58 protein-coding genes and 1 pseudogene (2 of these 59 only partly in view) are annotated in these 55,411 nt (G+C 70.7%); 24 read left to right on the top strand and 35 right to left on the bottom strand.

The features are described 5' to 3' along the window. On the top strand, positions 1-348 hold the 3' end of the coding sequence (locus ACIBG8_RS05265; RefSeq protein WP_397341261.1) for an RNA polymerase sigma factor. Its footprint begins 897 nt before the window's first position; 348 of the gene's 1,245 nt are visible here — the last part of the coding sequence; its start codon lies beyond the left edge, outside the window; it ends in the stop codon at positions 346-348. A gap of 92 nt (positions 349-440) precedes the next feature. On the opposite strand, the gene lepB is transcribed toward ACIBG8_RS05265, so the two are convergent. Genes lepB through ACIBG8_RS05235 form a run of 6 tightly spaced genes read right to left on the bottom strand, consistent with a single transcriptional unit; the run spans position 441 to position 4,598 of the window. Beyond that, on the bottom strand, positions 441-854 hold the full coding sequence (gene lepB, locus ACIBG8_RS05260; RefSeq protein ID WP_397341260.1) for a signal peptidase I: 414 nt from the start codon (positions 852-854) through the stop codon (positions 441-443). Continuing rightward, the gene (locus ACIBG8_RS05255) at positions 851-2,650 is read right to left on the bottom strand and encodes an ABC transporter ATP-binding protein (RefSeq protein ID WP_397341259.1); all 1,800 of its coding nucleotides are present in this window, start codon (positions 2,648-2,650) and stop codon (positions 851-853) included. The genes lepB and ACIBG8_RS05255 overlap by 4 nt, the downstream gene beginning before the upstream one ends. Positions 2,651-2,652: 2 nt before the next feature. Then, positions 2,653-3,192 (bottom strand): hypothetical protein, encoded by a 540-nt coding sequence (locus ACIBG8_RS05250; RefSeq protein WP_397341258.1) that lies wholly within the window; start codon positions 3,190-3,192, stop codon positions 2,653-2,655. Between the two features lie 14 nt (positions 3,193-3,206). Beyond that, on the bottom strand, positions 3,207-3,728 hold the full coding sequence (locus ACIBG8_RS05245; RefSeq protein WP_397341257.1) for a MauE/DoxX family redox-associated membrane protein: 522 nt from the start codon (positions 3,726-3,728) through the stop codon (positions 3,207-3,209). 58 nt (positions 3,729-3,786) lie between these two features. Then, a complete protein-coding gene (locus tag ACIBG8_RS05240) occupies positions 3,787-4,008 on the bottom strand; it encodes a hypothetical protein (RefSeq protein ID WP_397341256.1) in 222 nt (73 codons plus the stop codon). A gap of 23 nt (positions 4,009-4,031) precedes the next feature. Next, on the bottom strand, positions 4,032-4,598 hold the full coding sequence (locus ACIBG8_RS05235) for a hypothetical protein (RefSeq protein ID WP_397341255.1): 567 nt from the start codon (positions 4,596-4,598) through the stop codon (positions 4,032-4,034). 190 nt (positions 4,599-4,788) lie between these two features. Between ACIBG8_RS05235 and ACIBG8_RS05230 the strand changes: the two genes are divergently transcribed. Beyond that, on the top strand, positions 4,789-6,204 hold the full coding sequence (locus ACIBG8_RS05230) for an MFS transporter (RefSeq protein ID WP_397341254.1): 1,416 nt from the start codon (positions 4,789-4,791) through the stop codon (positions 6,202-6,204). A gap of 2 nt (positions 6,205-6,206) precedes the next feature. Here the strand turns inward: ACIBG8_RS05230 and ACIBG8_RS05225 are convergent, their stop codons facing one another. Then, a complete protein-coding gene (locus ACIBG8_RS05225; protein ID WP_397341253.1) occupies positions 6,207-7,082 on the bottom strand; it encodes an NAD(P)H-binding protein in 876 nt (291 codons plus the stop codon). A gap of 124 nt (positions 7,083-7,206) precedes the next feature. Here ACIBG8_RS05225 and ACIBG8_RS05220 point away from each other — a divergent pair, with 124 nt between their 5' ends. Beyond that, positions 7,207-8,115 (top strand): LysR family transcriptional regulator, encoded by a 909-nt coding sequence (locus tag ACIBG8_RS05220; RefSeq protein WP_397341252.1) that lies wholly within the window; start codon positions 7,207-7,209, stop codon positions 8,113-8,115. Here ACIBG8_RS05220 and ACIBG8_RS05215 read toward each other — a convergent pair. Next, the gene (locus ACIBG8_RS05215) at positions 8,077-8,583 is read right to left on the bottom strand and encodes a GNAT family N-acetyltransferase (RefSeq protein WP_397341251.1); all 507 of its coding nucleotides are present in this window, start codon (positions 8,581-8,583) and stop codon (positions 8,077-8,079) included. The genes ACIBG8_RS05220 and ACIBG8_RS05215 overlap by 39 nt on opposite strands. Positions 8,584-8,603: 20 nt before the next feature. Between ACIBG8_RS05215 and ACIBG8_RS05210 the strand changes: the two genes are divergently transcribed. Then, complete coding sequence (locus ACIBG8_RS05210; protein ID WP_397341250.1) at positions 8,604-9,389, top strand: HEAT repeat domain-containing protein; 786 nt, start codon at positions 8,604-8,606, stop codon at positions 9,387-9,389. 3 nt (positions 9,390-9,392) lie between these two features. On the opposite strand, the gene ACIBG8_RS05205 is transcribed toward ACIBG8_RS05210, so the two are convergent. Further along, positions 9,393-10,346, bottom strand: coding sequence for a helix-turn-helix transcriptional regulator (locus tag ACIBG8_RS05205; RefSeq protein WP_397341249.1), 954 nt, complete (start codon positions 10,344-10,346; stop codon positions 9,393-9,395). Between the two features lie 61 nt (positions 10,347-10,407). On the opposite strand from ACIBG8_RS05205, the gene ACIBG8_RS05200 reads away from it, so the two are divergent. Both ACIBG8_RS05200 and ACIBG8_RS05195 read left to right on the top strand, forming a co-directional pair. After that, the gene (locus ACIBG8_RS05200; RefSeq protein ID WP_397341248.1) at positions 10,408-11,394 is read left to right on the top strand and encodes a zinc-binding dehydrogenase; all 987 of its coding nucleotides are present in this window, start codon (positions 10,408-10,410) and stop codon (positions 11,392-11,394) included. Then, complete coding sequence (locus tag ACIBG8_RS05195) at positions 11,391-12,437, top strand: winged helix DNA-binding domain-containing protein (protein ID WP_397341247.1); 1,047 nt, start codon at positions 11,391-11,393, stop codon at positions 12,435-12,437. The genes ACIBG8_RS05200 and ACIBG8_RS05195 overlap by 4 nt, the downstream gene beginning before the upstream one ends. Here the strand turns inward: ACIBG8_RS05195 and ACIBG8_RS05190 are convergent. The 3 genes from ACIBG8_RS05190 to ACIBG8_RS05180 form a co-directional block, all read right to left on the bottom strand. Continuing rightward, positions 12,426-13,256 carry a DUF4240 domain-containing protein gene (locus tag ACIBG8_RS05190; RefSeq protein WP_397341246.1) on the bottom strand — a complete coding sequence of 277 codons (831 nt, stop codon included), beginning with the start codon at positions 13,254-13,256 and terminating at the stop codon, positions 12,426-12,428. The two genes, ACIBG8_RS05195 and ACIBG8_RS05190, sit on opposite strands and share 12 nt — an antisense overlap. 20 nt (positions 13,257-13,276) lie before the next feature. After that, a complete protein-coding gene (locus ACIBG8_RS05185) occupies positions 13,277-14,386 on the bottom strand; it encodes a serine hydrolase domain-containing protein (RefSeq protein ID WP_397341244.1) in 1,110 nt (369 codons plus the stop codon). A gap of 70 nt (positions 14,387-14,456) precedes the next feature. Then, positions 14,457-15,353, bottom strand: a complete 897-nt coding sequence (locus ACIBG8_RS05180) for an NmrA/HSCARG family protein (protein ID WP_397341243.1) — start codon at positions 15,351-15,353, stop codon at positions 14,457-14,459. 87 nt (positions 15,354-15,440) lie between these two features. Between ACIBG8_RS05180 and ACIBG8_RS05175 the strand changes: the two genes are divergently transcribed. Both ACIBG8_RS05175 and ACIBG8_RS05170 read left to right on the top strand, forming a co-directional pair. Next, positions 15,441-16,001: a TetR/AcrR family transcriptional regulator gene (locus ACIBG8_RS05175; protein WP_397341241.1), complete on the top strand. Its 561-nt coding sequence runs from the start codon at positions 15,441-15,443 to the stop codon at positions 15,999-16,001. Positions 16,002-16,092: 91 nt separating this feature from the next. After that, on the top strand, positions 16,093-16,794 hold the full coding sequence (locus tag ACIBG8_RS05170) for a 2-phosphosulfolactate phosphatase (protein WP_397341239.1): 702 nt from the start codon (positions 16,093-16,095) through the stop codon (positions 16,792-16,794). On the opposite strand, the gene ACIBG8_RS05165 is transcribed toward ACIBG8_RS05170, so the two are convergent. Then, complete coding sequence (locus tag ACIBG8_RS05165; RefSeq protein WP_397341238.1) at positions 16,733-17,215, bottom strand: GNAT family N-acetyltransferase; 483 nt, start codon at positions 17,213-17,215, stop codon at positions 16,733-16,735. The genes ACIBG8_RS05170 and ACIBG8_RS05165 overlap by 62 nt on opposite strands. A 177-nt stretch (positions 17,216-17,392) precedes the next feature. Here ACIBG8_RS05165 and ACIBG8_RS05160 point away from each other — a divergent pair, with 177 nt between their 5' ends. Beyond that, positions 17,393-17,665, top strand: a complete 273-nt coding sequence (locus ACIBG8_RS05160; RefSeq protein ID WP_397341237.1) for a GlsB/YeaQ/YmgE family stress response membrane protein — start codon at positions 17,393-17,395, stop codon at positions 17,663-17,665. Here ACIBG8_RS05160 and ACIBG8_RS05155 read toward each other — a convergent pair. Genes ACIBG8_RS05155 through ACIBG8_RS05145 form a run of 3 tightly spaced genes read right to left on the bottom strand, consistent with a single transcriptional unit; the run spans position 17,628 to position 19,833 of the window. Next, positions 17,628-18,803, bottom strand: coding sequence for an acyltransferase family protein (locus ACIBG8_RS05155; RefSeq protein ID WP_397341235.1), 1,176 nt, complete (start codon positions 18,801-18,803; stop codon positions 17,628-17,630). The genes ACIBG8_RS05160 and ACIBG8_RS05155 overlap by 38 nt on opposite strands. 29 nt (positions 18,804-18,832) lie before the next feature. Beyond that, positions 18,833-19,474 (bottom strand): alpha/beta fold hydrolase, encoded by a 642-nt coding sequence (locus ACIBG8_RS05150; RefSeq protein ID WP_397341233.1) that lies wholly within the window; start codon positions 19,472-19,474, stop codon positions 18,833-18,835. A gap of 50 nt (positions 19,475-19,524) precedes the next feature. Further along, entirely contained in the window at positions 19,525-19,833 is a 309-nt protein-coding gene (locus tag ACIBG8_RS05145) for a hypothetical protein (protein WP_397341232.1), read from the bottom strand. Between the two features lie 297 nt (positions 19,834-20,130). On the opposite strand from ACIBG8_RS05145, the gene ACIBG8_RS05140 reads away from it, so the two are divergent. Together ACIBG8_RS05140 and ACIBG8_RS05135 are read left to right on the top strand one after the other, a co-directional pair. Then, positions 20,131-21,543: an FAD-dependent monooxygenase gene (locus ACIBG8_RS05140; RefSeq protein ID WP_397341231.1), complete on the top strand. Its 1,413-nt coding sequence runs from the start codon at positions 20,131-20,133 to the stop codon at positions 21,541-21,543. A gap of 129 nt (positions 21,544-21,672) precedes the next feature. Further along, positions 21,673-21,783 (top strand): annotated as a pseudogene (locus ACIBG8_RS05135) (RNA polymerase subunit sigma-24); the annotation flags it as partial. Between the two features lie 170 nt (positions 21,784-21,953). On the opposite strand, the gene ACIBG8_RS05130 reads toward ACIBG8_RS05135, so the two are convergent. Genes ACIBG8_RS05130 through ACIBG8_RS05115 form a run of 4 tightly spaced genes read right to left on the bottom strand, consistent with a single transcriptional unit; the run spans position 21,954 to position 26,412 of the window. Continuing rightward, a complete protein-coding gene (locus ACIBG8_RS05130) occupies positions 21,954-22,616 on the bottom strand; it encodes a response regulator (protein ID WP_397341230.1) in 663 nt (220 codons plus the stop codon). Next, positions 22,613-23,746, bottom strand: coding sequence for a sensor histidine kinase (locus ACIBG8_RS05125; protein ID WP_397341229.1), 1,134 nt, complete (start codon positions 23,744-23,746; stop codon positions 22,613-22,615). Before ACIBG8_RS05125 ends, ACIBG8_RS05130 begins: the two co-directional genes overlap by 4 nt. A gap of 36 nt (positions 23,747-23,782) precedes the next feature. Then, positions 23,783-24,973, bottom strand: a complete 1,191-nt coding sequence (locus tag ACIBG8_RS05120) for an aminotransferase class V-fold PLP-dependent enzyme (RefSeq protein WP_397341228.1) — start codon at positions 24,971-24,973, stop codon at positions 23,783-23,785. Continuing rightward, a complete protein-coding gene (locus ACIBG8_RS05115) occupies positions 24,970-26,412 on the bottom strand; it encodes an aminopeptidase P family protein (RefSeq protein WP_397341227.1) in 1,443 nt (480 codons plus the stop codon). The genes ACIBG8_RS05120 and ACIBG8_RS05115 overlap by 4 nt, the downstream gene beginning before the upstream one ends. Before the next feature lie 157 nt (positions 26,413-26,569). Between ACIBG8_RS05115 and ACIBG8_RS05110 the strand changes: the two genes are divergently transcribed. Further along, positions 26,570-27,253 carry an alpha/beta hydrolase gene (locus ACIBG8_RS05110; RefSeq protein WP_397341226.1) on the top strand — a complete coding sequence of 228 codons (684 nt, stop codon included), beginning with the start codon at positions 26,570-26,572 and terminating at the stop codon, positions 27,251-27,253. Continuing rightward, positions 27,253-27,984 carry a class I SAM-dependent methyltransferase gene (locus tag ACIBG8_RS05105; protein WP_397341225.1) on the top strand — a complete coding sequence of 244 codons (732 nt, stop codon included), beginning with the start codon at positions 27,253-27,255 and terminating at the stop codon, positions 27,982-27,984. The genes ACIBG8_RS05110 and ACIBG8_RS05105 overlap by 1 nt, the downstream gene beginning before the upstream one ends. Here ACIBG8_RS05105 and ACIBG8_RS05100 read toward each other — a convergent pair. Continuing rightward, entirely contained in the window at positions 27,929-28,435 is a 507-nt protein-coding gene (locus tag ACIBG8_RS05100; RefSeq protein WP_397341224.1) for a hypothetical protein, read from the bottom strand. The genes ACIBG8_RS05105 and ACIBG8_RS05100 overlap by 56 nt on opposite strands. Positions 28,436-28,516: 81 nt before the next feature. Next, positions 28,517-29,464, bottom strand: a complete 948-nt coding sequence (locus ACIBG8_RS05095) for a zinc-binding dehydrogenase (protein WP_397341223.1) — start codon at positions 29,462-29,464, stop codon at positions 28,517-28,519. Positions 29,465-29,639: 175 nt separating this feature from the next. On the opposite strand from ACIBG8_RS05095, the gene rph reads away from it, so the two are divergent. After that, positions 29,640-32,171 carry a rifamycin-inactivating phosphotransferase gene (gene rph, locus ACIBG8_RS05090; RefSeq protein ID WP_397341222.1) on the top strand — a complete coding sequence of 844 codons (2,532 nt, stop codon included), beginning with the start codon at positions 29,640-29,642 and terminating at the stop codon, positions 32,169-32,171. A gap of 4 nt (positions 32,172-32,175) precedes the next feature. Here the strand turns inward: rph and ACIBG8_RS05085 are convergent, their stop codons facing one another. After that, positions 32,176-33,111 carry a LysR family transcriptional regulator gene (locus ACIBG8_RS05085; protein WP_397341221.1) on the bottom strand — a complete coding sequence of 312 codons (936 nt, stop codon included), beginning with the start codon at positions 33,109-33,111 and terminating at the stop codon, positions 32,176-32,178. Between the two features lie 117 nt (positions 33,112-33,228). On the opposite strand from ACIBG8_RS05085, the gene ACIBG8_RS05080 reads away from it, so the two are divergent. Continuing rightward, complete coding sequence (locus tag ACIBG8_RS05080) at positions 33,229-34,419, top strand: MFS transporter (RefSeq protein WP_397341220.1); 1,191 nt, start codon at positions 33,229-33,231, stop codon at positions 34,417-34,419. Here the strand turns inward: ACIBG8_RS05080 and ACIBG8_RS05075 are convergent. After that, complete coding sequence (locus ACIBG8_RS05075; protein WP_397341219.1) at positions 34,409-34,984, bottom strand: maleylpyruvate isomerase family mycothiol-dependent enzyme; 576 nt, start codon at positions 34,982-34,984, stop codon at positions 34,409-34,411. The two genes, ACIBG8_RS05080 and ACIBG8_RS05075, sit on opposite strands and share 11 nt — an antisense overlap. 68 nt (positions 34,985-35,052) lie before the next feature. On the opposite strand from ACIBG8_RS05075, the gene ACIBG8_RS05070 reads away from it, so the two are divergent. The 3 genes from ACIBG8_RS05070 to ACIBG8_RS05060 all read left to right on the top strand — a co-directional run bounded on the left by ACIBG8_RS05070 (position 35,053) and on the right by ACIBG8_RS05060 (position 39,489). Further along, positions 35,053-35,715, top strand: coding sequence for a TetR/AcrR family transcriptional regulator (locus tag ACIBG8_RS05070; protein WP_397341218.1), 663 nt, complete (start codon positions 35,053-35,055; stop codon positions 35,713-35,715). 11 nt (positions 35,716-35,726) lie between these two features. Further along, a complete protein-coding gene (locus tag ACIBG8_RS05065; RefSeq protein ID WP_397341217.1) occupies positions 35,727-36,476 on the top strand; it encodes a DUF1345 domain-containing protein in 750 nt (249 codons plus the stop codon). A gap of 154 nt (positions 36,477-36,630) precedes the next feature. After that, on the top strand, positions 36,631-39,489 hold the full coding sequence (locus ACIBG8_RS05060; RefSeq protein ID WP_397341216.1) for a BTAD domain-containing putative transcriptional regulator: 2,859 nt from the start codon (positions 36,631-36,633) through the stop codon (positions 39,487-39,489). Here ACIBG8_RS05060 and ACIBG8_RS05055 read toward each other — a convergent pair. Both ACIBG8_RS05055 and ACIBG8_RS05050 read right to left on the bottom strand, forming a co-directional pair. After that, positions 39,453-40,055 carry a hypothetical protein gene (locus ACIBG8_RS05055; protein WP_397341215.1) on the bottom strand — a complete coding sequence of 201 codons (603 nt, stop codon included), beginning with the start codon at positions 40,053-40,055 and terminating at the stop codon, positions 39,453-39,455. The two genes, ACIBG8_RS05060 and ACIBG8_RS05055, sit on opposite strands and share 37 nt — an antisense overlap. A gap of 9 nt (positions 40,056-40,064) precedes the next feature. Beyond that, positions 40,065-40,427: a cupin domain-containing protein gene (locus ACIBG8_RS05050; protein WP_397341214.1), complete on the bottom strand. Its 363-nt coding sequence runs from the start codon at positions 40,425-40,427 to the stop codon at positions 40,065-40,067. An 84-nt stretch (positions 40,428-40,511) separates the two neighbouring features. Here ACIBG8_RS05050 and sulP point away from each other — a divergent pair, with 84 nt between their 5' ends. Together sulP and ACIBG8_RS05040 are read left to right on the top strand one after the other, a co-directional pair. After that, entirely contained in the window at positions 40,512-42,173 is a 1,662-nt protein-coding gene (gene sulP / locus ACIBG8_RS05045; protein WP_397341213.1) for a sulfate permease, read from the top strand. A 119-nt stretch (positions 42,174-42,292) separates the two neighbouring features. After that, a complete protein-coding gene (locus ACIBG8_RS05040; RefSeq protein WP_397341211.1) occupies positions 42,293-42,913 on the top strand; it encodes a hypothetical protein in 621 nt (206 codons plus the stop codon). Here ACIBG8_RS05040 and lgt read toward each other — a convergent pair. Beyond that, positions 42,859-43,671, bottom strand: a complete 813-nt coding sequence (gene lgt / locus ACIBG8_RS05035) for a prolipoprotein diacylglyceryl transferase (protein ID WP_397341210.1) — start codon at positions 43,669-43,671, stop codon at positions 42,859-42,861. The genes ACIBG8_RS05040 and lgt overlap by 55 nt on opposite strands. Positions 43,672-43,783: 112 nt before the next feature. On the opposite strand from lgt, the gene ACIBG8_RS05030 reads away from it, so the two are divergent. Next, positions 43,784-44,887 (top strand): sensor histidine kinase, encoded by a 1,104-nt coding sequence (locus ACIBG8_RS05030; RefSeq protein WP_397341209.1) that lies wholly within the window; start codon positions 43,784-43,786, stop codon positions 44,885-44,887. After that, the gene (locus ACIBG8_RS05025) at positions 44,884-45,516 is read left to right on the top strand and encodes a response regulator (RefSeq protein ID WP_397341208.1); all 633 of its coding nucleotides are present in this window, start codon (positions 44,884-44,886) and stop codon (positions 45,514-45,516) included. Before ACIBG8_RS05030 ends, ACIBG8_RS05025 begins: the two co-directional genes overlap by 4 nt. A 43-nt stretch (positions 45,517-45,559) precedes the next feature. Here ACIBG8_RS05025 and ACIBG8_RS05020 read toward each other — a convergent pair whose 3' ends face one another. The 6 genes from ACIBG8_RS05020 to ACIBG8_RS04995 all read right to left on the bottom strand — a co-directional run bounded on the left by ACIBG8_RS05020 (position 45,560) and on the right by ACIBG8_RS04995 (position 51,691). Then, entirely contained in the window at positions 45,560-47,017 is a 1,458-nt protein-coding gene (locus ACIBG8_RS05020) for a multicopper oxidase family protein (protein ID WP_397341207.1), read from the bottom strand. A 116-nt stretch (positions 47,018-47,133) separates the two neighbouring features. Further along, positions 47,134-48,288 carry a serine hydrolase domain-containing protein gene (locus ACIBG8_RS05015; protein ID WP_397341206.1) on the bottom strand — a complete coding sequence of 385 codons (1,155 nt, stop codon included), beginning with the start codon at positions 48,286-48,288 and terminating at the stop codon, positions 47,134-47,136. Positions 48,289-48,369: 81 nt separating this feature from the next. Then, a complete protein-coding gene (locus ACIBG8_RS05010; protein ID WP_397341205.1) occupies positions 48,370-49,134 on the bottom strand; it encodes a hypothetical protein in 765 nt (254 codons plus the stop codon). Continuing rightward, positions 49,131-50,312, bottom strand: coding sequence for an MFS transporter (locus ACIBG8_RS05005; RefSeq protein ID WP_397341203.1), 1,182 nt, complete (start codon positions 50,310-50,312; stop codon positions 49,131-49,133). Before ACIBG8_RS05005 ends, ACIBG8_RS05010 begins: the two co-directional genes overlap by 4 nt. Then, positions 50,302-50,970 (bottom strand): hypothetical protein, encoded by a 669-nt coding sequence (locus ACIBG8_RS05000; RefSeq protein ID WP_397341202.1) that lies wholly within the window; start codon positions 50,968-50,970, stop codon positions 50,302-50,304. Before ACIBG8_RS05000 ends, ACIBG8_RS05005 begins: the two co-directional genes overlap by 11 nt. After that, positions 50,954-51,691, bottom strand: coding sequence for a hypothetical protein (locus ACIBG8_RS04995; protein ID WP_397341201.1), 738 nt, complete (start codon positions 51,689-51,691; stop codon positions 50,954-50,956). The genes ACIBG8_RS05000 and ACIBG8_RS04995 overlap by 17 nt, the downstream gene beginning before the upstream one ends. Before the next feature lie 334 nt (positions 51,692-52,025). On the opposite strand from ACIBG8_RS04995, the gene ACIBG8_RS04990 reads away from it, so the two are divergent. Continuing rightward, positions 52,026-53,171, top strand: coding sequence for an ROK family protein (locus ACIBG8_RS04990; protein ID WP_397341200.1), 1,146 nt, complete (start codon positions 52,026-52,028; stop codon positions 53,169-53,171). A gap of 59 nt (positions 53,172-53,230) precedes the next feature. Further along, entirely contained in the window at positions 53,231-54,391 is a 1,161-nt protein-coding gene (locus ACIBG8_RS04985) for an endonuclease/exonuclease/phosphatase family protein (RefSeq protein WP_397341199.1), read from the top strand. A gap of 25 nt (positions 54,392-54,416) precedes the next feature. On the opposite strand, the gene ACIBG8_RS04980 is transcribed toward ACIBG8_RS04985, so the two are convergent. Further along, on the bottom strand, positions 54,417-55,013 hold the full coding sequence (locus ACIBG8_RS04980; RefSeq protein ID WP_397341198.1) for a DUF3105 domain-containing protein: 597 nt from the start codon (positions 55,011-55,013) through the stop codon (positions 54,417-54,419). After that, on the bottom strand, positions 55,010-55,411 hold the final stretch of the coding sequence (locus ACIBG8_RS04975; RefSeq protein WP_397341197.1) for a HesA/MoeB/ThiF family protein. Its footprint extends 1,851 nt past the window's final position; 402 of the gene's 2,253 nt are visible here — the last part of the coding sequence; its start codon lies beyond the right edge, outside the window; its stop codon occupies positions 55,010-55,012. The genes ACIBG8_RS04980 and ACIBG8_RS04975 overlap by 4 nt, the downstream gene beginning before the upstream one ends.

The following is a 55,411-nucleotide window of genomic DNA, read 5'->3' as shown; positions in this document are numbered from 1 at the left end:
GCGGTGCACACCTCGGCCCGCGACATCCGCGACACCGACTGGTCGCAGGTCCTGGCCCTGTACGACCAGCTCGTCCGCCTGGACCGCTCGCCGATCATCGCCCTCAACCGGGCGATCGCGGTGGCGGAGCTCGACGGGCCGGAGGTGGCGCTGGCCATCGTGGACCGGCTCGCCGAGGCGTTGGACGGCTATCACGCCTTCCACGTCACCCGCGCGGACCTGCTGCGGCGGCTGGGGCGCAGCCAGCAGGCGCGGGCGGCTTACGACCGGGCCATCGAGCTGGCGGGCAACACCGGCGAGACCGCCTACCTCACCCGCCGCCGCGACCAGCTGACCGGTCCGGGCTGATCTGGCCGGTGGTCCAGACCTTGAACCCCTCGGCGTTGTCGCGGCCACAGGGGGGCGACGGATGTTCGGGCGTGAGCGTCAGGCTCGACGTCCTAGGCGATACGTATCGCGACGCCGAGCACCCGTTCTGCTGGGACGGACCCGAAGTGCTTGGAGTCGTAGCTGCGCTTCCCCGCGTCACCGAGGACGACGACCTCGCCGGCGGGCACGGTCGTCTCCCCGCCCAGTCGCGAGCGCAACGCCGTCGGGACGGCGTCGCCCGGCAGCGCCGCCACGCGCTTGATCAGCCAGGTCCCCCGCCGGCTGTCGGGGTGGCGCAGGACGACGATGTCGCCGACACGCAGGTCGGGCAGGTGCGCACGCCGTACCAGCACACGATCGCCGGGCTGGTAGGTGGGCGCCATCGACGTGCCGTCGACGGTCACCTCGACGTACCTTCGCCGAAGGCGCACGACGAGGACCACCACTCCCGCTGCGGCCAGCGCGCTCCACGCGAGCAGCCTCATGGTCGCGGCTCATCGTGGTAGCCGCTGGCCTGCAGGGTGAAGAGCCGGGCGTACCCGCCCTGCTCGACCATGAGCTCGCCGTGCGCCCCGCACTCGGCGATGACCCCGTCCGAGAGAACCACGATGGAGTCCGCGTCGCGCACGGTGCTCAACCGGTGGGAGATGAGGATGCTCGTGCGCCCCCGCCGCAGGGTTCGCAGCCTGGCGTGGATCTCGTGCTCGGCCTCCGCGTCCAGGCCGGAGCTCGGCTCGTCCAGGATGAGCAGGGCACGGTCGCGCCGCATGAGCCCGCGCGCGACGGCGACGCGTTGCCACTGACCGCCTGACAGGAGCACTCCGGTCCCGGGGTCGTCGCGGTCGCTGTTGCTGGAGAACATCCGGGTGAGCATGGTGTCGTAGGAGTCCGGCAGGGCCCGGATCATCGGGTCGATTCCGGCGTACGCGGAGGCGGCCTCGATCCGGCTCCGGTCGTCCAGGATGGCAGCGTCGCCCACGGCGATGTTCTCCGCCGCGCTGAGCTCGTACTGCATGAAGTCCTGGAACACGGTACCGATCCGGCCGCGTAGCTCGTCGACGTCGAATTCTCGGAGGTCGACCCCGTCCCACAGGATCGCGCCGCGGGTGGGGTCGTACAGCCGGCACAGGAGCTTCACGATCGTGCTCTTTCCGGCTCCGTTGAGCCCGACGAGGGCGGTGGAGGCGCCCGCCGTGATGGTGAAGCTCACCCCGCGCAGCACCCAGGGATGGTCGTCGCCGTATCGGAACCACACATCGCGCAGCTCGATGCCTTCGCGCAGGTCGGGCACGGGCCGGCCGGGCACGGCGATCGCCAGGTCGGGCTCCGCGTCGACGACCGCACAGTAGTGGTCGAGGATCAGCAGTTCCTGATGCATCTGGCCAAGGTTCTGGATCACAGCGCGAAGGCCTCCCTGGACCCCTGCCATCGCGGCGACGAGCACGGACACGTCACCCACGGTGAGCCGTCCGGAGTGCGCGGCCAGTACGGCCCAGCCCAGGCCCGCCCCCGCGACGACCGCGCCGACGACCATCAGGGCGCTCTGGACGCGCAGCTCGCGACCGTCCAGGGCCCGCTCCTGGCGGTTGATCGCCCGTATCTCGTCGGCCATGCGCCGACCGAAGAGTTCCCCGAGATCGAACAGGCGGATCTCCTTGGCCGCGGTGGGGTTGGTCAGGAGGTCGGCGTAGAACACCTCACGACGGACAGTGGGGCTCAGATCCCACATCACCTGGGCGCGCCTGCGGCCCATCACCAGCTCGGCCCGCACCACGGGAGCGGCCGCCAGCAGGACGACCGCCGTCATCACGGGGTTGAGCACGGTGAGCGTGCCGACGAACCCAGCCACGATGATCAGCCCCTGTGAGAGGCCCATCACCTGCGATACCACCTGACCGAGACCACCCTGCCCGGCCATCTGAAGCCGGTCGTGGAAGCGCGGATCCTCCACTCTGCCCAGGCCCTTCAACCGCCCCAGGGCCGAGAAGAGCCGCACGCGCAGGAAGAGGTTCGTCGCGCGGGAGGACTCGGCCTCGACATACCGCTGGACCTGCGGCAGCAGCGCGCCCATCACACCGCAGGTGGCCAGGAGCGCCACCGGTGCCAGGAGCTGGCCGGCCGGGCCGGGTGACGGCGCCGACAGCCGGTCGAGGACGATCTTGGTCGACCAGGCGGCGGCCACCGGCAGGACGGCCAGCGCGGCCGTGAGCACGGCGCGCAGGATCACTCCGTACGGCGCCGCCTGCCACGCCAGCGCCAGAGCACCACGGATGCCTCGCATGGTCATCCGGCTACCGGGACCGACAAGCTTTCCACGTCGAGCCCGCTGGCCAGCACCACACCGGACTCGTCGATCAGGCAGAACGCGGGGAAGCCCGACACGCCGAAGGACTCCACCATGGTGTCGACGTGCTTGTCGTCCACCAGCCGGGCGACCTCGGCCAGTTCTGCGCGCATCGTGGCCGTGCTCGCCTCATCTCCCATGACGACCGCCAGCACCTGGTCGCGATGCCAGGAGTGCGATCCGGCCAGGGCCACGAAGGACGGCAGCCGCTCGGTGCAGGCGCCGCAGCCCGGGGAGAAGAAGCCCACCAGGGTGGGTCCGTTCAACGACTCGCGTGAGATGGACCCGCTGTCGTCGACACCGGCCTCGAATGCGGCGACCCGCTCCTGCGGGAGCAACATCACGGCAGGCTGGCTGCTCGCCTGCTTGGAGAGGATCTTGGTGTGCTCGCGCAGGCGGCGGACCACGCCGAAGGTCAGCAGGAGATCGACCAGGCAGATCAGGGCAACACAAATGAGACCGGCGGTCAGATACATCATCGCGGAGTGTCCTCTCAGAGGGGGGTGGAGGAAGAGCGGAAGAGGTCGACGATGTCGTCGAAACGGCTGATCAGCAGGGCACCGGCGATGCCGGCCGTACAGGCGACGGCGAGCTCGGCCGGCGCGGGGGCGGGCCGCGGCACGAGCGAGCCGATCAGGCCGGTCACCGACGCGGCCAGCAGGAGCGCGTTGCGGATGACCTGGGGCCAGCCGGCACGGTGCTCACTGGCACCGAAGCACCTGCAGAACACGCGCCGGCCGCGCAGGATCGTCGCGACGATCGCCCCGGAGAAGAGCGCGAGCAACGCGGCCGCGAGCGAGAACCCGACGGCGGCGGTCGACGGGACGACGACCGCTGCGCCCGCTGCGAGCTCGGCGGCGACGAAGGTGACGGCCGCCGGATTCTCCAGCCGCCTGGGGAGGAGGCGAAAGGCGCGCACGGACCCGGCGAATTCCCTATATGCGGTACGGCTGCGCAGCTTCGTCCAGGTGGCGTAGGCGAAGGTCGCCCCGACCAATACCTGACATATCAGCATCTGACCCCTCCCGGGTGTGCGCCCCGAGGTTGGCGGGGCGCACACCGAATGCGTTGGGCTAGATGAAGCATCGGCCGTAGTAGGCGCAGTACGAGGCGCCATAGTGGCAGCCGTCGCATACCTGCTTGCGGCGACTCTCGTTCATCCCGACGCAGTTACAGAAGGCGCCCCAGACCACCTGGCCTACGGTGCTGCATGAGCAGAGGTCGGCCTTCGCGGTCAGTTTGGGCACCATGAGGCCCAGGAGCCGATCGCCGGCTCGTTCGATGAGGTGAATCATCTGCACTCCTTTTGTTGTGTGGGTTATCGGCTGGACCAGTCCGGGAAAACGATCTTGTAGCGGCCCTGGGGGCAGTAGGAACACCCGCTCCAGGTGTCGGCCCACTCGAGAAGGGCGTAGTCGAAGCCACCGCTCAGCTGGCTGGCGCTGTAGGTGTACCAATCGCTGGTGCCGCTGGGGCAGCTGGTGTTCCCCTTGTCCTTGTACGGGCCCTTGATGTCGTAGTTGGTGCTGTTGAGAGACGTCGGCATGCCGTACCGGTGGAAGGCCAGCTTCACCTTGACCCCCCGACCGTTGCCCCAGGTGTCGGCGACGCAGAGGTGACCGTCGATGACGTCGCCCCCCAGGGGCCAGTTGAGCCACACCTTCGTGATGCCGGTGGTGCCGGTGGCGCCAGTCCCGGAGCCTCCGGTGGTGTTGATCTGGCAGTACTGGCTGTAAGAACCGTCGTCGGCGGGCGCGCAGTAGGAGTCGGCCGCACTCGCGGATGAGGGGCTGGCCGCGGTCCCGACGAGCACGATCGGAACCATTGCCGCGATGGGGGCCAGGCGGCGGAGCCGTACCCGCCACGACGATTGTCTGTTCCTCAAGACGTTCCGCCCTTTCGCTCGGGTGATGCTGCGATGAGGGGAAGCCTCCTGGACGCTCCTATACGCGCCCTATATCGGGCCATATGGAAGAAAGCTATTTGGGCGGTGTCGGATCGGGTCCGGGGCGTTCGTAGGGGTGGTGAGAGGCCGCCCAAAAGGGGGTGGCCCGGGTAAGTGAAGGACGTTCCTCATGACCACCCTGACGGAGCCGGCCACCCCACCCCGTTCCAGCCGCCTCATGTGGGCCATCCTCGGGCTGGTGCTGCTCGCCGACGCGCTCGACGTCATCGACGCCACCGTTACCAACATCGCCGCCCCCACCATCGCCCGCGAGCTCCACGGCGGTGAAGGCCTGATCAAGTGGCTGGGAACGGCCTACATGCTCGCCATGGGCGTCCTGCTCGTGGCGGGCGGACGGCTGGGCGACAAGTTCGGCCAGCGCCGCCTGTTCCTGATCGGCATGAGCGGGTTCACCCTGGCCTCGGCGGTCGCCGGGTTCGCGCCCAGCCCGGCGCTGCTCATCGCCGCCCGCGTCGCCCAAGGCGCGTTCGGGGCGCTGCTCATCCCGCAGGGCATGGCGATCATGATGAAGGCGTTCAGCCGCGACATGCTGGCCAAGGCGTTCGGGCTGTTCGGGCCGGTCCTCGGACTGTCCAGTGTCGGCGGTCCGGTCCTGGCGGGGTTCATCATCAGTGCCGACCTGTTCGGGCTGTCCTGGCGGCCGATCTTTCTCGCGAACGTCATTCTGGGCGGGGTCGGGCTGGTCGTCGCCGCCAGGATCCTGCCGCGTGACGACGACAGGGACCGCTCAGCCGTCGTCGACGGCTGGGGCTCCGGGCTGCTCGCCGCGACCATGATGGGGCTGCTGTACGGGTTGATCGAGGGGTCGACCAGCGGCTGGAGCGCCGTGCCCGTCGCCTCGATCGCCGCCGGCGTCCTGTTCTTCGCCGCCTTCGCCTACCGCCAGCGCACCGCGGCCCACCCCCTCATCACGCCCTCCCTCCTGCGGAACCGGGGCTTCACCTCCGGGATGCTCGTGGGCCTGTCGGTCTTCGCCGCCGGGACCGGCCTGATCTTCGTGCTGTCGCTGTTCCTGCAGGAGGGGCTGCACGCCAGCGCGCGCGACACCTCGCTCGGCCTGGTGCCGCTCACGCTGGGGCTCATCGTCGCCGGTTTCGCCGCCATGGGCGGGCTGGTCGCCAAGTACGGCCGCACCCTGGTCTTCGTCGGCCTGGCCGTACTCCTGGCCGGTTGCGGTTGGGTCCTGGCCCTCGTCGAGCACTCCGGGACCGACCTCGGCCTGTGGGCGCTGGCCCCGGCGCTGTTCGCCACCGGGGTCGGCGTCGGCCTGTGCTTCGCCACGATCCCCACGGTCGCTCTCGGCGACGCCAGCCCGGAGGAAGCGGGCAGCGCCAGCGGCTCGCTGAGCTCGATCCAGCAGCTGTCCTCGGCGATCGGCTCGGCGGCGGTCACCTCGATCTTCTTCCAGGCCGCCGCCTCCGGGCTGGACCACGCGATGAAGGTCAGCCTCATCGTCGTGCTGGCCGTCACCGCCCTCAGCTTCCCGGTCGTCGCCCTGATGCCGAGAAAGGCGCCGCAGGAGTGAGGTCAGGCGGCGAGTACGGCGGGCTTGAGGGTCTGGGCGCACCACTGCGCGAATCCGGTCGCCGAGCCCGCCCGCGCCTCCCGGTCGACGCCCGCGTCCAGGCCCTCGTCCTTGGCGCGCTTCATCTCGACCATGCCCTCGACGAACGCCTCGTTGAGCCCGTAGCCGAGCATGGCGGAGCGCATGTCCTCCAGCGACTGGCGCTCGTAGCGGACCGTACGGCCCAGCTCCCGGCTCATGATGCGGGCCAGGTCGTCGGGCGACAGGTCCTGCGGGCCGAGCACCGGGACGCTGCCGGCCCCGCTCCAGGAGCGGTCCAGCAGCAGCCCGGCCGCCGCCGCCGCGATGTCGGCCACGGCCACCATCGGGGCCGGGCGGTCCGCCGCGGCGGTGTCGGTGAAGACGCCGTTCTCACGGATCGATTCGGCCTCCTCCAGCAGGTTCTCGAAGAACGACGGGTTGGCCAGGGCGCGGTAGGCGACGCCGGAGCCGGCGATCAGGTCGTCCATCGCCAGCGAGGCGGTGACCAGCCCGGCCCGCCCGGCCAGCGGGGTGCCGCGGCCGAGCGCCGAGACGCCGACGACGTGGCCGACGCCGTGTTCCGCGAACGCCCGCGCGGCCGGGCGGGTGAAACCGCTGTAGGCCTCGAAGGGGGTGAGGGAGGCGTCCGGCGGCACCAGCCAGAAGACGGCGTCGGCCCCGGCGAAGGCGCGCTCGACGGTCGCGGCGTCGCCGTGCGAGCCGGTGACCACCTCGACCCGCCCGCGCACCTCGCCGGGGAGCCGGGCGGGATCGCGGGCCACGACGCGCACCTCCTCCCCGCCTGCGAGCAGCAGCGGCAGCAGCCGGCGGCCGATGTTCCCGGTGGGAGCGGTCATGACAATCATGAAAACCTCGCGGTGTATGTCGGTTTTGTGGAGCCCCTCCATCGTGAAGACCGCCACCGCATTGCCACAATGGGAACTTCAGCATCCCATCATTGCCTGAACTGGAATAATGCCGGTGAGCAGCGCTTTCCCGAACCTCGACGCCAACCTCGCGGTCGCCCTCGACGCCCTGCTGACCGAGCAGAGCGTCACCCGCGCCGCCGAGCGGCTCCGCACCTCCCCTGCGGCGATGAGCCGTACCCTGGCCAGGCTGCGCCGGGTGCTCCAGGACCCGCTCCTGGTCCGGGCGGGTCAGAGAATGGTCCCCACGCCGCGCGCCGAGGCGCTGCGCGACGAGGCAGCCGCGGTGGTCCGCCGGTTGGAGGCGTTGCTGACCCCGAGCGGCGGGGTCGATCCGGCCGCGCTGCGGCGCACCTTCACCGTGCAGGCGGCCGACCTGGTCGGCGCTGCGCTGGCGCCGGGGTTGCTCGACCTGGCCCGTCGCGAGGCGCCGGGCGTGTCGCTGCGGGTGCTGGCCGAGGAGTGGGAGGCGGGTCCCGCGCTGCGCGAGGGGCGGGTCGATCTGGAGATCGGCTCCATCGACCACGTTGACCCGGAGACCCGGGTCGAGGAGCTGGTCACGCTGCGGATGGCGGCCGGGGTGCGGGCCGGGCACCCGCTGACCGAGGGGACGCTGACGCCCGCCAGGCTGGCCGCTGCCGAGCACGTGACGGTCAGCCGCCGAGGGCGTTTCACCGGGCCGCTGGACGCGGCGCTGGCCGAGCAGGGGCTGAGCCGCCGGGTCATCGCGGTGCTACCCGGTCACCTGGCGGCGATGGCGCTTGCCGCGGCCGGTGACGTGGTCTGCCTGGTGCCGACCGGCGCTCTCGGCGACGCCGCGCACACGTTGGGGCTGCGGTTGCTGGAGATCCCGCTGCCGCTGCCGCCGTTGACGATCGGGATGGCGTGGCACCCGCGCCACACCGCCGACGGCGCCCACCAGTGGCTACGCGGCGCCGTACGCCGGGTGCTCCGACCGGAGTAGCTCGATGAGCGCGACCGGGGGTCCTTCGCCGAAGTCGTGGTCGTGCCGCCTGCCGGTCTCGCCGAAACCGTGCTTGGCGTAGAAGCGGCGCGCCTGGGGGGAATCCCGAAGTGTCCACAGATGCACGCCGTTCCGCGCGCCGTCCACGATGGCCGCCAGCAGCGCCGCCGACAGACCACTCCCCCAGACGTCCGGGTGGGCGAAGAAAGTATGAATCTCCGTTAGGCCGGGCCGCGAGGAGGCGCCGAAACGGGCGAAGGCCCCTGGCCTGTCGTCCAGAAATGCGATCAGTACGGTGTCCTGACCCTCCTCGGCCAGAATGGCGCCCCACTTGGTGCGCCGCTCCTCGATACCGGCGGCAGCGACCTTCGGCGTGCACAAGGGCCCGCGCGAGACGCCCCAGGAGACGGCGTGGATCTCCCCGACGACGTCCCCGTCCCCTGGCTGCGCCTTGCGAATCGTGATCATGCCCTGCGACTCTAGCCGCTGTGGAGATCGACGCGATTTTAGGTCAGGCCCGGCGATGGCCGCAGGGCGACATCCGACGGTGGGAGGCTCTCGGGCAGCTCGCCGACCTCGACGACGACGAGCGGATCCGGTGCGCGGAGGAGCTGTTCGCGACCGGAGACCCTGCCGAGATGGTGCTGGCCGGTGAGGTTCTCGATGGCAGGATGGGCTTGGAGCCGATAGCCGTGCTCCTTGAGCAGGTCTGCCATCCGGACCAGGACCCGGGGGTGCTGACGGCGACGCTGGGGTCCTGGTCCGCCGTCGGCGCACCGCCCGAGGCGTTCGTGGCCTTCGCGCGGCACGCCGACGCCGGGGTCCGGAAGACGGCCGCGCAGATGCTCGGCGGGGTGGACGACTATGACGACGGGGTGGCCGTGCTTCGCGACCTCCTCGCCACCGACCCCGAGCCGGAGGTGCGGCTGGAAGCCGCCGAATGGCTCGCCTCGCAGGGACGCCTCGATGCCGACAAGCACCTCCAGGACGAGGTCCCCGGCATCCGGGCCGTCGCCCTGAAGCTGGCGGCCGACCCGTTTCCCCAGCTGATCGCCGAGCTCGCGGCCCGAGACCCGAGCTGGCGCTTCGTTCGGCTCTGCACGTGGCTCAAGATCCCCAAGCACGCACGTGCGGACCTGCACGACAACCTCGCCCAGCTGCAGGAAGACTTCTGGACCGACCGCGCGGGCCCGGGCGAGTGGCCCACCGTCGAGGAGCGCGCACGTCTGCTGAACGACGCCCTCTACGCCACCAGAAAGCGGTTCCTCCGGTGATCGTCAGGACCTGTCGGCGGCGTTGAGAAACCGCGTCCCCCAATCCCTCAGGTGGTCGACGAACTCCGGCGGCCCGAGCACCTCGAACTCCGCGCCGACGTTGCCCAGCGCCTGCGTGGGCCAGTCCAGGCTGGTGGAGATCATCGTGAGCTTGCACCGATGCTCGTCGACCGGTTCGATCTCACCCCACTGGCCGACCATCCGCCGCACACGTTCCGCGGGTGCGTGAACCAGCGCGACGACGGTGTGCGCGGTGGGAACCTGGGCGGCGGTCCGGACGAACGCGGCAGCGTCCCCGCCGGGCAGCGCCCGCGGCAGGAAAGCGGCGCCGGTGTTGCGCGGCTGCGTCAGCCGGTCCAGGCGGAAGCTGCGCCAGTCGTGCCTGGTCAGGTCGTAGGCCACCAGGTACCAGCGGCCCCCGAGCGCGACGAGCCGATGCGGTTCCACCTCGCGTTCCGTCTGCGCCCCGCCGCGCGTGGTGTAGCCGAAGCGCAGCCGTTCCCTGTCCCGGCACGTCTGGGCGATCGTCGTCAGCACCTCGGCCGGGATGACCGGCCCGCTGGACGCCGCGGAAACGGTCATCGCGCGCAACGCGTTCACCCTGGCCCGCAGGCGGGGCGGCAGGACCTGCACCACCTTGGTCAGCGCGCGCACCGCCGCCTCGTCCAGCCCCGCGATGCCGCTCTGCGCCGCGTCTCCCATGCCGACCGCGAGCGCGACCCCCTCCTCGTCGTCGAGCAGCAACGGCGGCAGCACCGCTCCGGGCTCCAGCTGGTAGCCGCCGTCGGTGCCCCGGGTGGCGTGCACCGGATACCCCAGCTCCCGCAGGCGATCGACATCCCGGCGCAGCGTGCGTTCCGACACGCCGAGACGGTCGGCCAGATCCGCGCCCGGCCAGTGCCGGTGCGTCTGCAGCAACGACAGCAGGGTGAGCGTGCGGGAACTGGTGTTGGCCATATCGCCATTATCGGGGGCTTCCGGTCAGAAACTGGCCGGAAGCCCCCGTAGCGTGGTCAGCATGATGACTCGCGAGATCCAGTTGACCGCCCAGATCACCGCCGTCCCCGGCCCCGAGCACTTCACCGTCGCGCAGGCGGAGGCTGAGGGCGAGGTTGTGGTCCGTACCGACTATCTGGGGTTGGCCGCCACCTACCTCGAACTCATGCGTGCCGACTGCCACCTGCCGGTCCCGGCTTGGCAGCCGGGCCAGCGGGTGGGTGTGATGGCGATCGGGACCGTGCTGAGCTCGGCAAGCCCTGACCTGGAGGAGGGGGACCTGGTGCAGTCGATGAGCGGGTGGAGCACGCACTCGGCCGGTCCGGCGGCCTCCTATGTGAAGCTGGAGCGGGACGCCTATCCCGACCCGAGCTACTACCTGGGGCAGGGGCCGACCGCCTATTACGGCATGGCGGAGGTGGCCAAGGTCGGCGAGGGGGACGTCGTGTTCGTTTCCGGCGCGGCCGGTGGGGTCGGCTCGCTGGCCGGTCAGATCGCCCGCAACCTCGGCGCCACCAAGGTGATCGGGAGCGCGGGCAGCCGGGCCAAGGCCGACTACCTGATGGACGAGCTCGGTTTCGACGCCGCCTTCGACTACCACCACGACCCGGTCGCGGCGCTGAAGGAGCTGGCCCCCGGCGGCATCACCGTGTTCTTCGACACCGTGGGCGGTGCGCTGTACGACGCGGCGCTGCAGGTCGCCGCCCCGGGCGCCCGGTTCGCGCTGTGCGGGTCGCTGTCCACCCAGCTGGGCGCCGCCGCCGACCGCTTCCCCGAGCCCGACCGCGACGCCGCGCTGGCCAGGGGCGTCGAGCTGCTGCCGTTCTCCTGCTACCACACCCCCGACCAGATCGCCGCCTGGCACCACCACTTCCGCACCGCGCTCGACCAGGGGCGTTTCGTCTACCCGAGGACCGTGGTCGAGACGGGCATCGAGGGCGTGCCCGGCGCGTTCCTGGGCATGCTGCGCGGCGAGTTCCGCGGCAACGTCTCGGTACGGCTGGCATGACCGTCGTGTTGTCGCGCCGCGCGCTCAACCGGGCCCTGCTGCAGCGGCAGTTCCTGCTGGAGCGGACCGGCCTGGGCGCGCTGGAGGTGATCGGCCGCCTGGTCGCCATGCAGGCCCAAGAGCCGAACTGGCCCTACGTCGGCCTGTGGACCCGGATCCGCGCCTTCACCCACGCCGACCTCACCACCCTGCTCACCCACGGGCGGGTGGTGCGGTCCGGTTTCCTGCGCAGCACGATGCACCTCACCGCGGCCGACGACTTCCGCCGTCTGCGGCCGGTGCTGCAACCCGTGCTGAACCGCACCGCGGACTCGGCCCACTTCCGCCGCAACAACACCGGACTCGCCACGGAAGCACTGCTCGCCGAGGGGCACGCCGTGCTGCGGAACGGCCCACTGCCCAGAAAGGACCTCGCCAGGCACCTCGCGACCCTCCACCCGGACCGCGACAGCCGCATCCTGGCCGGTGAGATCGAGCTGCGCACCCCGCTCATCCACGACCCGGTCACCGCGTCCTGGGGCGGCTGGGGCACCCGCTCCTCGGTCACCGTCACCACAACCCCGACCGACCCTGCTGACGCCGACGCCCTCCCCGACCTGGTACGCCGTTACCTGACGGCCTTCGGCCCGGCCACGGTGGCCGACATCCAGGCGTGGTGCGGCCTGACCCGGCTGGACCAGATCATCCCGGCCGGCCTGCGCCACTACACCGGCCCCGACGGCCAGCACCTGCTCGACCTACCCGACGCCCCGCTCCCCGACCCCGACACCCCCGCCCCGGTGCGACTACTGCCCGCCTACGACAACGCACTGCTGGGCCACGCCGACCGCACCCGCATCATCGCCGCCGCCGACCGCGAACACGTCACCCCCGGCCAGGCCAGGGTCCTGCCCACCGTGCTCATCGACGGATATGTCCGCGGCACCTGGTCCTACACCGCAGGCGAGGTACGGCTGACGCCGTTCCGACCTCTTTCCGCAGCCGAACGGCAAGCGGTCGACGATGAGATCACCCGGCTACTGCCGTTCCTGTCACACCGCTGAGTCGCGGTCCATCGCAACCCAGGCGAAATTCGGCGCGAAGAAGTGCAGGCGTTGCCTTCGCACACACCTGTCACCAGCACCGTTGCGGCAAAACTCCCAGGCGCGAGTCGGTCCCCATCCTGGGCTGTCGGGCCAGGGGGTGGCCGGTTGCAGCTCGTTGCCGGTCGCGTAGTGATGGGCGAGGCGAGGTAGTCGGCGCTCGAACTCAGCCCCATCGCCGAAGTCCCACTCCTCGCCCTCGGGCTGCGCTCGATTGCTCAGAAAGGGGAAGACACGGGTGATCCCCCGCGCCTGGACGGCGTCGTAGGGGTGAGCATCCTCCACCCCGGTAATCCGCTGATAGGCCTCGCAGGCCACGTAGGCGAACGACTCGAATTCCGGCCAATCCTCATTCGGCCAGTACTGAAGCCGGACCCGCGTGAGCCGTAGAAGCCGGAACGCGCCGTCCTCGGACACCGAGGTCCGCTCGTGGCAGTAGGTCCGCGACAGCTCGAAGAGCCGCTGGACTTCGGGAAGCTCGAGGATCCGGTCGGGACACCCGGTGATCTTTTCGAAGGTCTCGCGGCCCAGGCTGATCAGCCAGTCCACGAAGTACTCGAAGCCGTCGGAGGACCCGGAACCGGCGACGGTCCAGCAGACCGCGTACATGTCCCAGGTGCAGGCCCTGTTGGCGCAGAGCGTGAACCACGCCTGGTAGTCCACGACCTCCTTGACCGGCAGGCGGGAAAGACGCTCTTCCAGCCATCCCACCCGCTCCTTCCGGCTCGTGGTCTCTCGAGCGGAGGATTCCACCAGTTCCCAGAAACCTTCGACGTCCATGGGCCTTGATCATGGCACTGTCAGCGGAGGTCGCGGATGAGGTTGTTGATGACGGTTTGGACCGCGTCCGAGTCGAAGGTGTCCGTCCCGATCAGCAGCGTCACGGCCCGCTGCCCGTCGTCGGTGACGGCGTTCCTGAAGGTGTGGCCGCTCGCCATCCCCCCGCTGTGCCCCCATGCGAGGAGGTCCGGGGCGATCCGGTAGCCCTCGATGCCCAGGCCGTAGTCCTGCCCGTAGTCATCCACAATGGTCTGCTTCATCTCGGCGAGCTGCGCCGGGGCCAGCAGCTTCCCGGTCATCAGCACGGTCCAGAAGGCGGTCGCGTCCGCCCCGGTGGAGATCAGCTCGCCCGACGCGTCGGCCTCGGAGGTGTTCCATTCCGTCCGGTCCACCAAAGCGCCGTCCCGCTTCACGTAGCTGCGCAGGTCCGGTTTGGGGATCGTGGTCCGGTCGCCGGGCCAGGAGGTCTCACGAAGGCCGAGGCGTTTGATGATCCGCTGGTCGATCTCGGCGCCGATGCCGCGACCGGTGACCTTGGCGACGATGAGCCCGGCCAGGTTGTAGTTGGTGTTGGCGTAGGCGAAGCCCGACGGGGCCCGCTCGGGCGCGGGCAGGGCCAGCGCCTGCCGTACGGTCTGCAGGGGCTCGATGTGATCCCAGCGGTGCGCCTCCTCGTCCGCCCAGAACGGCGCGTCCAGGTAGTCGGGCAGGCCACTGGTGTGCTGCAGCAACTGCCGGATCGTGATCTTGCGGCCGTCGTAGCGCTTGGTCCGGATGAGCCCCGGCAGGTAGCGCTCGACGGTGTCGTCGAGGTTGATCCTGCCCTCGCCGGCGAGCTGGAGCACGACCGTGGCCGTCCAGGTTTTGGTGTCGCTGCCGATGCGGCTGTGCTCGTCGCCGGTGACCTTGCGTCCCGTCCTGCGGTCGGCCAGGCCGACGCCGCCCTTCCAGACGCCGCACAGCGGACTCCGCACCGTCACAGCGACCCCCGTGCCGACACTGGCCAGCGCCTTCAGCGCCGTCTGGATGGGCCTGGCGTCGCACGCCGGGCTCGCGGCCCGCGCGGCAGGCGCCACCGCCAGGGAGGCGGTGATCGCCAAGGCCGCCACCGCACTCGCCGTACCTCGCATGATGTCTCCTTCGACGATGCTTGCGCGTACGGCAAGGCCGGATTCACCTGCGGCACGCATGCGTGAACGCTCACAGCGTCACGCCCGCGATGCCGCGCGTGTTCGGCGCCTCGTCCACAGATTCCGCGGGTGTTTCGTCCAACCCGACAGAGGAGAGCGCGGCGAGCCAGGTCGCGAAGTCCATCAGCCCCGGATGCAGCCTGCGCAGCATGGGAAGGTCGGCCTGCCAGCCGCGGTCGTTGCCGAAGTCATACCCGGCGACCCCGTCGCCGGTGAGTGCTTGGCGGGGGATCGGCCGGTAGGTGATGGTGCGGCCGGTCGCCCGGCTGATGGCGGCGGCGATCTGGGGCATCGTCAGCTCGTCCCCGGCCAGCTCGATGGCCCGCCCCACGTAATGGTCGGGGTCGGCGAACGCGAGGGCGGCGAAGGCGCCGATGTCGTCGGCGGCGATGAGCTGCACCGGCGTGTCCGCGTGGAACACGTCGCTCAGCACGTCGAGGTGCGGGCCGGAGTGGTTCTCCATGAACCGGACCGGACGCAGGATCGTGGCGGGCAGGGCGAGGGCGCCGATGTGGCGCTCGATCCGCCACTTGCTCTCCCAGCGGCGGATGCCCGGGGAACGCTCGGCGCCGCCGACGGAGCTGTAGACGACATGGCCCACGCCCGCTTCCTTGGCGGCTTCGGCGACGTTCAGCCCGAGGCGTACCTCGTCGTCGGTGGTGAAGCCGGCGGGCGCGCCGGGGTAGCTCTCGGTGGGCTGGACGCTGAAGACGCCCTGCGCTCCTCGCATCGCCCGGACCAGCGAGGCGCGGTCGTCCATGTCGCCGAGCACCGGTTCCGCCCCGGCCTGGGCGAGCGCGGCTGAGGGTTTGCGGACGAGTGCGCGAACGTGGTGCCCGGCGGCGAGCAGGTGCCGGGCTACGGCACCGCCCTGCAGCCCGGTCGCTCCGGTTACCAGCACGATCATGTCTCCACTCTCCTTAACTGGGGAATTGTCCCCGTTTAGCTTCTGGTAATATATGGGGAAGATTCCCCAGTTTGCAAGCAGGTGGTCATGACAGAACGCCCGCTGCGGGCCGACGCCCGCCGCAACGCCGAGCGGCTGGTCCTCGCCGCCCGCGAGGTCTTCGCCGAACGCGGGGTGGACGTGCCGCTCGACGACATCGCGCGCCACGCTGGCGTCGGGAACGCGACCCTCTACCGCCGCTTCCCCACCCGCGAAGCGCTCCTCGAGGCCGTCTACCGCGACCGGGTCGAGCAGCTGCACGCCCACGCGCTCGACCAACCGGGCGAGCCGGGCGAAGCGCTCACGGCATGGCTCCTGGAGATCGTCCGGGACGGCAGCAGCTCCCGCGGCCTCACCGCCACCCTGAAGGCGGCCCTCCAGCGGGAAGGCGCCGACGTGGCGTGGTGCAGGCACCTGATCCTGGACGCCGCGGAGCAGCTCCTGGCCCGCGCCCAGGACGCCGGCGCCATCCGCCCGGACGTGACCGCGATCCAGCTGCTCAAGCTGGCCAACGGCATAGCCTTCAGCACCGAGCACGACCCCGACGCCGACCACCAGGCAGAGCACCTACTCACCCTGACCCTGACCGGCCTGAACCCCCGATGCTGACCGCCCAGATGGTGGAGGGCCACACCATCGATCTGCTCCGCCGTACCAGAGTGTGGTTCCGTCGCCTGGGACATGCGAGATCATGACCGGCATGAAGACGCTCTTCCTCGGCATCGCCGACCTGGCAGAAACTCCGTCCGTGGCGGTCGTGGTCGACGTCATGCGGGCCTTCACCGTGGCCGCCTGGGCCTTCGCCCGAGGAGCGGACAGGATCGTCCTGGCCGAGTCGCTGGACGAGGCGCTGGCGCTCAAGGCGTCCCACCCGGACTGGGTGGCGATCAAGGACGGCCCGCCCGCGCCCGGGTTCGACGCCGTCAACTCCCCGGGCCTGCTGCGCTCCCTCGACCTCACCGGACGCACCGTGGTGCAGAAGACCACCGCGGGGACGGTCGGCGCGCTCGCGGTCAAGGACGCCAACCTGGTGCTCTGCGCCAGCTTCGTGGTGGCCGGGGCAACCGCCCGCCTCCTCCACGGCAGCGAGAGCGTCACGTTCGTGGTCACCGGTGAGGACGGCAAGGCCGATGAGGACCTGGCCTGCGCCCAGTACATCGCCCGCCGCGCCACCGGCGACGCCACCGATGCCGCCGCTTTCGTCCGCCGCGCCGCCGACTCGCGCGCCGCCGAAGAGCTGGCGCAGGGCGTACGCCAGGGAGTTCACCCCGACGACGTCGCGCTGTGCCTCGAGGTCGACCGGTTCCCCTTCGCGATGGTGGCGGCCGTGGAAGGCCCGCTCATGGTCCTGCGGGCGGCTTCCAGTCCTGGACGAGCAGGCCTAGCAGCACCTCGTCCATGAACCTGCCCAGCACCCAGGAGGAGGAGCGCAGCACCCCCTCGCGGACGAAACCGTTGCGCTCGGCAGAACGCAACATCGCGTGGTTGTCCGACAGCGTCTCGATCTGCAACCGCTGCAACCCGCGCACGGCGAAGCCGTAATAGGTCAGCACCGCGACCGCGTCGGTGCCGTAGCCCTTGCCGCGGCAGGACGGCAGCAGCCCCAGCCCGATGTGCGCGGAGCGGTTGTGGGTGTCGATGCCCCACAACGTGGCGGTGCCGACCAGCGTGCCGCCCTCCAGCTCCACCACCGAGAACGGGACGTAGCCCTGCTCGGTGTCGTCGGTCACCAGCCGCGAGTCCTTCGTGCCTGGCGTGATCGGCCGCCACGGACGCCCCTCGGCCCGCGAGCCGCTGACCACGTCGTCGTACAGCTCGGTCAACAGGATGGGAATATCGTCCTCATACCGGGCCCTCAGCCCAACCTTGTCGCCCTTTAGCATGAAAGCTTCCTATCTGACCGAACTGTCCGGCGGCAAATCGCCAGGTGTGATCGCCTCCTCCTGGGGCAGCCGATGATCTGCCCCACCCGTCAACGGCAAGGTAAGCAGGGAGCAGATATGACCATCACCGGCATCATCACCGCCATCGTCATCGGCGCGATCATCGGCGCGCTGGGCCGCCTGGTCGTCCCCGGCAGGCAGAGCATCCCCATCTGGCTGACCATCGTGGTGGGCATCGTGGCCGCCTTCATCGGCACGTTCATCGCCAGCACCTTCGGCGTGGCCGAGACCAAGGGCATCGACTGGATCGAACTCGCCCTGCAGATCGGCGTGGCCGCGGTCGGCGTCATCATCACGGTGGCCCTGTACGGCCGGCGCGGCGTGCGCTGACGCCCCCGCTGACCAGGCGTCGTCCCAGCGCCTGCATGGGCTGCTCGACGAACCGGTGGGAAAGCCAGCTGAGCGGCACCACCAGCACCACCACGACCGCGCCGACGCCGATCTGGACATCCAGCGGCGCTCGGCGCAGGTCGCCGGTGAAGAAGATGATCGTGGTGAGGACCGGCAGGTGAACCAGGTACAGCGAGTAGCTGATCACCCCGAACCACACCAGCGCGTACGGCAGGCGCCGCACCGCCATCACCCCGCCGAACGTCGCACCGGCCAGCACCACCGTGGCGATCCACACGTCGGGCTGCACCCACCACCACCCGGCGTTGATCGCCCACACCGGCGCCAGCGCCACCAGCACCGCCGTGACGACCACCGGCCACAGCGGGCCCGCCCCGCGCTCCCACCGGTGGATCGCGCTCCCGGCGAACATCACCGCCAAGATCGCCGCCCCGAACCACGGCACCCGGCTGCCGAACAGCAGCAACACCAGCGCCAGGACGCCCAGCGCGCAGGCGCCCGCCGTACGGAACCGCCCCGAAACCACCCCCGCCAGCCCCGCGGCGAACACCGCAGCAGACACCCACGCCAGCCACCCACCCGACAGCACCGCCCCCGACATGGCCACCCCCACCACCAGCGCGACCAGGCCGAACAGCACCGGCAACAGCCCGCGCGCCGCACCGGCCCCGGTCACGAACAGCGCGGTGACCAGCAGGTAGAACACCATCTCGTACGACAGGGTCCACATCGTGTTGACCACGCCGCCGACACCCACCACGTCCAGCAGCATCGTGGCGTGCGCCGCCACCGCCGCCGGATCGCGCGGCACCTCCTCGCGCAGCGGGATCCACCACGCCAGCACCACCACCAGGGCCACGATCACCAGGTACAGCGGGTAGAGCCGGGCCAGGCGGCTGACCCAGAACGTCCGCACGTCCCCGTGCCGCTCCAGCGAGACGGGGATGATGTAGCCGCTGACCAGGAAGAACACCAGCACGCCGTACACGCCGAGGTTGAACCACACCGGGCGCAGCCACGGCATGACCCCGGTGAACAGGTGCTCGCCCACCACGGCCAGCGCCCCGACCCCGCGCAGACCATCCAGCCAGGCCAGCCTGCCGGGCGCATTAGACATGGGTGCAAACGTACCCAAGACGCCCGGGGTCAGGCGGATTGGAGCAGGATCTTCACCAGGTCCTGGGGAGCGTCGCGCATGAGGTTGTGCCCGCTGTCCAGCGCGTGGGTGATCCATGAGGGATCCTTGCTCAGCCGCAGGTAGGTGGAGGTGAAGGGGGACTCGCCCGGCCAGCCCGACGCGTAGACGTAGACGTTGCGGCGGATGTGGGCGAGGTCGCCGGTGAGCCGGATCGGCTGGAGGAGGGATGCCAGCGGGTGGGCGGTGGCCCGCGGATCGAAGAAGGGCAGCGGGCGCACGCCGAACCCGCTCTCCTCCACATCCAGGTACCACCGGCGCTCGTTGTCGGTGACCAGCTTCCACATGGAGTCGCCGCCCCGCGGCACGACGGCGTCCAGGTAGACCAGCGAGGTCACGCGGTCCGGGGCGCGGTCGGCCGCCCCGGTGATCACCATGCCGCCGTAGCTGTGGCCGACCAGCACCGCGTCGTGGACGTCCTCGGCCGCGAGTGCGGCGGTCACCTGGTGGATGTGGGTGTCCAGGTTCACGCCGCCGAGCCCGGTCAGGGTCAGGGCGTGAACCCGGTGGCCGTGGTGGCGCAGCTGCCCGGCCAGCTCGTCGAAACACCATCCGCCGTGGCACATCCCGGGAATCAGAACGAACGTCGTCACTGTGGCTTCCTCGCACTCCAACATCGAACCGATCGGTACGATGTTGGAGGTTAGCAGGTGGGCGACTGCCGTCGGCGGCGCAGCTCAGCCCAGAGAAGGACGACGGCGCCCGCCCACACCGCCGTCTTGCCCATGATCTCGACCACCTCGTTGCGGCCAGGAGGAAGCACCACCATCTGCACGGCGGCCCCGACCGGGACGGTCAACCGCGCCAGCAACCCCACCACGCCCGGCCGCCGGGCCCACGCCCCGACCACCCCCAACGGCCCCCCGAGAACAACGCTGGCCACCCACCACACCAGCGGCTCGGTCGCATACCAGGACGACAGGGGCCCACCAGCCCGTACGGTCTCCAGCACGCTGTAACCGGCCGTGGCCCCCAGCAGCCGCCACCACCGCCGCCCCGAACCCCACCCCAGCCACCAACACCCACACCAACCGGCCCACATAAGTCACACAGGTCTTCCCACCGGAAAACGATTGGACGGGTGAAGCGCGGACTTGTACCGTGCAGGGGACCGCGACACCGCCCGAGGAGGTGAGACCCATGAACGCAACAGCGATGTGGGTGCTCCCCCTACCGTCACGGTCGGGCGATTGACGTAGGTGTCGCCGGGAGCGCCCCACCACCAAGGCACTCCCGAAAGGCAACACCCATGCACACCACCGACGTGATCATCGCCGGATGCGGCCCCACCGGCGCCATGCTCGCCGCCGAACTGCGCCTGCACGACGTGGACGTCCTCGTCCTGGACAAGGAACCCGAGCCCACCCCGCACCACCGCATCGTCGGCCTGCACATCCGCAGCCTCGAACTGCTGGCCATGCGCGGACTGCTCGACCGCATCCTCCCGCACGGGCGGCAGCGCCCGGCCGCCGGATTCTTCGCCGCCATCGCCAAACCCGCCCCCGAAGGCCTGGACTCGGCGCACGCCTACCTGCTCGGCATCCCCCAGCCCGTCGTCAACCGCCTGCTCGAAGAACACGTCATCGAACAGGGCGGGCAGGTACGGCGCGGCCGTACGGTCACCGCCTTCGAACAAGACGCCGAAGGCGTCAGCGTCACCCTGGCCGGCGGCGAACAGCTGCGCGCGCGCTACCTCATCGGCTGCGACGGCGCCCACAGCACCGTACGCAAACTCCTCGGCGTCGCCTTCCCCGGCGAACCCGCACGCAACGACACCCTCATGGGCGAGATGCAGGTGGGTGTGCCGCCGGAGGAGATCACCCCCTTCAGCGACCCCCGCCGACGATTCTGGCTCCGCCCCTCCGGCGAAGGCGTCTACAGCGTCCTGGTCCCCGCCGCCGCAGTCAGCGACCGCACAGAACCCCCCACCCTCGACGACTTCCGCCAGCAGCTGCGCGCCTTCGCCGGAACCGACTTCGGCGTGCACTCCCCCCGCTGGCTGTCGCGCTTCGGCGACGCCACCCGGGTGGCAGAACGCTACCGCGCCGGACGCGTCCTGCTGGCCGGCGACGCCGCCCACATCCACCCGCCCATCGGCGGGCAGGGCCTCAACCTGGGCATCCAGGACGCCGTCAACCTCGGCTGGAAACTCGCCGCCCAGATCAGCGGCTGGGCCCCGCAGACACTCCTGGACACCTACCACACCGAACGCCACCCGGTGGCCGAAGCCGTCCTGGACAACACCCGCGCCCAAAGCGAACTCCTCTCCCCCGAACCAGGCCCGCAGGCCGTACGCAGGCTCCTCACCGAACTGATGGACTTCAACGAGGTCAACCGCCACCTCATCGAAAAGATCACCGCGACCGCCATCCGCTACGACCTCGGCGAAGGCCCCGACCTGCTCGGCCGCCGCCTGCCCGACCTCCCCCTGAAGCAGGGCACCCTCTACACCCTGATGCGCAGCGGCCGCGGCCTGCTCCTGGACCGCACAGAACGCCTGACCCCCGGCGCCTGGTCCCACCGCGTCGACCACCACGCCGACCCCACAGCGGACCTGGACGCCCCCGGCGTCCTGCTCCGCCCCGACGGCCACGTCGCCTGGATCGGCGGCAACCAGCAGGACCTCGACACCCACCTCACCCGCTGGTTCGGCAACCCCTGAAATTCTCCCGTCGGCCGCGGACACGTAGGAGGTGAAAGCCCGCAGCGTTCGAAAGGCCCGACGAGGATGACGCGTGAGTGAACAAAACGCCTCCACACCACCCCCTCCCACCATCACGAGCACGCCGGCGTGGACGACCGTGAACTGCTGGCCCTGACCCTGTGGGAGGGGTTGGACCCCGGCGAGGTCGCCACCGTGGTGGGCTGTTCCCGCAACGCCGCCCGGATCCGCCTGCACCGGGCGCGCGAACGCTTCGCCAGGGGCCCCGGCCCATCAGCGGACGCGCTGCTGGCGGAGGTCGTCTCGCAGGGGCCGCGCCCTGCTCAGCCTGGCCGCAGCAGTAGCGGTCCTCGCCGCCGCGATGTTGTCCGGCCGTACGGTCTCCCTCACCCCCCAGCCCTGCCCACCCATCAGGAGGGGATTTCGCCTCGTCCCACCAGACCGTTTTCATAGGCATAAATCACGACATGTACTCGGTCGCGCAGGTCCAGCTTCTGCAACACGGCCCTCACGTGCGACTTCACCGTGTTGTCGCTCAACACCAACTCCCCGCAGATCTCACTGTTCGACCTCCCCCGAGCCAGCAAACCGAACACCTCCACCTCACGCGGACTCAACCCCTCCAACGCCGCCGCCCGCCGCACCGGCACCCGCCGTACCAGATCCAACACCGTCGCAGCCACCCCAGGAGCCAAAGCCGACGTCCCACCAGCCACATCACACACCGCCTGCGCCAACGCCGCAGGCCGCACGTCCTTGGTCAGATACCCGCTCGCCCCCGCCCGGATCGCCGCCACCACCAGCTCGTCATCATCGAACGTCGACAACATCAACACCCGCGTCGCCGGAGCGATCCGCACGATCTCCGCCGTCGCCGCCACCCCGTCCATACGCGGCATCCGGATGTCCATCAACACCACATCCAGCCGATGCCGCCGCACCACCTCCACCGCGTCCAGACCGTCCGCCACATCATGGGTCACCTCGATGCGCTCATCAGCCGACAACACCGTGCGCAACGAAGCCCGCAACAACTCCTGATCGTCGACGAGCATCACCCGGAACCCGCTCATGCCCCCTCCTTCGTGGGCAACCGCGCCAGCAACACCCAGCCGCCGTCCCCGCCCTCCACCACCAGCGTCCCGCCCGCCGTACGCACCCGCTCCTCGATCCCCAGCAACCCCGTCCCCAGCCCGCCACCCCCACGACGCCCGCTACCGCCGTCGTCGCGCACCTCCACCACCACCTCACCCGCACCCCACCGCAACACCACAGCCACCCCAACGGGAGGTTCGAGGTGGCGCAACGCGTTGGTGATGCCCTCCTGCACCGTACGGACCACCGCCACCTCAGCGCTGAGACTCAACGCCCGCCGCTCCCCCACCTCCGCCATCGTCACCACATGCAACGGGCTCGCAGCGGAAGCCACCAGCTCAGGCAACACCTCCAGCGACAGCGGCCGCGCATCGGCACGCGGACCCAACGTGGCCAGCATCGCCCGCAACCCCTGATGCGCATCCCGGCCCGCCTCGGCGATGTCCCCCAGCTCACGACGGGTCGCCCGATCCGACGTCGTCACCGCCGCCGCCTCGATCCTTGCCACCATGACGGTCACCGTATGAGCGATCACATCATGCAGATCACGCCGGATACTCGCCCGCTCCTCCGCGACCGCCGCAGCCAGCCGCTCACCCTCGGCCCGCCGACCCGCCTCATGCCTGCCGCGCACCAGCAGCGCACCCAGCCACACACCGGCCATCACGAGCAGCAAAAGCCCGCCCTCGATCAGCCGCGTCCACACCGCGACGTCAGCAGGCTGCCGCTCCCACGCCACCAGCTCCGTCAAGACGATCCCCAGCGCCGCGACGACCAGCGCACCCACCGACGACCTCAACGAAACCCGCATGGTCAACCGCCACAACGTCAGCGGAAAACACGCAGCCGACGGCAACATCGTCGGAGTCCACCCCTGAAAAGGCATCGTCACCAGCACCAACATCGCCAGAGCGCCGACCGCGTACCCCACCCACGGCCGACGAAGCGCCACCACGGCCCCCACATGGAGCAGCACGGCGGCGCCCGCAGCGGCGACCAGCTGCCACACGCTCGCACCGAGATACCACACACCCGCCAGAGCGAGCACCGTCAGCAGCGCCAGCACCACATGCGCCACCACCGGCCAGGCGCTCCGCCGCTGCGTCACGGTCGCCGCCTCCCGGTGGGCTCGATGATGGGAGCCCTACCCGGCTCGACCTGCCACAGGATAGTCCAGCGCCGCGCACAGCCCGTCGATCTCCTCCTCGGTGTTGTAATAGTGCACCGAGGCGCGCACCACCGCCGCCAGGTCACGAGCCCCGAGGTCGTAGCGGGCGGAGGTCACCGACGACACGCTGGTGTTGATCCCCGCCGCACCGAGACGGCGCTGCACCTCAACGGCAGGCATGCGGTCACTCGTGAACGTGACGATGCCGCTCAACTGCTCCCCATGATCGCGCACCGTCAGCCCGGGAAGCTCGGCCAGGCGGCCACGCAACAGCTGAGCCAGGGCGGTGACCCGCTCGTGGATCGGCCCGATCCCCCACCCCAGCGCATAATCCACCGCCACCCCCAAACCGATCTTCGCCGCGTAGTTGGTCTCCCAGTTCTCGAACCGACGGGCATCGGAACGGATCTCGTAACGGTCGGCCGCCGTCCACGTAGCAGCGTGCAAGTCCAGGAAAGGCGGCTCCAACTCCTCGATCAGCCGGTCACTGACATACAGGAAGCCCGTGCCACGCGGACCACGCAGGAACTTCCGCCCGGTCGCCGACAACATGTCACACCCGATCTCCGCCACGTCCACCGGCAACTGCCCGACCGACTGGCACGCATCCAGCAGGAACGGCACGCCCGCCGCCCGCGTCAACCTGCCTATCGCAGCCGCAGGGTTGACCAGCCCGCTCTGGGTCGGCGCGTGCGTGACCGCGACCAGCTTCACGTCGTCGTCCAGCCGCCGCGCCAGATCAGCCGTCGACAACTGCCCGTACTCGTCGTCGTCGACCACCTCCACCCGAGCCCCCGTACGCGCCGCGACCTGCAAGAACGCGATCACATTGCTCGCGTACTCCGCCCGCGAGGTCAAGATCCGATCCCCAGGCCCGAACCGCATCCCGTAGAAAGCCATGTCCCACGCCCGAGTGGCGTTCTCCACCACCGCCACCTCGTGCGAACCACACCCGATCAGCCGCGCGATCGCACCGTAGACATCGTCCACCCGCGCAGCAGCACGAGCCGCGGCCTCGTAGCCGCCGATCCGCGCCTCCAGCCGCAGATGCTCGACGACCGCCTCGGTCACCTGCACCGGAGCCAGCGCAGCCCCCGCGTTGTTGAAATGCACGACCTCAGCACACCCCGGGGTGTCGGCGCGCGCCCGCTCCACATCCAGCGTCATGGCAGCCGGGGCCCCGCCTCACGCTGAGCCGCCAGCCAGGACTCCACCTCCTCCGCAGTCCTCGGCAACCCCTCCGACAGGTTCACGGCGCCCGAGGCGGTCACCAGGACGTCGTCCTCCACCCGGATCCCCACCCCCCGCAGCTCGGCAGGCACCAGCTCGTCATCGGCCTGGAAATACAACCCGGGCTCCACCGTCAGCACGTTGCCCTCACCCAGCTCGCCCTCGCGGTACTTGCCCGGACGGGCAGCGGCGCAGTCGTGCATGTCGATCCCCAGCATGTGGCCGAAACCATGCAACGTCCACCGGCGATACAGCATGCTCGACGGGTCCAGCGCCTCCTCGACGCTCACCGGCAGCACCCCCAGCCCGGCCAGCCCCTCGGCGAGTACCGCCATGCAGGTCAGATGCACCTCCGCGAACCGCACCCCCGGCTTGACCGCCTCGATCCCCGCCTGCTGCGAGGCGTACACGATGTCGTACACCTCCCGCTGCAACGGCGAGAACACCCCGGAAACCGGCAGCGTACGCGTCACATCCGCGGTGTAGAGGTTGGCGTTCTCCACCCCCATGTCCATCAGCAGCAGCTCACCAGGCACCGTCGCCCCGTTGTTCGGCTTCCAGCCCAGGATCGTCGCATGCGCCCCCGTACCCACCGTCGAGCCGTACCCCACCCCGTTGCCGTCATGACGGGCACGCAACGCGAAAACCCCCTCCACCAGCCGCGCCGACACCCCCCGATCGGCCGGCAACACCCGCGCCACGTCCTCGAAACCCCGCACCGTGGCCTCCACCGCGTCCCGCAGCTGCGCGACCTCCCACGCGTCCTTGACCAACTTCAGCTCAGCGATCGTCCAGGCCAGCTCCCGATCACCCTCACCCGGCGGCACCGCCGCGTCCACCCGGGGATCCACCCCACGCAACACCCGGGTACGGCCCGGCACACACCCCGCCAGGACAGCGTCCAGACCCGCCAGCGGGGCCGTCTCCACACCCAGCTCGCCCGTCTTCTCCGCCAGGCTCCGCTGCCTGCCCACCCACAGATCACCATCACGGTCCAGGAAGAACTCACCCGTCTCCCGAGAGGACCGCTGCCGCGAGTACACCACCCCGTCCCCGCCCGGCCGCAGGACCAGCACGCTGTCCGGGTCGTGATCACCGGTCAGGTAGACGAAGTCGCTCCCCGGGCGGAAGGGATAGAAGGTGTTGTTGGCCCGCACCTTGCGCTGCCCGCTGGGAACAATCAACGTCTCCCCGGGGAAGGCCGCCGACACCGCGGCCCGCCGCCGCAGGTAGTTCGGGACCTCAGGGCGCGCCCGCACCTCCAGCGGCTCCTCCCGCCAGCCCGTCTTCATGAACTCCAGCAGCTTCTCCGGTGAATCCGGGTCATGCGACGCCATCCGCGCCGTCGCGAAACGGCTCTCGCCCAGGTTCGACATCCAGGTCCTCCAACCTCGCCCCACACCCAATGCGACGTACTATTGCACATTGTTCGCAACAGCAACAAGGACGCATCACGGCCATCGGTCAGGGCGATCGAGTTGATCGGAAACAATCGTTTTCCACGATGAGGTCAGACTCCCTAACGTGGACCACATGAGCACCTTCGTACTGATCCACGGCGGCGGCGACGTCGGATGGTCCTGGCACCTCGTCGAAGCGGAACTCCGCGCCCGCGGACACGACGTCCTGGCCCCCGACCTCCCAGGCAACGACGAAACCCACACCCTCGACGACTACGCCGACGCCGTCGTCCAAACCGTCGGCCACCGGCAGAACCTCATCGTCGTCGGCCACTCCTTCGGCGCCTTCACCGCCCCACTCGTCGCCCAACGCCTGTCCGCCGACATGCTCGTCCTCCTGGCCGGCATGATCCCCACCCCAGGCGAATCCCCCGACGACTGGTGGACCAACACCGGCTGCCAAACCGCCGTCGAAGAGGCAGCCAAACTCGACGGCGGCCTCACCGGCAACCCCGACCCCTTCATCAGCTTCTACCACGACGTCCCCAGAAAACTCGCAGAAGAAGCACTCAGCAAAGAACGCGCACACCCCTCCAGCACCGCAGGCGCCACACCCTGGCCCCTCGACGCCTGGCCCAACATCCCCACCAGATTCGTCCTCTGCACCGAAGACCGCTTCTTCCCACCCGACTTCTTCCGCCGCCTCGTACCAGAACGCCTCGGCATCGTCCCCGACGAGATCACCGGCAGCCACTGCGTCGCCCTCAGCCACCCCAAAGAAGTAGCCGACATGCTCACCGGCTACGCCCACCAGTGATGTTCGACTACGACGCCGAACTACGGCTCCACAACGAACACCTCCGCGCAGCCACCCACATCAACCCCCACGACCGCGTCCTCGACATCGGCTGCGGCACAGGCCAGACCACCCGCCAAGCCGCCCGAGCCGCCACACACGGAAGCGCCCTCGGCATCGACCTGTCCGCACCCATGCTCGAACAAGCCCGCAAACTCACCCACGACCAGGGCCTGACCAACACCACCTACCAACGCGCCGACGCCCAGACCCACCCCTTCCCACCCGCCCACTTCGACCTGTGCATCAGCAGGTTCGGCACCATGTTCTTCACCGACCCCACCGCCGCCTTCACCAACATCGGCCACGCCCTGCGCCCCGCCGCGCGCCTGGTCATGCTCGTCTGGCAGAGCCACGACCGCAACGAATGGGCCACCGCACTCCACCAGAACGGCCCAGGCCCCTTCTCCCTCGCCGACCCCACCACCACGGAAGGCATCCTGACCTCCGCCGGCTTCACCCACGTCACCTTCACCGACGTCCACGAACCCGTCTACTACGGCCCCGACCCGGACACCGCCTTCGACAACGCACTCCACCTGCAGTCCTTCGCCACCAACCACACACACCTACGCGCCACCCTCGAAGCCCACCACACCGACACCGGCGTCTCCTTCGACTCGCGCGCCTGGCTCATCACGGCCCGCCGGGCTCCTTACGGCGACGGAAGTTCGCGTCATAGTCCAACCTGACATAACCGGCCGACTGCGCCGCGATGCCCAAGACGGCCCCCACCAGCAGCACCACCCCCGCGATCCACGTGATGTGCCAGAACGCCGCCACCACCCCGACGAACGCGCTCCCCTGCGCGATCCCCTTGGTGATCTGCACGATGCGCGAAGGGGTGGTACGCCGCCGGAACTCCTCCTGGCGGTTCACCAGCAGGAGCGCGGCGAGCAACGGCGTCGAGACCGCGAAGCCGATCACGCACACGTACGCCGACACATCCAACGAGTCGACCGTGAGGAACGGCTGGACCATCACCAGCCCCACGGCCATCAACCCGCTGTAGATCAGGCTCGACTGCCTGATCCACTCCTGCTGGTTCGCCGGGTCCGCCACCTCCGCCGCCGCCTCAGCCATCGCGGCGGCGACCACAGCCGCCTCTTCCTGCGCGGCCAGCACTTCCTCTTCCTCATTCACGCGGCCCATTTTTGCAGAGGAAGGTCTTCAGTCCTTCGAGGAAGTGATCTTGATCACCGGGGAGCGCCTTTACAATGTAGATTAATAGCGGACGCGAACCACGAGCTTGCCGGTCGCGCGGTTGTGCTCCATGTCGTCATGGGCCTGCCGTACCTGCTCCAGCCCGTCATAGACGCGGTCCACGGGAAAGGACAGCCGTCCCGCCGCGACCGCGTCCAGGATCTCCTGGAACACCTCCCGAGGCAGGTCCTCCACGTCGCCGAAGTACCCCGCCAGCCGTACTCCCCTGGGCAGGTACTCGTTCGGCGAGAAGTCCCGCACCGTCCACTGGTTGGACAGGCTGCCGCCGAAACACGCCGTGCCGTGCACCCGCACCGCACGCAACGTGTCCGGCAACGTCGGCGTCCCCACCAGATCCAGCGCGGCGTCCACCCCGTCCGGATAGAGCTCCCGTACGGCCGGCGCCACCTCACCGGTGTCGAGCAGCGGATGGTCGACACCGCGCTCCTTGAGGAACGCGAGCCGGTCGGCCTGCCGCGTGGTCGACAGCACCGTCGCGCCACGCCACGTCGCCAGCGCCGCCGCCGCCAAACCCACCGACGACGTGCCACCCCGGATCAGAACGGTCTGACCGGACCGCAGGTCCAGGCCCGTGGTGAGCGAGCCGTACGCGGTCTGCACCATCTCGGGCAACGCCCCGAGCACCTCCCACGCCAGATCGGTCTCGACCGGGATGACCTGCGACAACGGCACCGACGTGTACTCGGCGTAACCGCCGTCGTAGGTGCGCCCCATGTCCCCCATCATCGCCACGACCTTCTGCCCGCGGCTCAGCCCGCTGCCCGCAGGGGCCGCGTCGACCGTGCCCGCAGCCTCGATGCCCGGCACCCGGGGAAAGGTGACGCCCTCGCTCACCCCCAGCCGGAGCTTCAGCTCCGAGCGGTTGAGGCCGAACGCCTCGACACGAATACGGACCCAGCCCTCCCGCTCGGGCGGCAGCGGCAGCGTGGTCAGCTGCAGGTTTTCCACGGGGCCAGGAGCGGAGAGGCGCACTGCGCGCATGGAAGTCATGTGGCGATCAACACGAAGTCGAGGAGATCCCATCCCCCTCCCCTTCTAACGTATAGCGGCCAGGGGGGCTTGCCGCAAGACCGGGGTCGTGCCGCAGAATCATCGGCCGGACACACACGGACGGGGGACCACGATGACCGAGCAATACGTGCTGGATCTTCGCGAGATTGACGACACGCAGGTCGCGACGGCCGGCGGCAAGGCCGCCCACCTGGGCGAACTGTCGCGGATCGACGGCATCCAAGTACCGGCCGGATTCTGCGTGACGACCGCCGCCTTCCAGCGGATCATGGCAGAAGCACCCTCACTCGAACGGCTGTCACACCTCGACCCGGACGACCGCGAGGCGATCCGCACCCTCAGCGCCGAGATCCGCCACACCATCGAGCAGATCACCATCCCCGAAGACCTGGCGACGGAGATCACCAACGCCGTCGACGAACACACCGCCTACGCCGTACGCTCCAGCGCCACCGCCGAGGACCTGCCCACGGCGTCCTTCGCCGGGCAGCAGGACACCTACCTCAACATCACCGGACCGGCCGCGATCCTCCAGCACATCAGCCGATGCTGGGCCTCGCTCTTCACCGAGCGAGCCGTGACCTACCGCCTGCGCAACGGCATCGACCACCAGGCCGTCCACATGGCCGTGGTCGTGCAGCAGATGGTCTTCCCCGACACCTCGGGCATCCTGTTCACCGCCGACCCCGTCACCGGCAACCGCAAGGTCACCACCATCGACGCCGGGTTCGGCCTCGGCGAAGCCCTCGTCTCGGGCCTGGTGAACCCCGACGTCTTCAAGGTCCGCGACGACCAGGTCGTCGCCGAGACGATCGCCGCCAAACGACTCGCCGTGCACGCCCTGCCGACCGGCGGAACCGTGGAAGCGGCGATCGACCCAGGACAGCAGGAACAACCGGCGCTGACACACGCGCAAGCCGTACGGCTCGCCCAACTGGGCAGGCGGATCGAAGCCCACTTCGGCCGCCCGCAGGACATCGAATGGTGCCTGACCGGCGACGACGTCCACATCGTGCAGAGCCGCCCCATCACCACCCTGTTCCCCATCCCCGCCGCCGCCGACCAGGACAACCACGTCTACCTCTCCGTCGGCCACCAGCAGATGATGACCGACGCCATGAAGCCCCTCGGCCTGTCCATGTGGCAACTCACCGCCATGGCGCCCATGCACCAAGCGGGCGGACGGCTGTTCGTCGACGCCACCCAGCAGCTCGGCTCCCCCGGCTTCCTCGACATGATCGGCAGGTCCGACCCGCTCACCAGGGACGCGCTCGAGACCGTCCGCGACTTCGTCCCCGCCTCCCCCGCGAGCAACGTGACCAGACCCGCCACCACCCCGATCGCAACCGACCCGGCCATCGTCACCGAGCTGGTCGAGCGCAGCCAGGCCTCCATCGCCGCCCTCCGCGACGACATCAGGACCAAGACCGGCCCAGAGCTGTTCGACTTCCTGATGGAGGCCTTCCAGGAACACAAACGCGTCGTCAGCGACCCGCAGAGCATGCAGGTGATCATGGCCGGGATGGAGGCCACCTGGTGGCTCAACGACCGGCTGCAGGAATGGCTCGGCGAGAAGAACGCCGCCGACGCCCTCACCCTGTCCGCCCCCGGCAACATCACCTCCGAGATGGGCCTGGCGCTCCTCGACGTCGCCGACACCATCCGCCCCCACCCGGAGGTCGTGGCCTACCTGCAGAACGCCGACGACGACGGCTTCCTCGACGAACTGCCCGAGCTCCCCGGCGGCACGGAAGCCCGCCAGGCCATCGACACCTACCTCGACCTGTACGGCATGCGCTGCGTCGGCGAGATCGACATCACCAGGCCACGCTGGCGCGAACGCCCCACCGCCCTCGTGCCCGTGATCCTCGACCATGTCAGGAACTTCGCACCCGGCGCAGCGGAACAACGCTTCGAGCAAGGACGACAGCAGGCGCAGAGGAAGGCCCAGGAGGTGCTCGACCGCCTGCTGACCCTGCCCGACGGGCAGAGCAAGGCCGACGAGACCAGACGCATGATCGACCGCGTCAGGACCTTCATCGGCTACCGCGAATACCCGAAGTACACCATCGTCACCCGCTACTTCATCTACAAGCAGGCCCTGCTCAAGGAGGCCGAGCGCCTGAAACTCCCCGACAGGGACGACGTCCACTACCTCACGTTCCAGGAACTGCGCGAAGCCGTCCGCACCGGCCACGTGGACCACGACCTCATCCAGCAGCGCAAGGACACCTTCCGCACCTACCAGGCGCTCACCCCACCCCGCGTCCTCACCTCCGACGGCGAGGCTCTCTCCGGCGCCTACCGCCGCGACGACGTCCCGGACGGCGCCCTCGCCGGCCTGCCCGTCTCCGCCGGAACCGTCGAAGGACGCGCCCGCGTCATCCTCGACATGGCCGACGCCGACCTCGAACCGGGCGACATCCTCGTCACCGCACACACCGACCCGAGCTGGACACCCCTCTTCGTCGCCATCGCCGGCCTGGTCACCGAGGTCGGCGGCCTCATGACACACGGCGCGGTGATCGCCCGCGAGTACGGCCTGCCCGCCGTCGTCAGCGTCGTCGACGCCACCAAACTGATCACCGACGGGCAGCGCATCCGCGTCCACGGCACCGACGGATACGTCGAAATCCTGCCCTGACCCATCAGCGCGGCAACACCCACCCCGGCCGCCACGTCCCCGGCGCATCATGAACGGCCCCCGCGGCCGCCAGATGAGCACGGAGCGTGACCAGCGCCGGGTGGGGGTTGTCCCGATGCCACAACAACGAATGCGGATAAACCGGCGTCGGTCCCACCACCGGGATCCGCCGCAACCCGTGACCGGCGGGCCAGACCAGCCGCGTCCCCGCCCCCAGCAACGTCGCCAGCGCCGGAGTGTCCGCCACGGTGTCCAGCAACGCGTCCGAACCGAAGTTCGGCCCCGTCGCCTCGATGCTCAGCCCGAACTCGGCGACCAGATCGTCGTAATAGACAGCCCACTCCGTGCCGGGCACCACCCCCGGCATCCAGATCCGATGCCCGGCGAGCTGCGCGAGCGTCACCGACCGGGCCCCAGCCAGCACGTGCGCGGGCCCGGTCAGCAGCTCGTGCGCCTCGTCCAGCACCCGCACCGAGACGATGTCGTCCGGCAGCGGCCTGCCAGGCACCGCGACAGCGCGGAACGTCGCGTCGATCGCACCGGACCGCAACGCCGCGACGGCCGCCTCACCGTCGAACACCATCACCACATCCAGCTCGACCTCGGGATGCACCCGATGGAAGCCACGCATCAACCCCGACTGCGCGCTGCGCGAGGCGATCACGTCGACCCGCAGCGGACGGCTACCGGCCCGCACCGACGCCACCGCCCGCTCGGCCGCACGCAACAACTCCCGCGCGTGCGGCAGGAACGCTTGCCCGTCGATGGTCAGCTCAGCACCACGCGCCGTCCGGGTGAACAGCCGGACCCCGAGCGCGCGCTCCAGCGCGGCGACGCGCTTGGAGACAGCCTGCTGGGTGACCGCCAGCTCCGCGGCGGCCTCCTGGAACTGCTTCGCGTCCACCACGGCGACGAAAGTCCGCACACTCTCGACGTCCATGCCGACACCATACAACCCCCGGTTGTGGGTCAGCGCCAGGAAGTTGTTTGATACCAGGCTAGAGCCCACGCTTTGATACGACCGATCGCCTGCCGGTTGTACACGTGAGGGAGCTTCATGAGGTTCGGATGGCTCTGGGGAGCGTACGGGACCAGCGCGCTCGGCACCTGGCTCGCCTTCGGCGCGTTCCCGCTCATCGCCATCCAGGTGCTGCGCGCAGGACCCGCCGAGGTCGCCACGCTCGCCTGCGTCGGAGCCGTCGTCGGCGCGGCCGTCGCCGTACCCCTCGGACCGTGGGTGGAGTTCCGCCGCAAACGACCCGTCCTCATCGCCATGGACCTGGTGCGTTTCGCCGCGCTGCTGACGATCCCCCTCGCCTTCGCCCTCGACGCGCTCACCTACCTGCAACTCCTGCTCGTCTCGGTCATCGTCGCGGCGGCCGACATCACCTTCCGCGCCGCCTCGGGCGCCTACCTCAAGACCATGCTGCCCGCCGAGGACCTCCTCCTCGCCAACGCCCGGTTCGAGTCCACGACCTGGACGACCACCATCATCGGACCCCCGCTGGGCGGCGCCGCCATCGGGCTCCTCGGACCGGTCGCGACGGTGGTGGCCGACGCGGTCAGCTACCTGCTCTCGGCGCTGGGCCTCGGCGCGATGGGCGGGCACGAACCGGCGCCCCAGCGGCGCGAGGTCGCCCGCCTGCGCGCCGGGGACCTGCTCGACGGCTGGCGCCACATCCTCGCCGACGCCGCGCTGCGCCGCCTCCTGCTCAACACCTCGCTGTTCAACGGCCTGGTGATGGCCGCGCAGCCCCTGCTGGCCGTACTGATGCTCGGCCCGCTCGGGTTCTCCCCCTGGCAGTACGGTCTGGCCTTCGCCGCCCCCTCGATCGGCGGGCTGATCGGCTCGCGGCTGGCCAGGCCGCTCGTCACCCGCTTCGGACAGCACCGGGTACTGGTCGCCAGCGGGGCGCTGCGCGCGGTGTGGCCCGTCGGCCTGGCGTTCATCGGGCCGGGCACGGGAGGGTTACTGCTGGTGATCGGGGTCGAGCTGGGGCTGATCTTCTGCTGCGGCGTCTTCAACCCCGTCCACGCCACCTACCGCCTCGAACGCACCGCGACCGGCCGGGTCGCCCGCACGCTGTCCGCCTGGTCGGTGACCACCAAGGCCACGACCGCGCTTCTGACGGCGGCGTGGGGCGGGCTGGGCGCGCTGCTCGGCCCGCGCACGGCCATCGGCCTGGCCGGCGTGCTTTTGCTGGCGACGCCGTTGTTCTTCCTGAGAGCGAGCGCCTTTACAAAGTAGATCTGCCGGACACGGCCAGCAGCAGCTCCAGCGCGGTGCCGCGGACCTCCCGCCCCTCCCCCGCCGCGAAGTCCGCGTCGCTCGCCACCAGGCGCAACCCCTGCGCCCGTTCCTTGCCGCCACCGAACGCCACCCCGCTCCCCAGCTGGTACCGCAGCGCGTCCAGCACCGGGGCGACCGGGTAGTCGCGGGTCAGGCCGAGTGGGCGCCGGATGTCCTCCCCGTGCACGAACGCCTCCACCAGCCGGGTCGCCTTCGGCGCAGGAGCCCCCGTGGTCCTGCCGCTCGCGGCGCGGAAGGAGGCCAGCGTCCGCTCGGGCCCGCCGGCGCGCTCACGGGCGACCCCCGCCCTGTTGTAGCGGTCGAAGTCGAACCGCGCGGCCACCAGACCGGCCACGAAGCTCAGCTTGGTGGTCTTGGCGTCGTTGACCAGGTGGGCCACCACGTCGTGGACGTCCCAGCCCGGACACAGGGACGGCGTGGCCCAGCCCTCGGCCGGGAGGGCCTCCAGGTCCCGGATCAGCGCCTCGCGCTCGGAGTGGACCACGGCCCAGATCTCGTCCATGTCGAACCCTTCGATAGAGAGCAACTGAACTGAACTGTACAGGAAAGTTATGCGGTAGGGTAATGGACGTGGGCACAGACAGCACCAGATCACCGGCGCCGACCGGCAAGCGCGCCGAGCGCAACCGGCAGGCCATCGTCGCCGCGGCACGCGCGATGTTCATCCGCCACGGCTTCGACGCCGGCATGGACCTCATCGCCGCGGAGGCCGGAGTCTCCAAGGTGACGGTCTACAACCACTTCGGCAGCAAGGAAGAGCTGTTCACCGAGGTCGTCGGCCAGGCGATGGGCGAGGCGCACAACACGATGGCGGAGCTGCGCGCCTCGCTGGCCGGGATCGAGGACGTCCGCGAGGCACTGCTGCACACCGCCCGCGCCCTGGTGACCGCCGCCGGAGACCCGTCCAGGATGGCGCTGCGCAACCTCGTGACCGGCGAGCTGCGCCGCTTCCCCCAGCTCGGCGACGCCTACTGGCAGCGAGGCCCGGCCCAGTCCGCCGCCGCCCTGGGCGAGCTCTTCTGCGACCTGTGCGAGCGCGGCCAGCTCGCGATCGCGGACGTCGAGGTGGCCGTCGTCCAGTTCTTCAGCCTCACCCTCTACCCGCACCTCATCGCCGGATCGATCGGCTCGGCCCTCCCCCACGAGCTCGCCGACCGCCTCCTCCACGAGGGCGTCGACCTGTTCCTGACCCGCTACCAGCGCGCCTCCCCACGCCGGGCTCCGGGGAACTGATCCTTGGACAGGTGGACCCTGTCGAGCTGCCCGCCTCCTTCGCCCATCGCCTCGCGCTGGTCGTCGAGTACCTGATCGCCTTCATCGGTCTCGACTTCGTCGTGTTCAACCCCTTGGTCGACGCCGTCCTGGAGGAGGGACCGGCCCTCACCATCGCCGACGGGGTGCAGGTCATCCTGTTCGTCGCCTGGCTCCCGCTGTCGCTGCTGTATCTCGGCATCGGCTGGTTCCTCCTGGGACGCGGGACCGCCAGGGACGGCCTGCAGCCGCAGCCGTCGCTGCTCGTCAGCATCGTCCCGCCGATGGTGACCGCCTCCGTCGGCGTCGTGATGATCGTCCTGCGCAAGTCGATGACCTCGGAGACCCTGCGCAGGTTCGTGGCCGCCAACTTCACCGAAGCCGACCTGGCCGACCTCCAGGTCGACGACAAGGGCCTGGTGACCGTCCTCGGCTACGCGGCCAACGTCATGGTCGTGTGCGTGATCCTCACGTCGTGGTTCCTGCTGCACGTCGGGTACGCCAGGGTCTACGCGAGCCGCTACCTCATGGACGGCGCCGGGATCCGCGTGCCCGGCGTCGAGCAGCCGAACATGCTCGACATCATCTACGTCAGCCTCACCATCGGGGTGTCGTTCGCCACCTCCGACGTCGAGCTGACCACCAGGAAGATGCGCAGGCTCGCCCTCGCCCACTCCGTGATGAGCTTCTTCTACAACGCCGCCATCGTGGCGTTCGCCTTCGGCATGATCACCCAGAGCTGAACACCCGGATCCCTGCTCTGCCCTGCCCCGCGTGAGGGCGGAGCAGAGATCGGTGTCGGAGCAGAAGCTAGCGGGGGCTCTCATCACGCCTTCATCACCGCATCCGTACGATGGCGATCGCGCGCCATCCACCAGCGGTTCAGATAGGTCAGATGTGACGGACATACAGCTCCTCGTCCTGGGTCCGCTGGAGGCGCGGTGCGACGGCACCCCCCTGCCTCTGCTGGGCGCCAGGGAGCAGAAGGTGCTCGCGGCCCTGGCGTTGGACGCGGGCCGCGCGCTCACCCTGTCCCACCTGGTCGACGTCGTCTGGGACGACGATCCACCGGCCACCGCCCGCCTGCAGGTGCAGAACGTCGTCTCCCGGCTCCGCCAGGTGTGGACCAAGGCGGGCCTGCCGCACGCGGTCGTCATCACCGAGCCGCGCGGCTACCGGCTGCGCGCCGACCTGCTGACCGTGGACGCCGGCACCTTCTCCGCCCATCTGGACGAAGCCGAGCGCGCCGAGAACCGCGGCGACCTCCCGGCAGCCGCCGCGTCCTGCCGCGCGGCGCTGGCCCTGTGGCGCGGCGAGGCGCTCGCCGGGCTGGACGGCCGCCTCCTGGGTACGGCTGCCGCCGTCTGGAACCAGCGCCGCCACAACACCCTCGAGCGCTACCTCGACCTCCAGACCCGCCTGGGCCGCTACGCCGCCGTCGTGCCAGAACTGACCGCCGCGGTCGCGGAACACCCCTACAGGGAACGGCTGGCAGCCCTGCTGATGCGGGCGCTGTACGGCTCGGGCCGCCAGGCAGAAGCGCTGTCCGCCTTCGACGCGCTGCGCCGCAGGCTCGCCGACGAGCTCGGCCTCGACCCGGGCCCCGAGATCACCCACCTGCGCCACCAGATACTCAACGCCGACCCCGCCCTCCGGCCACCGGCCACGTCCAGGAACTACCTCCCCTACGACGTAGGCGACTTCACCGGCCGCACCGAGGAACTGGAGCAGCTGCTCACCTCGACGGCGAACCGCACGGTGGCCGTCGACGGGATGGGCGGCGTGGGCAAGACCGCCTTCGCCGTCCACGCGGCCCACCGGCTGGCCCCGCGTTTCCCCGACGGCCAGTTCTTCGTCGACCTGCACGGCTTCACCCCCGGCCGCGAACCCATGACCCCGGCGGCGGCGCTGAACACCCTGCTGCGCGCCGCCGGCGTACCCCCTGAACACCTGCCCGAGGACGCCGACCAGCGGGCCGGGATGTGGCGCGCCCAGCTCGCCGGACGGTCCGCGCTCGTCGTCCTGGACAACGCCGCCGACGCCGCCCAGGTCCGCCCGCTGCTGCCCGGCGCGCCCGGCTGCCTGGTGCTGATCACCAGCCGCAGGAGGCTGCACAGCCTGGACGGCGCCCGCCACCTGTCCCTGGACGTGCTGCCCGACGAGGAGGGGCTCACCCTGTTCACCCAGGTGGCAGGGGCGGGCCACGAGGCAGCCGCCGAGGTCGTCGCGCTCTGCGGGAACCTGCCTCTGGCCATCAGGATCGCCGCCGCCCGCCTGCGCAGCCGCCCGCAGTGGACCGCCGGCCGCCTGCTCACGCTGCTGCGCGCCGAGCACGGCAGGCTCGCCGAGCTCTCCATCGACGACCGCAACGTCGCCGCCTCGTTCGCCCTCTCCTACCGCGACCTGGAACCCGGCCTGCAGCGGCTGTTCCGGCTGCTCGGCCTGCACCCGGGCACCGACGTCGACGTCCACGCCGCAGCGGCGCTCGCCGGCGCGCCCGTCGCGCGGACCTCGGCCCTGCTGGACGCGCTCCTCGACGCGCACCTGCTCGCCCAGCGCGCACCGGACCGCTACACCTTCCACGACCTGCTCCGCGCGTACGCACGCAGCGTCGCCGAGCCGGAGGACGCCGCCCTGACCCGGCTGTACGACCACTACCTGTACTCAGCGGCGGCGGCCATGGACGTCCTCGTCCCACACGAGAAGTTCCGCCGGCCCGTCCTCGAGGCGCGCCGGAACTTCGCCGACGCCGGCCGGGCCGCCGGGTGGCTCACGGCGGAACGCGCGAACCTGCTGGCCGTCGCCGCCCACGCCCCGGCCCATGCCGTACCTCTCTCAGCCATCCTGTGGCGCTTCCTCGACAGTGGCGCCCACTACGCCGACGGGCAGGCGCTGCACACCCACGCCCTGAACGCCGCCACCGACGCCTCCGGCCGGGCAGGCGCCCTGCGCGCGCTGGGCATCACGGCCTTCCGGCTCGGCCAGTACGCCCAGGCGCTGGAGACCTACGAGCAGGCCCTCCGCCTGCACCAGCAGCTCACCGACCGGCTCGGCGAGGCCGCCGCCCACGGCGGGCTGGCCATGACGCTCACCACGATCGAACGCCACGGGCAGGCGCTCGACCACTGCCGGCAGGCATTGGCGATCTATCAGGACCTCGGCCACCGGCCCGGAGAGGGCACCCAGCGCAGCAACCTCGGCGCCCTGCTGTGCCGCCTCGGCCGACACGCCGAGGCCCTCCCCCACGCCGAGCAGGCAGCGGCCATCGCCAGGCAGATCGGCGACCGCAGCGGAGAGAGCCTCAGCCTGGGCGTCATCGGTGTGGCACACGGCGGGCTGGGGCGGCACGAGACGGCGCTCGACCACCTGCAGCGGGCCCTGGTCATGCTCCGCGAGCTGGGCCACCTCCCGGACCAGGCCGTCACGCTGATCGAGATCGGCATCGTGCACGCGCGGGCGGGCCGTCCCGCCGAGGCGCTCGAACACCACCGCCTCGCTCTCACCATCGCCACCGACACCGGCGAGTCCCGCGAGCGGGCCATCGCCCTCGACGAGATCGCCCACCTCCTCGCCGGTCAGGGCGACACCGTCGGCGCGCGGCAGCACTGGCGCGAGGCACTGGAGCTGTACGGCGGGCTGGACCTCCCCTCCGCCGACCATGCCCGCGCCCATCTCGCGGGCGAGGCGTTATGCCCGCGCTGCCGCCTTTACAATGTAGATCAAACGTACATCCACGGCCGGCGCAGGTCGAAGTAGGCGAGCTCGCCCTCGAACAGGCCCATGTACGCCTCGAACATCTCCCTCAGCTCCGGCGGCGGTTCCCGGCGTTCCGCCTCCCTGGCCTCCTCCTCGCTGGTGAAGTAGGCCGCCTCGGTGTAGCCGCCGCTCTCGTCGACGGCGGACTCGCTGCCGATCAGATCGGGACGGTGGACGGTCAGCACCGGCTCGGCGTCGTGGAGCATCGTGCGCATCCGGTCCCGGTCGGCGACGCGGCCCTCGATGATCTGGACGAACCCCGCGGAGTCGGCTCCGCCGCCCCGGTACAGCACGACGTCGGAGCAGTCGTGGAAGGCGACCTCGCCGTCGAACAACCGCGACGTCTCCTCCCACCACCGCGTCTGCTCCGGCCTCGCGGAGTTGTGCGCGGCCGCCTCGCGGGAGGCGAAGCGCGCCATGGCGACGAGCGTGCCGTCGTCGGTCACGCCGGCGGTGGTACCGAGCCAGCCGTACGAGCCTGGCGCGAGCTCGCGGTGCCAGCGCTCCAGCGCCTCGTGGGTGGCGTCCGGATCGGTGACGTGGCCCTGGATGACCTGGATGAACATGGCGGCCCCCTAGCCGGAGGCGGCCTTGGCGTAGTCCGCCGCGCCGCCGGCGAAGTCGTAGGCGACGACCTGCTCGTCGCCGACCACCCACGCGTCATGCCCCGGCGGGACGACCATCAGGTCGCCCGGGCCCACGTCGGCCTCGGTGCCGTCGCTCATCCTGACGCGCAGCGTGCCCTTCAGCACGAGCCCGTTGTGGTGGACCTCGCACAGCTCGGTGCCGGCGATCGGCTTGACGCATTCCGACCATTTCCAGCCGGGCTCGAACGTGGCCACGCCGAAGCTGAGGCCGGTGAGGTTGCATACCTCGAGATGTCCCTTCGGGAAGTCACGCCGTTCGTCCGGCTTGTCGACGTTCTTGACCTCGATCATGACCCCCTCCTTCCATCCTCCCCCAGTCTCGCACCGGACATTTAACGCGTAAAGACATAAAGCAGACATGGCACACTGATCGTTATGCTGCTTCCCGGCCTCGCCGCCCTGCGCGGATATCAGCGAACCTGGCTGCGCGGCGACCTGCTCGCCGGGCTGACCGTGGCCGCGTATCTGGTGCCGCAGGTCATGGCCTACGCGACCGTGGCGGGACTGCCGCCGGTCGCCGGGCTGTGGGCGATCCTCGCACCCCTCGCCCTCTACGCCGTGCTCGGCTCCTCCCGCCAGCTCTCCATCGGCCCCGAGTCCACGACGGCGCTCATGACCGCCACCGCGATCGCCCCGCTCGCCACCGGCGACCCCGGCAGATACGCCGGGCTCGCGGCGGCGCTGGCCGTCCTCGTGGGGGTGCTCTGTCTGGGCGGATGGCTGCTCAGGCTGGGGTTCCTCGCCGACCTGCTGTCGCGGCCGATCCTGGTCGGCTATCTCGCCGGGGTCGCTCTCATCATGATCGTCGGGCAGCTCGGCAAGCTGACCGGGGTGACCGTGCACGGCGACACCTTCCTCGCCGAGCTGCGCTCCTTCGGCGGCGGGCTGCCGGGGACCCACCTGCCGACCGTCCTGCTCGCGGCCGCGATGCTGGCGTTCCTGTTCCTGCTGCAGTGGCGGCTCCCCCGCTGGCCCGCTCCCCTGCTCGCCGTCCTGCTGGCCACCGCGGCCGTCACGGTCTTCGGTCTGGACGCCCTGGGCATCAAGGTCGTCGGGCAGATCCCGTCCGGCCTGCCGCTGCCCTCGCTCCCGCCGCTGGGCTCGATGACCGACCTGCTGCTGCCGGCCGTCGGCGTCCTCATCGTCGGCTACAGCGACAACGTCCTGACCGCGCGCTCGTTCGCCGCCAAGCACAACCAGGAGGTCGACGCCAACCAGGAGCTGCTCGCCCTCGGCGCGGCCAACCTCGGCTCCGGCCTGACGCACGGCTTCCCGGTGAGCAGCAGCGGCAGCCGTACCGCCCTCGGGGACGCGGCGGGCAGCCGCACCCAGCTCTACTCCCTCGTCGCGCTCGCCGTCGTGGTGGCCGTCCTGCTGTTCGCCGGGCCCCTGCTCGCCGACTTCCCGACCGCGGCGCTGGGCGCCATCGTCGTCTACGCCGCCGTCCGCCTGATCGACGTCCAGGAGTTCCGCAGGCTCGCGGCCTTCCGCCGCAGCGAGCTCGTGCTGGCCCTGGCCGCCTGCGCCGGGGTCCTCGTCCTCGACATCCTGTACGGCATGCTGCTCGCCGTCGCGCTCTCGGTGGCCGAGATGCTCGCCCGCGTGGCCCGCCCGCACGACGCCATCCTCGGCATGGTGCCCGGCGTGGCCGGAATGCACGACGTCGACGACTACCCGCAGGCGCGGACCATCCCCGGCCTGGTCGTCTACCGCTACGACTCCCCGCTGTTCTTCGCCAACGCCCAGGACTTCCGCCGCCGCGCCCTGGCCGCCCTCGACCAGCACGAGGGCCCGCCGGTCGAGTGGTTCGTCCTGAACGTCGAGGCCAACGTGGAGGTCGACATCACCGCCCTGGACGCCGTCGAGTCGCTGCGCCGCGAGCTGACCTCCCGCGGCGTCGTCTTCGCGATGGCCAGGGTCAAACACGACCTGCGCACCTCCCTGGACGCCTACGGCCTGACCGCCTCCATCGGCCCCGGCCACCTCTACCCCACCCTCCCGACGGCGGTCGCGGCCTTCGAGAGCAGATCCAGGTAAAGATTTGGCCGTTCCGAGCGCCCGTATGCGGTGTTCGGCGGTGGTTTCGCGCGCTTTCCGCCCACCCCTGCACCAGTAGCCTTCCTACATATAGACCGCCTGGCTTCGGGGAGCACGAGATGGCACGTTCCAGCACCACCCACTGGCGCAACCTCCTGGTCGGCCTGCACGTGGTCACCTCGGTGGGGTGGATGGCGCTCGCGCTCACCCTGACGGTCCTGCTGAGCCACGGCATGCGCACCGGCGACACCCACGCCTACGTCATGGCCACCATGGTCGACGACCAGATCCTCCTGCACCTGGCCAACGCCTCGGTGTTCACCGGCCTCATGCTCGCGGGCATGACCCGGTGGGGATACACCCGCCACTGGTGGGTGCTGGTGAAGCTGGTCGTCACGCTGTCGCAGCTCCACGTCGGGATCTTCCTGCTCAATCCCCGGCTGCAGGCGCCCACGGCGGGCCTCGTGGTCGCCACCGCGCTGATGGCGGGCGCGCTGGCCCTCCAGACCTGGCTGTCGGTGGCCAAACCCTGGGGCAGGACCCCCTGGACGACCACCGCGGGCAAGCCCGAGGTGCCCGGCTGGATGCTCGCCGCCGCGATCGCCGTACCCGTCGCCGACTACCTGCTGGCCACCTTCGCCTTCGGCCACCCCGCGCCGGTCTTCACCGTCCTGGCCCTCCTCGGCTACCCGCTCAGGCGCGCGTTCCCGCTCCTCGCCCGGCGCCCCGCCACCAGGTAGACGACGGCGGCGGAGAAGACGAGCAGCGCCATCAGGTCGTTGAAGCGCAGGCCGAGGACGTAGTAGGAGGGGTCGATGCGCAACCACTCGATCCACATCCGGCCCGTGGTGTAGGCGGCGGCGTAGAGCGCGAACGTCCGGCCGCGGTCCAGCCGGAACCGCCGCTCCGCCCACAGGACGAACCCCGCCACCCCCAGGTTCCACAGCGACTCGTAGAGGAAGGTCGGATGGTAGGTGGCCGTGGACTCCAGGCCCGGCGGGCGGTGCGCCGGATCGATCTCCAGCGCCCACGGCAGCGTGGTCGGCCCGCCGTACAGCTCCTGGTTGAACCAGTTCCCCCAGCGGGCGATCGCCTGGCCGAACGCGATCCCCGGCGCGACCGCGTCGGCGAAGTCGCGCAGGTCGATGCCGTAGCGGCGGCAGGCCAGCCATGCCCCCAGCGCGCCGCCCGCGAGGGCGCCGAAGATGCTGATGCCGCCCTCCCAGATCGCGAAGGCGTGCAGCGGGTTGCGCCCCGGGCCGAAGTAGTCCTGCCAGGCGGTGGCCACGTGGTAGAGCCGGGCGCCGACCAGGCCGAACGGCACGGCCCACGTGGCGATGTCGGCCACCGCGCCGGGCGAGCCGCCGCGCGCGACCCAGCGGCGCCGGGTCACCCAGACCCCGACGAGGACGGCGAGCAGCATCAGGAGGGCGTAGGCGCGGATCGGCAGCGGGCCGAGATGCCAGACGGATTGGGAAGGGCTGGGGATGGCGGTCACGCCGTCGAGTCTGGTTCCGGTACGGCGGAGCCCGCATCGAGCGGTGCGCCGATTGTGCGATCAGTCGACTGGTTGATGCCAGCGCGACAGGAGGCTGACTAGGGTCGGCGGTATGGAGTCCAGGGAGCGGTGGCAGCACGCCTTCTTCGCGTCGTGGCTGGTGCTGACCTCGGCCGGGCCGCTGATGGAGGTGGGCGGGGTCCTGCCGGTGGTGCTGGTGGCCGGGCTGGCCGCCTGGTACGCGGTGTGGTTCGTGGTGCGCACCCCTCCCCCGGGCGACGTGCCGCTGCCGTTCGTGCTCGGCGGCGGGCTGCTGTGGCTGGGTTTGTTCGCCATCGACACCTCCTTCCTGACCGTCGCGTTGTGCGTGCTCGTGCCGTACTGCATGGACGCCGTGTGGGTCGGGCTGGCCGCGGTCGTGACCGGCGCTGCGGGCTGGTTGTGGCACCGCTTCAACGCGACCGGGTCGCTGACCTGGGGTGAGATCGCGACCACCGCGATGATGGCGGCCAGCGGGGTCATCGCGGTCGGCTACTTCGGCTCCATGGCCCGCCAGAGCGACGAGCGCAAGCGGCTCATCGACCAGCTCCGGGCGGCGCAGGAGGCGCGGGCGGCGGCCGAGCGGGAGGCGGGGGTGGCGGCGGAGCGGCAGCGGCTGGCCCGCGACATCCACGACAGCCTGACGCAGGGGTTCGCCAGCGTGGTGATGTTGCTGGAGGCCGCGCAGGCCACCGTGCCCGACAACAAGCACCTGACCCAGGCGCTCCGCGCGGCCAGGGAGAACCTGGTCGAGAGCCGCCGGGTGGTGCACGCGCTGCGGCCGGGCGAGCTCGACGCGTACGGTCTCCCCGAGGCTCTGCGGCGGCTGTCGGAACGGCTGGCCGACGAGACCGGCATCGACGCGCACACCGTGGTCACCGGCGTGCACCGGCCGCTGGACCCGCGGGTCCAGACCGAGCTGCTGCGCGTGGCGCAGGAGGCGGTGGCCAACGTCCGGCGGCACGCCCGCGCCGGACAGGTCACGCTGACCCTGTCGTACATGGAGGACCTGGTCGTGCTGGACGTCCACGACGACGGCGAGGGTTTCGACCCCCGGCAGGGCGGCTCGGGGCACGGCCTGTCGATCATGCTGGAGCGGATGGAGCAGGTCGGCGGCACGCTGCTCGTGGAGAGCGCCGCCGGGGCGGGCACCACGGTCGTGGCGAGCGCGTCGTGAGCGTCAGGATCCTCATCGCCGACGACCATCCGGTGGTGCGCGACGGCATCCGGGCGATGCTCGGCACGCAGGACGACCTGGAGGTGGTCGGCGAGGCGGTCTCGGGGGCCGACGCGGTACGGCTGGCGCTCGACCTGCGGCCCGACGTCACGCTGATGGACCTGCAGATGCCGGAGATGGACGGGGCGACGGCGATCCGCAGGATCCGCGAGCACGACCCCGCTGCCAAGGTGATCGTGCTGACCACGTACGACACCGACGGGGACATCTCGCGCGCCATCGACGCGGGGGCGACCGGCTACCTGCTCAAGGACACGCGGCGGGACCAGCTGTTCGACGCGATCCGGGCGGCGGCGCGCGGGGAGAGCGCGCTGTCGCCGGCGATCGCGGGCCGGGTGATGTCGTGGGCCCGCGCCGACGCGCCCGGCGCCCTGAGCGTGCGGGAGATCGAGGTGTTGGGCGAGGTCGCGCGGGGGCTGAGCAACAAGGCGGTCGCTGCCCATCTGTGCATCAGCGAGGCCACGGTGAAGACCCACCTGCTGCACATCTTCGCCAAGCTCGGCGTCGACGACCGCACCGCCGCCGTCACCCTCGCCGCCTCCCGCGGCATCCTCCGCCTCGGCAGCTAGGCGGCGTGGCTCCTTGGGAGCTGCCCTTGACCGCGTCCCTCGATTAGTGGTGGTGGCCCGGGGCCATGATGGTGCGTGGGGTCTGTTCCTCGGTTCCGGGTTCCACGAGGACGAACTGGCCCATCATCCCCTTGTCCTCGTGGCGCAGGATGTGGCAGTGGTACATGTACGGCGAGACCGGGTCGGTGAAGTGCCCGAACTGGACGGCCAGCCGTACCTTCGCCAGCTTGGGCACGAAGACGGTGTCCTTCGGCCCCCGCTGGTAGGCGGGCGGCGGCGCGCCGTTCACGTCCAGGATCCGGAACGCCACCTCATGGATGTGGAAGTTGTGCGCGTAGGTGGTGTTCTCGATCTCCCAGATCTCGTGGGCTCCGGCGGGCACGACCTCGTCGATGCGGGTCATGTCCATGTCCTTGTCGTTGATCTCGGAGCCGGTCAGGACGAACCTCCTGGTCCGGGCGCCGGCGGGAGGCGGCGCGGCCGCCGCGCCGCCGAGCCGCTCCGGCAGGGCGGGCGACGCGGTGAGCTGCCTGGCCGCGGTGATCCGTAGCAGGTCGAAGTCGTCCTGCTCGATGGCGTTGGCCTCCTGGGGGTTCTCCCCCACGCTGTTCATCACGACCTGCTCACCGGCGGCGAACCGGACGACGATCTCCGCCCGCTCCCCCGGGCTCAGCTTCACCCGGCCGGTCTCGACCGGCCGCTCCAGCGGGCCGCCGTCGGTGCCCACCACGTGGAAGGCGCGGTTGTCGGCGAAGCCGATCCGGTAGACGCGGGCGTTGGAGGCGTTCAGCAGCCGGAACCGGACCAGCTCAGCGCCCACCTCCAGCGACGGGTCGAGCGTCCCGTTGACCAGGATGCGGTCGCCGAGGAAGCCGAACGTGCCGGAGTCGACCCGCCCGTCGTTCAGGCTGCCGTCGCTGTTGAACCGCTTGTCCTGCACGATCAGCGGGATGTCGTCGACGCCGTAGGTGTGCGGCAGCTTCGGCCCGCCGGGCGCGTCGATGATGAACATGCCCGCCAGCCCGCGGTAGACGTGCATCGCGGTCTTCTCGTGCAGGTGCGGGTGGAACCACGACGTGGCGGCGGGCTGGTCGAGCGTCCACTCCGGCGTCCAGGTGGCGCCGGGCCCGATCATCTGGTGCGGCCCGCCGTCCATCTTGGCGGGCAGCCGCATCCCGTGCCAGTGGAGCGTCGTCGCCTCGGCCAGGCGGTTGGTTACGGCCATCCGGATCCGGTCACCGCGCGTGGCGCGGACCGTGGGGCCGAGGTAGGCGCCGTTGATCCCCCAGGTGGCGGTGGTCTTGCCCGGCAGGAACTGCGACCTGCCGTCGGCCTGGAGGAGCAGCTCGAACCGCTTGGCCCCGTCGGCGTCGACCTTGGGCTCCAGCAGCGGGGGGATCCGCAGCTTGGTGGCGAAAGCGGGCCCCTCGACGGGATCGGCGCCGCAGGCCGCGGCCAGCCCGGACACCGCGGCGAGCACGAGGAAGCGTCGACGCTTCAAGATTCCCCCAGGAGCACATTTAGGACAAACCGTAATTAGTCCTCAAGAATCCCGCATGGAGGCCCCTAGAAGAAGGCGCGATCCGGTCAGCCTGCGGGCCGATCTGGCCACACGCGCTAACCCGCGAAGGCGGCCAGGATGATCTTCATGACCCCCGGCTTCTCCGCGGGTGACTTGGCGTCCACCGAGGTGTAGGAGTACACCAGCGTCCGCACGGGCTCGCCGACCCCGTCTGGGTGGCGGACGCCGCCCATGCCCGTCAGATATCCGTACCGCCCGCCGGTCTTGCCCCACATCACCCCGACCCCCGGCAGCTCCAGCCTGGTCAGGCCCATCGAGTAGCGGCCGCGGCTGCCGTCGGCCAGCACCGGCCCGGTGAACATGTGCTCCAGCTGCCCCGCCGGGACCACCTCGCCGCGGAACAGTGCCAGGGTGAAGCGCTCCAGGTCGGCCGTCGTGGAGACCAGGTTGCCCGCCGCCCATTCGAACGAGTGGCCCCACACGGTCACGTCGACCAGCTTGCCGTCCACCTCCTGGTAACCCCGCACGTGCGGCCCGTGCAGGAACGGGTCGTCGGTGGGGAGCGAGGTGTCGCGCAGGCCCAGCGGACGCAGGATCCTGGCGGCCACCTGCCGCTCGTAGCTCGACCCGGTGACCTTCTCGATCAGCATCCCCGCGACCGTGTAGTTGATGTTGAGGTAGTTCTGCCTCTCACCGGGGTGGAACTCCATCGGAGCCCGTACGGCCAGCGCCACGATCCGCGCCGGGGACCAGTGCTCGAAGCTCCGCCGGTAGATCTCGTCGAACCCGTCGGCGAGGGCGGCGGGGGGCAGGCCGCTGGTGTGGTTGAGCAGCTGCCCGACCGTGACCGGCTCGTAGGAGGCGGGCAGCAGGCCGGGCAGGTAGTGCTGGACGGTCTGGTCGAGGCCGACCTTCCCCTCGGCGGCGAGCTGGAGCACGACGGCGGCGGTGAAGACCTTGGTGACGCTCCCGGCCCTGAATTTCGCCCTGGCCGGGACGGGCCGCCCGGTGCGCAGGTCGCGCACGCCCGAGACGCCCTGCCAGCTACCGGCGCTCCCGCCCACCCGGACCTGCGCCGAGGTGGCCGCGGCGTCCGGCAGCCCGGCGATGGCCTGGCTCAGCGCGACCGGGTTGACCGGGGGGAGCTCCTGACGGACGACGGCGGCCGGCGTCGCGGCCAGGGCGGCGGGCGCGGCGCCGGTGAGGACGGCGAGGGCCAGTCCGGCCACGGCGATGCGGCGAAGCTTCATTCTGTGCCTCCAGGTGGGTCTCGTCGGTGAGACCAATCCTGGAGACCCGGACCCTGCGGCGAATCCCCGGCACGAGCGGTCTTAGGGCTCCCTCGTGCGGGGGATCCCGAGGAGGTCGGTGCCATGGGCGAGCCGCCCCACCACCTGTTCGAGGTCGCGCACCCGCGCCCGCAGCTCGATCAGCTCCGCCGCTGGGTCGCCCCCGAGCCTGGCCCCGACGGGCACGGTGTCCGGCGACACCGGGCCGATCAGGTCCCGCAGCCCGGACACCACGAGCGCCCCGTCCCCCGTCCGCACGACCAGCCCGTCCCCCTGCCTGGCCAGCACCGTGCCCGGCGGGCAGGCGGGGACCGTGCCGGTCTGCTGCGCCCCCGTCCCGATCGCGAGCTTGACCCCGTCGTGCCTGGTCCAGGCGGTACGGCCGGGCAGACGGGCCGCGCGGATGGTGGCGTGGATGTCCCGGGTGGGGCGCTCCCACCCGATCTCATCCCATTCGGGCGGCCACAGGAGCGCCGCATGAGGCGTGTGCGTGGAGACGCCCGATCCCAGCAGGCCGTCGACCCGGGCGGCGATCTCGTCGGCCAGGACGTCTCCGTCCTTGCCGTCCAGTTCGACCTTGAAGGAGGTGACGTTGTGCGGATCGCGCAGTTCGAGGAGGAGGGAGGGTTCGTGGGCGAGGATCGCCCAGGCGAGCGGGTCGCCGGGAAGTCCCGGCGCCCGGAGCTCGACCTGCGCGGGGCCGGAGAAGATCGACAGCACGCCCCCGGGCGCCTCGGCGAGGTCCCGGCCGCGCCGTACCAGACCGTCGGCGATCGCGACCGCCGACGGAGTGTGAGGGGTCGTCACGAAGCAGCGCTCCTTACTGGGTCGGTACGGCGGAGCAGCAGCATCCACGCCAGGACAAGGGTCGTGAGGCCGCCCGCCACGACCATGGCGAACCCGGTGCCGAACAGGTCGGCGACGCCGGGCCACAGCAGGTAGGAGAGGCTGAAGCAGCCGTTGACGAGCATGCGGCGCAGGGCGAACACCCGCCCGATCTCCTCCCCGCCGCTCTCCGTCTGGTAGATCATCGCCGCCCCCACGATGATCAGCGTGTGCACGCACCCGTCGAGGGCGCCGACCACGGCAGCGGCGGCCGGATGGAGGCCGACCAGCAGCACGGTCAGCACCGCCAGCGGCGCGCAGCCGAGCGCGGCGGTCCGCAGCAGGGCGTGCCCCGACCACGAGCCGCGCCCGATCACGAAGGACGTCAGCAGGGCCCCGGCGCCCGAGGCGGCGAAGAACGGCCCGGCGGCGCCGCCGCCCAGAGCGTCGTTCAGCAGCACCAGCCCGAGGATGTCGGTGGCGCCGAAGAGCAGGAAGTAGGCGGCCTCCGCGCTGATCACGCGGGACAGGACGGGGTCCTCGACCACCCGACGGACCGTCTCGCGGCCCGCCTGGAGCGGGCGGGGCAGCGCGGGATTGCCGGGCAGCGGGGCCAGCAGGAACCCGGTGGCCGCGCAGACCGCGAACGACAGCAGGTCGCACCAGAGCACCACCACGATGCCCGCGCCCTGGTAGAGCAGGGCGCCGACCAGCGGTCCGACCACCTGGTTCACGCCGCTGATCGTGCTCGACGTGACGACGAGCCCGCGCTGGGAGTCCGAGGGAGCGCCGTGCTTGAGTACGGCCTGCGCCGACGGCAGGGAGATCGTGGTGGCCGCCTTCCCCAACGCCATGGCGGCCAGCAGTCCGGGAAAGGACTCCAGGCCCACGGCCAGGAGCAGGCCCCCTGCGGTCACCACGCTGCCCAGGTGCGACGCGATGAACAGCAGCCGCTTGTCGTAGCGGTCGACGAGCCATCCCGCCCAGGGCGCGAGCACCACGACGGGGGCGATCTTCACCGCGTACGACAGCCCGGCCATCAGCGCCGACCCGGTCGTCTCCAGCACCCACAGCGCGATCGCGATGCCGGTGAGCTGGTCGCCGAGCGCCGACAGGCCGCGGCCGGTCAGCAGGGCGGCGATGCCCTTCCTATACGGCACGCGCCCCTCCCAGCTCGGCCGCGTAGCCGGGTTTGCTCTGCGTGGTGGGGGTACGGCCCAGCCAGGCGGTCAGCCGTTCCGCCCAGCCGTCCAGGCCGGTGAGGCTCTGCGGCTCGCCGTGCCCGTGCTCGATCTCCAGCCAGTGCGTCTCGGCCAGAACCCGGCCGCCGGGATCCTTGAACACGCAGCGATCGAGGCTCAGGTACAGCGGGACACCCTGCGCGGGCGCGGTGCGCAGCTTGCGCCGGTGCTGGGTCACGCTGGCGTACGGCCGCAGCAGCCCGGGGGTGACGCGCGAGCGCACGTAGGCGACGGGCGGCAGCTCGGGGTCGTCCAGCGCCTCGATGATCGCCGCGCTGTCGATGGGGTGCTCCACCTCACGCGCGTCCCGGCGCCCCGCGCCGACGCCGACCGTCTCCTTGCAGACGACCCAGGCGGTCGCGGCGCCCGCCCCGTGGTTGAGCAGGACCGACAGGGAGATTCCCGCCGCGTTGAGGGTGAAGCGGTCGTCGTCCAGATAGACGCTGGACTGCGTGAGGAGCGCCCTGAGCCCCGGCGGGTGGCCCTCCGGCGGCGGCGTCTCGGCCAGCAGCCGGTCGAGGAAGTCGTCGTCCGGCGCCTGGCCCAGCAGCCACTTGTACTCATACTCGATCGCCATGGACCCCGCCGCTCAGGGTGAAAACGTCCACCTGTCCGTCCGCCAGCCCGGTGGCCGCCCTGACGACCTCGCGGATGATCGGCGCGCAGGACGAGGGCGGCTGGAAGTGCCCGGAGGAGTTGTTGAGGATCACCGCGGCCATCTCCTCTCCCCCGAGGAAGATCACCTCGCCCGCCGCCTGGACGCGCAGGCGGTCGGGGACGAGCATCGGGTGGGCCACCGGGATGCCGCCGATGGTGGCCCGGTTGCGGCCGAAGGCCAGGTCGGCCAGGGCGAAGGCCCGGTTCCAGACGAGGAGCCTGCCGCGGTCGTCTATGACGTACATGTAGCAGCGGCCAGGCTCCAGCGGCGCCAGCACCGGGGTGGTGACCTCGACGAGGTCGGCGGCGACCGCGGGCACGGCGGGCAGGTACCGCTCGTCGAAGAACGCCCGGTCGAACTCGATGGTCGGCGGACTGCCGGCGACGACGCGCGCGTATCTGGCGCTTCCCGGTGTGGCCCAGCCACCTGCCTGGTAGGCGTGCTGGATGTCGTCACGCAGATCGGCCACCTTGACCTGGAGGATCGGCGACGACGGGTCCTGGGCCAGCAGGCCTCTCAGCCGGATGAGCTGGTCGTAGAGGATGAAGCGGGTGGCCTGCGAGACGGCGCCGTATCGCCGCTCGGACACGGCTCGCAGCTCGTCCAGGTGCAGGCACTCGCGCAGGTGGGGATTGAACACGGCACTCCGTACACGAAAGGGGCGGCGGCCGGTGAAAGCGCCGCCGCCCCGCCTCTGTGTGGCGCTGTTTACGGCTCGGTGCTGTGCTCGCCGCGCGACGCCAGCGCGTGGAACCCCGCGTCGGAGCCTTCCAGAGCCTGCAGGTCGCCCACGATGCCGCGGATCGTGCTGACTTCGAACATGATGATGCCTCCCGTCCTCGTAGATGCCAGCCCCCGTGATCTTGCAGCTGGTCGAGACCCATCGTGCGGGATCGGCCACGTGGCGGGCTTGAACATAGATGCTCGGACCCGGATGACTAATAATGGACTGCGTCGTTAGTGGGGGGTGGATCGTGGAGAACAGCGGAGGGGACCTCCAGCGGCTGCGCCGGCTCAACTCGCTGGCCAGCCTGCGCGAGCTGCGCGCGGCGGCGCCGCTCACGCTCGCCGAGCTCGCCCGGCGGACCGGGCTGTCCAGGGCGTCCGCAGGAGAGGTGGTCGGCGATCTGGTGGCGCGCGGCTGGGTGGCCGAGGTGCCGCCCGTCCAGGGGGCCATGGGACGGCCGGCCCGCCGCTACCGTTTCCGCTCCGACGCCGGGCACGTGCTGGGCGTGGACATCGGCGTGCACAAGGTGCTGGCGGCCGTGACCGACCTGACCGGTCAGATCGTCGCGGGCGGGCGGACCTCGGTGAGCCCCGACGTGCCGCGCGAGGGCAGGCTGGCCGCCGTCGACCGGGCCGTCACGGCCTGCCTGTCGATGGCGGACCTCTCCCCTGCCGACGTCTGGGCGGTCACCGCGGGCACGGTCGGCGTGGTCGACCTCGGCGGCCGGGTCGCGCGGGTGCACTCGCTGCCCGACTGGGCGGGCGTGGACCTGGCCGCCCATTTCCGCGAGCGCTTCGGCGCGCCGGTCCGCGTCGCCAACGACAGCAAGCTCGCCGCCCTGGCCGAGCAGCGGCTCGGTGTCGCCCGCGACGCGCGCGACGTGGTCTACCTGCAGGTGGGACGGCGGCCGGGCGCGGCGCTGATCATCGACGGGCGGCTGCACCACGGCTTCGGCGGCGCCTCGGGCGAGGTCGGCCTGCTGGAGGCCGCGCGCTGGCTGCGCATGGCCGAGCACCTGGAGCGCCACCCCCGGTTCGCCGAAGCGCCGCCCGAGCAGGCGGCCGGGGCGGTCTTCGCCGCGGCCTGGCAGGGCGACGCGGCAGCGGTCGAGGCGGTGGCGCGCTACGCCGCCGACCTGGCGGTCGGCACGGCCGCGATGGTGCTCACCCTGGACCCCGAGCTGATCGTGCTGGGCGGCGGGTTCTCCCGCGCCGGTGACGTGCTGCTGGAGCCGCTACGGCGGGCGCTGGAGCCGCTGTGCCTGCGGATGCCGGAGATCCGGCTGTCCGAGCTGGGCGAGAACTGCGTGGTGCTGGGCGCCGCCTGCCTGGCCGTCGACGAGGTCAACCGCCTGCTGCTGTCGCCGGACGACCCTTTTTTGAAGCTCTCTTGACGATCTCTACGGGGTGATCATACTTACGAAGGTAACCATCGTAAGTATGGAGGATCACCGTGCTCAGGTCCTTGCTGTCGTTATGCGTCCTGTTGGCCTCGCTCCTGTTACCCGCCTCGCCGGCCGCGGCAGCCGTACCGGCGAAACCCAAGGTCATGCATCTCAACGTCGCGGGCGGCGAGTGGTGGAAGGGGACCAAGCAGCCCCTCATCAGCTCCGTCGCCGCCACCGCCCGGCAGGTCCAGCCCGACGTCATCTCGCTCAGCGAGCTCTGCTACGACCAGTTCACCGCCCTGCGGGACGCGCTCAAGCCGCTGGACGCCAACGGCTGGCAGATCAAGGACTGGGGCTTCGTCACCGAGACCAGCAGCGTGAAGTACACCCGCTGCCTGGGTCTCAACGGCGTCAACGAGCCCTGTTACGCGGCGGGGACCTGCCATCTGGCCATCGGCTCGGCCATCCTGACCCGCTACGACGCCACCGACGGCACCACGTGGGACCTGCCCAGCTTCGTCCGGTCCGACGACGTCCGCTACAAGCTCTACTGCGTGCGCACCTGGCTGCCGGTGGAGACCTCGCCGCTGCGGCTGCAGTATTCCCAGGCCTGCACCACCCACCTCGACCCGGTCGGCGGCGTCGTCGACCCGGCGCGGATGGCGGGCGGGTGGTACTCCTTCTGCCTGCCCAAGACCGCCGACTTCGCCGGTGAGGACATCCGGCACTGCCAGGCCAGCGTGATCAGGGCGCGGATCGAGGAGAACCTCATGGTGCCCGACGCGAACAACCACTACGCGCCGCTGGTGCTGGCCGGGGACATGAACAACCGGCTCGACGAACCGGCGTTCACCTCCGACCCGGCGACCCAGCAACGGGCGGCGCAGGTGCAGGCGTGGCGTAACTACTTCGGCTTCTCCGACTTCCAGCTTCCCGGGACGGTGCCGCTGAAGTTCCACTTCCGCGAGGCGGGGGCGGCGGCGAACCTCCCGACGTTCTGCCACGTCCTGGGCGTGCCGGCGAACGCGTTGCCGCCGACGACCGTGGCCTGTGACCCCAACGCCAGGGAGGTCAAGATCGACGACGTGCTCTTCCAGGCGGAGTACTGGGACAGCCCGTCGGAGGCGGTCGCGGTCCAGTACCGCACGCCCGGCGTGCCGTCCTCGGGCCTGCTGTCCGACCACCGCCGCCTCGACGCCACGCTCACCTGGAAGCCCCTGCCGTGACCTGATCGCCCGTAAGGAGAGGCCATCAGCCTCCCTTGCGGGCGACCCAGCCGTGGTTGTAGCGACCGGCCAACGCGTGCACGAAGGTGACGACGCGGTTCTGGTCGAAGGTGTCGAAGGTGTCGATGCGCCCCCACGCCGTGAGCGCGATGCCGTGCTTGAGCTTGGGGTACGGCGCGACGAACACGTCGTCGGGGAACCGCCCGGCGAGCCTCTCCATGGCCCGCACCGCGTCGGCCGGCGTGTCCGCCGCGTACTGGATCCCGACGTGGCCGTGCTCCAGCGCGTGGACCTGCAGTTCCTCCGGCATCGGCGCCTGGTAGACGCCGAGCGCCGGAGTGACCGGATAGTGCACGCCGGAGGTCGGCGGGATCGAGTTGTACGGCACCTTCCCCCGCTCGCCGACCGCGATGTGGGGGCTGTCGAGGATGGGCACCGCCCGCCCCGGCAGCGAGTTGTCCACCGGCGGTTCCGTGAACTCCAGCGGGGAGCCGTTGATCGTGCCGAGCAGCAGCGGCAACGTCAGGTTGACCACCCCGAGTCCCAGGGCGAGCGAGAGGACGGCGACCAGCGCGCGCCAGGCGAGCTTCGACCTGGCGCCGCCGTAGACGACGGGTTTCACAGCGCTCCTCGCGGGTTTCTGCGGCGCAGCCGTTCCAGGGCCCAGTGCGCGGGCGGCCACAACATCTCCGCCGAGAAGAACACCGCCACGGCGAGCGCCTCCCAGAAGAGCACCGAGGCCGGCGAGGTGCTCAGCACGTTGAGCACCGACCACTGGATCATGCTGAACGCCGCGGGGACGAACAGGCCGAACAACAGGTAGCTGAGCCCGAGGACGCCGATCAGGTACAGCCCGCTGAACCAGCGGCCGATCGCGCGGTCGCGGTCGGACGCTGCGGCGAGCTCCGCCCGCTGCGCCTCGGTCAGGCCGACGAGCCGGGCTTTGACGATCAGCATGGACACCCGGTAGAGGTTCCGGCAGCCGAGCGCGGTGATCATCGCGGCGTACAGATCGGTCCG

Origin of the sequence: Nonomuraea sp. NPDC050556 (assembly GCF_044457355.1) — a bacterium.
Classification (GTDB): Bacteria; Actinomycetota; Actinomycetes; order Streptosporangiales; family Streptosporangiaceae; genus Nonomuraea.
Note: the sequence above shows the minus strand (reverse complement) of the source record. Positions and strands in the feature narration are given on the sequence as shown.

Coding starts and splice junctions, on each gene's coding strand:
- ACIBG8_RS05085 (WP_397341221.1), bottom strand. CDS start 33,111: ATGGACGTCGAGAGTGTGCGGACTTTCGTCGCCGTGGTGGACGCGAAG.
- ACIBG8_RS05245 (WP_397341257.1), bottom strand. CDS start 3,728: ATGCTGATATGTCAGGTATTGGTCGGGGCGACCTTCGCCTACGCCACC.
- ACIBG8_RS05055 (WP_397341215.1), bottom strand. CDS start 40,055: ATGTTCATCCAGGTCATCCAGGGCCACGTCACCGATCCGGACGCCACC.
- ACIBG8_RS05215 (WP_397341251.1), bottom strand. CDS start 8,583: ATGATCACGATTCGCAAGGCGCAGCCAGGGGACGGGGACGTCGTCGGG.
- ACIBG8_RS05040 (WP_397341211.1), top strand. CDS start 42,293: ATGGCACGTTCCAGCACCACCCACTGGCGCAACCTCCTGGTCGGCCTG.
- sulP (WP_397341213.1), top strand. CDS start 40,512: ATGCTGCTTCCCGGCCTCGCCGCCCTGCGCGGATATCAGCGAACCTGG.
- ACIBG8_RS05175 (WP_397341241.1), top strand. CDS start 15,441: ATGACAGAACGCCCGCTGCGGGCCGACGCCCGCCGCAACGCCGAGCGG.
- lepB (WP_397341260.1), bottom strand. CDS start 854: ATGAGGCTGCTCGCGTGGAGCGCGCTGGCCGCAGCGGGAGTGGTGGTC.
- ACIBG8_RS05195 (WP_397341247.1), top strand. CDS start 11,391: ATGACCGTCGTGTTGTCGCGCCGCGCGCTCAACCGGGCCCTGCTGCAG.
- ACIBG8_RS05015 (WP_397341206.1), bottom strand. CDS start 48,288: ATGAAGCTTCGCCGCATCGCCGTGGCCGGACTGGCCCTCGCCGTCCTC.
- ACIBG8_RS05200 (WP_397341248.1), top strand. CDS start 10,408: ATGATGACTCGCGAGATCCAGTTGACCGCCCAGATCACCGCCGTCCCC.
- ACIBG8_RS05000 (WP_397341202.1), bottom strand. CDS start 50,970: ATGGCGATCGAGTATGAGTACAAGTGGCTGCTGGGCCAGGCGCCGGAC.
- ACIBG8_RS05105 (WP_397341225.1), top strand. CDS start 27,253: ATGTTCGACTACGACGCCGAACTACGGCTCCACAACGAACACCTCCGC.
- ACIBG8_RS05180 (WP_397341243.1), bottom strand. CDS start 15,353: ATGATCGTGCTGGTAACCGGAGCGACCGGGCTGCAGGGCGGTGCCGTA.
- ACIBG8_RS05110 (WP_397341226.1), top strand. CDS start 26,570: ATGAGCACCTTCGTACTGATCCACGGCGGCGGCGACGTCGGATGGTCC.
- ACIBG8_RS05115 (WP_397341227.1), bottom strand. CDS start 26,412: ATGTCGAACCTGGGCGAGAGCCGTTTCGCGACGGCGCGGATGGCGTCG.
- ACIBG8_RS05030 (WP_397341209.1), top strand. CDS start 43,784: ATGGAGTCCAGGGAGCGGTGGCAGCACGCCTTCTTCGCGTCGTGGCTG.
- ACIBG8_RS05205 (WP_397341249.1), bottom strand. CDS start 10,346: ATGGCCAACACCAGTTCCCGCACGCTCACCCTGCTGTCGTTGCTGCAG.
- ACIBG8_RS05255 (WP_397341259.1), bottom strand. CDS start 2,650: ATGCGAGGCATCCGTGGTGCTCTGGCGCTGGCGTGGCAGGCGGCGCCG.
- ACIBG8_RS05140 (WP_397341231.1), top strand. CDS start 20,131: ATGCACACCACCGACGTGATCATCGCCGGATGCGGCCCCACCGGCGCC.
- ACIBG8_RS05080 (WP_397341220.1), top strand. CDS start 33,229: ATGAGGTTCGGATGGCTCTGGGGAGCGTACGGGACCAGCGCGCTCGGC.
- ACIBG8_RS05250 (WP_397341258.1), bottom strand. CDS start 3,192: ATGATGTATCTGACCGCCGGTCTCATTTGTGTTGCCCTGATCTGCCTG.
- ACIBG8_RS05160 (WP_397341237.1), top strand. CDS start 17,393: ATGACCATCACCGGCATCATCACCGCCATCGTCATCGGCGCGATCATC.
- ACIBG8_RS05075 (WP_397341219.1), bottom strand. CDS start 34,984: ATGGACGAGATCTGGGCCGTGGTCCACTCCGAGCGCGAGGCGCTGATC.
- ACIBG8_RS05155 (WP_397341235.1), bottom strand. CDS start 18,803: ATGTCTAATGCGCCCGGCAGGCTGGCCTGGCTGGATGGTCTGCGCGGG.
- ACIBG8_RS05240 (WP_397341256.1), bottom strand. CDS start 4,008: ATGATTCACCTCATCGAACGAGCCGGCGATCGGCTCCTGGGCCTCATG.
- ACIBG8_RS05120 (WP_397341228.1), bottom strand. CDS start 24,973: ATGACGCTGGATGTGGAGCGGGCGCGCGCCGACACCCCGGGGTGTGCT.
- rph (WP_397341222.1), top strand. CDS start 29,640: ATGACCGAGCAATACGTGCTGGATCTTCGCGAGATTGACGACACGCAG.
- ACIBG8_RS05225 (WP_397341253.1), bottom strand. CDS start 7,082: ATGACCGCTCCCACCGGGAACATCGGCCGCCGGCTGCTGCCGCTGCTG.
- ACIBG8_RS05185 (WP_397341244.1), bottom strand. CDS start 14,386: ATGCGAGGTACGGCGAGTGCGGTGGCGGCCTTGGCGATCACCGCCTCC.
- ACIBG8_RS05230 (WP_397341254.1), top strand. CDS start 4,789: ATGACCACCCTGACGGAGCCGGCCACCCCACCCCGTTCCAGCCGCCTC.
- ACIBG8_RS05190 (WP_397341246.1), bottom strand. CDS start 13,256: ATGGACGTCGAAGGTTTCTGGGAACTGGTGGAATCCTCCGCTCGAGAG.
- ACIBG8_RS05170 (WP_397341239.1), top strand. CDS start 16,093: ATGAAGACGCTCTTCCTCGGCATCGCCGACCTGGCAGAAACTCCGTCC.
- ACIBG8_RS05050 (WP_397341214.1), bottom strand. CDS start 40,427: ATGATCGAGGTCAAGAACGTCGACAAGCCGGACGAACGGCGTGACTTC.
- ACIBG8_RS05130 (WP_397341230.1), bottom strand. CDS start 22,616: ATGAGCGGGTTCCGGGTGATGCTCGTCGACGATCAGGAGTTGTTGCGG.